At 64.4% G+C, this 44,360-nt stretch carries 42 protein-coding genes, 1 tRNA gene and 1 riboswitch; of the genes, 29 read left to right on the top strand and 14 right to left on the bottom strand.

Annotated features, from left to right (window positions below):
• The first annotated feature begins 237 nt into the window (after positions 1–237).
• From ACK4HJ_RS21180 to ACK4HJ_RS21260, 17 genes are all read left to right on the top strand, one after another.
• On the top strand, positions 238–705 hold the full coding sequence (locus ACK4HJ_RS21180; RefSeq protein WP_409835239.1) for a Spy/CpxP family protein refolding chaperone: 468 nt from the start codon (positions 238–240) through the stop codon (positions 703–705).
• 17 nt (positions 706–722) lie between these two features.
• Positions 723–1,061 (top strand): hypothetical protein, encoded by a 339-nt coding sequence (locus ACK4HJ_RS21185; protein ID WP_409835241.1) that lies wholly within the window; start codon positions 723–725, stop codon positions 1,059–1,061.
• 17 nt (positions 1,062–1,078) lie between these two features.
• Positions 1,079–1,789: a response regulator transcription factor gene (locus ACK4HJ_RS21190; protein ID WP_409835243.1), complete on the top strand. Its 711-nt coding sequence runs from the start codon at positions 1,079–1,081 to the stop codon at positions 1,787–1,789.
• On the top strand, positions 1,786–3,168 hold the full coding sequence (locus ACK4HJ_RS21195; RefSeq protein ID WP_409835244.1) for an ATP-binding protein: 1,383 nt from the start codon (positions 1,786–1,788) through the stop codon (positions 3,166–3,168). The genes ACK4HJ_RS21190 and ACK4HJ_RS21195 overlap by 4 nt, the downstream gene beginning before the upstream one ends.
• A 402-nt stretch (positions 3,169–3,570) precedes the next feature.
• Entirely contained in the window at positions 3,571–4,539 is a 969-nt protein-coding gene (locus ACK4HJ_RS21200; RefSeq protein WP_409835246.1) for an ABC transporter substrate-binding protein, read from the top strand.
• Positions 4,540–4,595: 56 nt separating this feature from the next.
• Positions 4,596–5,435: an ABC transporter permease gene (locus ACK4HJ_RS21205; RefSeq protein WP_409835248.1), complete on the top strand. Its 840-nt coding sequence runs from the start codon at positions 4,596–4,598 to the stop codon at positions 5,433–5,435.
• The gene (locus ACK4HJ_RS21210; RefSeq protein ID WP_252661542.1) at positions 5,432–6,211 is read left to right on the top strand and encodes an ABC transporter ATP-binding protein; all 780 of its coding nucleotides are present in this window, start codon (positions 5,432–5,434) and stop codon (positions 6,209–6,211) included. The genes ACK4HJ_RS21205 and ACK4HJ_RS21210 overlap by 4 nt, the downstream gene beginning before the upstream one ends.
• A 30-nt stretch (positions 6,212–6,241) precedes the next feature.
• On the top strand, positions 6,242–7,048 hold the full coding sequence (gene hutC, locus ACK4HJ_RS21215; RefSeq protein ID WP_409835250.1) for a histidine utilization repressor: 807 nt from the start codon (positions 6,242–6,244) through the stop codon (positions 7,046–7,048).
• A 64-nt stretch (positions 7,049–7,112) separates the two neighbouring features.
• Positions 7,113–8,651 (top strand): histidine ammonia-lyase, encoded by a 1,539-nt coding sequence (hutH, locus tag ACK4HJ_RS21220; protein WP_409835251.1) that lies wholly within the window; start codon positions 7,113–7,115, stop codon positions 8,649–8,651.
• Between the two features lie 38 nt (positions 8,652–8,689).
• Positions 8,690–10,420: a urocanate hydratase gene (hutU, locus tag ACK4HJ_RS21225; RefSeq protein ID WP_409835253.1), complete on the top strand. Its 1,731-nt coding sequence runs from the start codon at positions 8,690–8,692 to the stop codon at positions 10,418–10,420.
• Between the two features lie 66 nt (positions 10,421–10,486).
• Positions 10,487–11,356 carry a phytanoyl-CoA dioxygenase family protein gene (locus tag ACK4HJ_RS21230; RefSeq protein WP_409835255.1) on the top strand — a complete coding sequence of 290 codons (870 nt, stop codon included), beginning with the start codon at positions 10,487–10,489 and terminating at the stop codon, positions 11,354–11,356.
• Positions 11,346–12,029, top strand: a complete 684-nt coding sequence (locus tag ACK4HJ_RS21235) for a HutD family protein (RefSeq protein ID WP_409835256.1) — start codon at positions 11,346–11,348, stop codon at positions 12,027–12,029. Before ACK4HJ_RS21230 ends, ACK4HJ_RS21235 begins: the two co-directional genes overlap by 11 nt.
• An 87-nt stretch (positions 12,030–12,116) precedes the next feature.
• Entirely contained in the window at positions 12,117–13,403 is a 1,287-nt protein-coding gene (gene hutI / locus ACK4HJ_RS21240; protein WP_409835258.1) for an imidazolonepropionase, read from the top strand.
• Entirely contained in the window at positions 13,400–14,239 is an 840-nt protein-coding gene (locus ACK4HJ_RS21245; RefSeq protein ID WP_409835260.1) for an alpha/beta fold hydrolase, read from the top strand. Before hutI ends, ACK4HJ_RS21245 begins: the two co-directional genes overlap by 4 nt.
• A gap of 4 nt (positions 14,240–14,243) precedes the next feature.
• Positions 14,244–15,626: a formimidoylglutamate deiminase gene (locus ACK4HJ_RS21250; RefSeq protein ID WP_409835262.1), complete on the top strand. Its 1,383-nt coding sequence runs from the start codon at positions 14,244–14,246 to the stop codon at positions 15,624–15,626.
• Positions 15,627–15,660: 34 nt separating this feature from the next.
• Complete coding sequence (hutG, locus tag ACK4HJ_RS21255) at positions 15,661–16,482, top strand: N-formylglutamate deformylase (protein ID WP_409835264.1); 822 nt, start codon at positions 15,661–15,663, stop codon at positions 16,480–16,482.
• Between the two features lie 141 nt (positions 16,483–16,623).
• Positions 16,624–16,833, top strand: coding sequence for a hypothetical protein (locus ACK4HJ_RS21260; RefSeq protein ID WP_409835266.1), 210 nt, complete (start codon positions 16,624–16,626; stop codon positions 16,831–16,833).
• Between the two features lie 53 nt (positions 16,834–16,886).
• On the opposite strand, the gene asd is transcribed toward ACK4HJ_RS21260, so the two are convergent.
• Positions 16,887–17,738, bottom strand: a complete 852-nt coding sequence (gene asd, locus ACK4HJ_RS21265) for an archaetidylserine decarboxylase (protein WP_409835268.1) — start codon at positions 17,736–17,738, stop codon at positions 16,887–16,889.
• Between the two features lie 194 nt (positions 17,739–17,932).
• Positions 17,933–18,026: riboswitch (cyclic di-GMP riboswitch) on the top strand.
• A gap of 116 nt (positions 18,027–18,142) precedes the next feature.
• Between asd and ACK4HJ_RS21270 the strand changes: the two genes are divergently transcribed.
• A complete protein-coding gene (locus ACK4HJ_RS21270; protein WP_409835270.1) occupies positions 18,143–20,521 on the top strand; it encodes a putative Ig domain-containing protein in 2,379 nt (792 codons plus the stop codon).
• Between the two features lie 275 nt (positions 20,522–20,796).
• On the opposite strand, the gene ACK4HJ_RS21275 is transcribed toward ACK4HJ_RS21270, so the two are convergent.
• The 6 genes from ACK4HJ_RS21275 to ACK4HJ_RS21300 all read right to left on the bottom strand — a co-directional run bounded on the left by ACK4HJ_RS21275 (position 20,797) and on the right by ACK4HJ_RS21300 (position 26,273).
• Positions 20,797–21,513 (bottom strand): ABC transporter ATP-binding protein, encoded by a 717-nt coding sequence (locus ACK4HJ_RS21275; RefSeq protein ID WP_409835272.1) that lies wholly within the window; start codon positions 21,511–21,513, stop codon positions 20,797–20,799.
• Positions 21,513–22,286: an ABC transporter ATP-binding protein gene (locus ACK4HJ_RS21280; RefSeq protein ID WP_409835274.1), complete on the bottom strand. Its 774-nt coding sequence runs from the start codon at positions 22,284–22,286 to the stop codon at positions 21,513–21,515. The genes ACK4HJ_RS21275 and ACK4HJ_RS21280 overlap by 1 nt, the downstream gene beginning before the upstream one ends.
• Entirely contained in the window at positions 22,279–23,283 is a 1,005-nt protein-coding gene (locus ACK4HJ_RS21285; RefSeq protein ID WP_409835276.1) for a branched-chain amino acid ABC transporter permease, read from the bottom strand. Before ACK4HJ_RS21285 ends, ACK4HJ_RS21280 begins: the two co-directional genes overlap by 8 nt.
• 82 nt (positions 23,284–23,365) lie before the next feature.
• Positions 23,366–24,229: a branched-chain amino acid ABC transporter permease gene (locus ACK4HJ_RS21290; RefSeq protein WP_409835278.1), complete on the bottom strand. Its 864-nt coding sequence runs from the start codon at positions 24,227–24,229 to the stop codon at positions 23,366–23,368.
• Positions 24,230–24,252: 23 nt separating this feature from the next.
• Complete coding sequence (locus tag ACK4HJ_RS21295) at positions 24,253–24,894, bottom strand: LysE family translocator (protein WP_409835280.1); 642 nt, start codon at positions 24,892–24,894, stop codon at positions 24,253–24,255.
• A gap of 191 nt (positions 24,895–25,085) precedes the next feature.
• Positions 25,086–26,273: an ABC transporter substrate-binding protein gene (locus tag ACK4HJ_RS21300; RefSeq protein WP_409835282.1), complete on the bottom strand. Its 1,188-nt coding sequence runs from the start codon at positions 26,271–26,273 to the stop codon at positions 25,086–25,088.
• A 636-nt stretch (positions 26,274–26,909) separates the two neighbouring features.
• On the opposite strand from ACK4HJ_RS21300, the gene ACK4HJ_RS21305 reads away from it, so the two are divergent.
• The 4 genes from ACK4HJ_RS21305 (at position 26,910) to ACK4HJ_RS21320 (ending at position 29,544) form a co-directional block, all read left to right on the top strand.
• Positions 26,910–27,932, top strand: a complete 1,023-nt coding sequence (locus ACK4HJ_RS21305) for an HPP family protein (protein WP_409835284.1) — start codon at positions 26,910–26,912, stop codon at positions 27,930–27,932.
• A gap of 239 nt (positions 27,933–28,171) precedes the next feature.
• Positions 28,172–28,420 carry a translation initiation factor IF-1 gene (infA, locus tag ACK4HJ_RS21310; RefSeq protein WP_409835285.1) on the top strand — a complete coding sequence of 83 codons (249 nt, stop codon included), beginning with the start codon at positions 28,172–28,174 and terminating at the stop codon, positions 28,418–28,420.
• Positions 28,421–28,535: 115 nt separating this feature from the next.
• A tRNA-Pro gene (locus tag ACK4HJ_RS21315) sits at positions 28,536–28,612 on the top strand.
• 131 nt (positions 28,613–28,743) lie between these two features.
• Positions 28,744–29,544, top strand: coding sequence for a heparan-alpha-glucosaminide N-acetyltransferase (locus ACK4HJ_RS21320; RefSeq protein WP_409835287.1), 801 nt, complete (start codon positions 28,744–28,746; stop codon positions 29,542–29,544).
• A gap of 116 nt (positions 29,545–29,660) precedes the next feature.
• Here ACK4HJ_RS21320 and ACK4HJ_RS21325 read toward each other — a convergent pair whose 3' ends face one another.
• From ACK4HJ_RS21325 to ACK4HJ_RS21350, 6 genes are all read right to left on the bottom strand, one after another.
• Positions 29,661–30,446, bottom strand: coding sequence for a peptidylprolyl isomerase (locus ACK4HJ_RS21325; protein ID WP_409835288.1), 786 nt, complete (start codon positions 30,444–30,446; stop codon positions 29,661–29,663).
• An 84-nt stretch (positions 30,447–30,530) separates the two neighbouring features.
• On the bottom strand, positions 30,531–30,794 hold the full coding sequence (locus tag ACK4HJ_RS21330) for a BolA family protein (protein ID WP_409835290.1): 264 nt from the start codon (positions 30,792–30,794) through the stop codon (positions 30,531–30,533).
• A gap of 36 nt (positions 30,795–30,830) precedes the next feature.
• Positions 30,831–31,376 (bottom strand): septation protein A, encoded by a 546-nt coding sequence (locus ACK4HJ_RS21335; RefSeq protein ID WP_409835292.1) that lies wholly within the window; start codon positions 31,374–31,376, stop codon positions 30,831–30,833.
• 46 nt (positions 31,377–31,422) lie between these two features.
• Positions 31,423–31,836, bottom strand: a complete 414-nt coding sequence (gene msrB / locus ACK4HJ_RS21340) for a peptide-methionine (R)-S-oxide reductase MsrB (RefSeq protein WP_409835294.1) — start codon at positions 31,834–31,836, stop codon at positions 31,423–31,425.
• Complete coding sequence (locus ACK4HJ_RS21345) at positions 31,833–33,317, bottom strand: protein adenylyltransferase SelO (RefSeq protein WP_409835296.1); 1,485 nt, start codon at positions 33,315–33,317, stop codon at positions 31,833–31,835. The genes msrB and ACK4HJ_RS21345 overlap by 4 nt, the downstream gene beginning before the upstream one ends.
• 66 nt (positions 33,318–33,383) lie before the next feature.
• A complete protein-coding gene (locus ACK4HJ_RS21350; protein WP_409835298.1) occupies positions 33,384–34,421 on the bottom strand; it encodes an AraC family transcriptional regulator in 1,038 nt (345 codons plus the stop codon).
• Positions 34,422–34,634: 213 nt separating this feature from the next.
• On the opposite strand from ACK4HJ_RS21350, the gene ACK4HJ_RS21355 reads away from it, so the two are divergent.
• Positions 34,635–36,341 (top strand): carboxylesterase/lipase family protein, encoded by a 1,707-nt coding sequence (locus tag ACK4HJ_RS21355; protein WP_409835300.1) that lies wholly within the window; start codon positions 34,635–34,637, stop codon positions 36,339–36,341.
• Between the two features lie 148 nt (positions 36,342–36,489).
• On the opposite strand, the gene ACK4HJ_RS21360 is transcribed toward ACK4HJ_RS21355, so the two are convergent.
• Complete coding sequence (locus tag ACK4HJ_RS21360) at positions 36,490–37,176, bottom strand: Crp/Fnr family transcriptional regulator (protein WP_409835302.1); 687 nt, start codon at positions 37,174–37,176, stop codon at positions 36,490–36,492.
• A gap of 149 nt (positions 37,177–37,325) precedes the next feature.
• Here ACK4HJ_RS21360 and ACK4HJ_RS21365 point away from each other — a divergent pair, with 149 nt between their 5' ends.
• From ACK4HJ_RS21365 to ACK4HJ_RS21390, 6 genes are all read left to right on the top strand, one after another.
• Complete coding sequence (locus ACK4HJ_RS21365) at positions 37,326–38,969, top strand: 3-(methylthio)propionyl-CoA ligase (protein ID WP_409835304.1); 1,644 nt, start codon at positions 37,326–37,328, stop codon at positions 38,967–38,969.
• A gap of 187 nt (positions 38,970–39,156) precedes the next feature.
• Positions 39,157–40,389 carry a branched-chain amino acid ABC transporter substrate-binding protein gene (locus tag ACK4HJ_RS21370; protein ID WP_409835306.1) on the top strand — a complete coding sequence of 411 codons (1,233 nt, stop codon included), beginning with the start codon at positions 39,157–39,159 and terminating at the stop codon, positions 40,387–40,389.
• Between the two features lie 71 nt (positions 40,390–40,460).
• Positions 40,461–41,414 (top strand): branched-chain amino acid ABC transporter permease, encoded by a 954-nt coding sequence (locus ACK4HJ_RS21375; protein ID WP_409835307.1) that lies wholly within the window; start codon positions 40,461–40,463, stop codon positions 41,412–41,414.
• Positions 41,415–41,418: 4 nt separating this feature from the next.
• The gene (locus ACK4HJ_RS21380) at positions 41,419–42,747 is read left to right on the top strand and encodes a branched-chain amino acid ABC transporter permease (RefSeq protein ID WP_409835309.1); all 1,329 of its coding nucleotides are present in this window, start codon (positions 41,419–41,421) and stop codon (positions 42,745–42,747) included.
• A 2-nt stretch (positions 42,748–42,749) separates the two neighbouring features.
• A complete protein-coding gene (locus ACK4HJ_RS21385) occupies positions 42,750–43,535 on the top strand; it encodes an ABC transporter ATP-binding protein (protein WP_409835311.1) in 786 nt (261 codons plus the stop codon).
• A 1-nt stretch (position 43,536) separates the two neighbouring features.
• A complete protein-coding gene (locus ACK4HJ_RS21390) occupies positions 43,537–44,232 on the top strand; it encodes an ABC transporter ATP-binding protein (RefSeq protein ID WP_409835313.1) in 696 nt (231 codons plus the stop codon).
• Positions 44,233–44,360 lie beyond the last annotated feature (128 nt).

A 44,360-nucleotide genomic window follows, 5' to 3' on the forward strand; every position in this document is an offset into this window, starting at 1 on the left:
TTGCGCGTGCGCTTGGTGGTGTTGCTCAGGCCCAGGCTGCTTTGCTTCATGTGCCTATTGTCTCGGCTTCAAGCATTCGTCGGCACATGACGCAGGGGATTCGTGAAGAGGGTCCCTAAGGGTTGGCTGTTTAATGGAAACAAAATGAAATAAACCGAAACTGGGTCGAGACGACGCGGCCCAGCAGGGTGGGCACCATCAGGGTCATGTTCAATACGTCCACGAAAGGACTGCATCATGAAACCCTGGATCAAGAAAACTCTGATGGCATTTTTTGGCGCCACCATTGCGCTGGGTGGCTTGACGGCATGCTCCAGCGGCTACCACCACCGTGGCCCTATGTCGGCCGACAAGATGGCCGAGGTGCGTGGCAAGGTGGTGCAGCGGGTCAGCAGCAAGCTGGACCTCAATGACGCGCAAAAGCAAAAACTCAACGTGCTGGCGGATGCCATCCAGGCGCAGCGCGCAGCCTGGGTGGGTTCTGCCAAGGACCCACGTGCCGAGATGCAGACAATTGTTTCCGGCGGCAAGTTTGACCGGGCGCGTGCGCAAGCCCTGGTGGAAGAAAAGACCCGCGCCGTCCAGGCCGGAAGCCCCGAGGTGATCAATGCGCTGGCGGACTTCTACGACAGTCTCAACGCCGAGCAGCAGCAAAAAGTTCGCGACATGATGCAGCAGCGCCGCGGCTGGATGCCGCGGGCCTGAAGCGGGGGCACAGCACGATGTCACCCGCACTCGAACCCATCCACCGGTTGGCGCAGGGGGTGCGCGCCCACGGCCCCGCCCTCCTGGCGGGCATGCCCGACCCCCATGACGAACTGATGTCCCTGGTGTGGGGGCCGCGGTTTGACCGCGAACACGCCATGGGGCTGCTTGCCCGCCGGCCTGATGTGGCGGCGCGTGCGTTGCCGGCGTTGCTGGCCGCCGCAGATCACTTTGATGCACTGCACGCACCGGCGCAGAGCCGCTTGCGCAGGCTGATCGTGCGGCACCGCGCATTGGGCGGGGTGTCGGCGCCGACGGCAGGAGCCACCGCCCGCGCTGCAAGGGGCAGCGCCTGACGGTGTAAGAATTGCTCATGCACCGCATTTTGTTGATTGACGATGACGAGCAGCTCGGCCCGCCGCTCACCGTGTACTTCCAGCGTTTTGAACTGGAACTGGTCCACGCGCTCCGGCCGAGCGATGGGCTGGCGCGCCTGGAGGCCGGCGGCTTTGATGCCGCCATTCTGGATGTGATGTTGCCGGAGATGGATGGGTTTGAGCTATGCCGCACCATCCGCAGGCAGGGCGACCTGCCCATCGTGATGCTCACTGCGCGGGGCGATGTGATGGACCGCGTGGTGGGGCTGGAACTGGGGGCCGACGACTATCTGCCCAAGCCCTTTGAACCGCGCGAACTGGTGGCCCGGCTGCAGACGGTGCTGCGCAGGCGCCGCGCGCCAGCGGCGGCGGAGGCAGCCACGTTACTGGAGTTCGAAGGCTTGTTCATCGATGCTGCGCGCCGCAGCGTTCTGCGCCAGGGCGCGGCAGTGGAGCTGACCGGCACCGAGTTCGACCTGCTGCACTTGCTGGCCCGCGAGCCCGGCAAGGTTTTCAGCCGCGACGACATACTGAACCAGCTGCGCGGCCACGAAGCCGAGCTGTACACGCGCGCGGTCGACATCGTGGTGAGCCGCCTGCGCAAGAAGCTGGAGCCGCTCGACTGCATCAAGACGCTGCGCAACGCGGGATATTCGCTCGCCCTGCGCAGGGCCTCTGCGCCCGCCAGCACCTCCGCACAGCCATGAAAAAACAGATCGATGGCGAACCGGGGCATGACCGGGATTGCCCTTGGCACCGCCGTGCGCGCGACGCGGTGGGCTATTCGCTGCGCATCCGTTTGGTACTGGTGTTCATGGCCCTGGCCGTGACGGTGGCCGTGGTCTTCATGGGCGGCATGCAAAAGGTGGTGGCCTTGGGCTGGAAGGAGGCTGCGCGCCCCCTGCTGATGGACTACGTGGACCGCCTGACGGCCGAGATTGGCAGTCCGCCCAGCGTTGAACGCGCACAGGCCATTGCCGACCGCCTGCCGGTCACGCTGCGCATTGACGGGCCGCAGGTGCAGTGGGATTCGCACCCTGAGCGGCCGCGCCCGGATTGGATGAGCGACAAGGTCCAGCGCCAGGACCACTGGGCCCGCGACGACACGGGCTACCGCTTGCTGCAGCGCACCACTGCAGACGGGCACCACATCGAGTTCGGCCTCAACGCGCTGTCGTGGGACAAGCGCCCGCGCATTGCCTGGGGCACGCTCACGGTCCTGTTGCTGCTCACGGCGTTGACCTTTGTCTACGTGCGGCATTTGCTGCGCCCGCTGGACGACATCCGCCGAGGCGCGCGCCGGTTCGGTCAAGGGGAGTTTGGCGAAGCCATTCCGGTGCGGCACGCGCACCGGCCCGATGAGTTGGGCCAATTGGCCGCCACCATCAACACGATGGGGGAAGACATCCATCAAATGCTGGAAGCGAAGCGCGCCCTGCTGCTGGCCATGAGCCATGAACTGCGCAGCCCGCTGACCCGCGCGCGGCTCAATACCGAGCTGCTACCTGAGAGCGCTGACGTGCAGGCCCAGCGCGCAGCACTGATGCGCGACCTGGGCGAAATGGCGCGGCTGATCACCGACCTGCTGGAAAGTGAACGCCTGGCCGGCCGCCACGCCGCACTGCACCGCGAGCCCACCGACCTGGGCACTCTGGCGCGCGAGGTGGTAACCGAGCTGGAGGCTCGCCACACAGGCGCGCACGCCATTGCGCTGCATGTGCAGCAAGGGCTTCCCTCCTGCACACTGGATCGCTCGCGCGTGCGTCTGCTGATGCGCAACCTGCTGGACAACAGCCTGCGCCACAACGACCCTGCCGCCGCGCCCCCGCAAATGCATCTGCGACTGACCGATGGTGTGGTGGAGATTGAAGTGCGCGACCACGGCCCTGGCGTGCCGCCCGAGCACCTGCCGCATCTGGCCCAGGCTTTCTACCGCCCCGACACTGCCCGCCAGCGCGCGACCGGCGGGGTAGGGCTGGGCCTATACCTGTGTCGGCTGGTCACCCAGGCCCATGGCGGAAGCCTGCAGGTGCGCAATGCCCAGCCCGGCCTGGCGGTAACGGCGCGGCTGCCCTGCGCCAGCTGATCCGTATCGCGCCGTCCCGACTCTGGCACGGCGTGGCCGGTAGCGCGGCACCACGTCGGTGCGGACCGCCTGCGCGGCGATGAGCTAACCGCAGTGGCGCACAGTGGTTTCCATCAAGTTGAATATGAATAAAATTGGCATCTAGCGCTTGTCTGTAAAGCGCTGGCAGCTATCAATTTCATACCATTTGGTATTTCTGAACTGCGTGGTCGAGTCTCCTGCTTGTCCAGTCAGGCCCCTGGCCTTGTTCTTGCTGTGCTGAGGAACCTCACCCACAACGGGGAGACATCTAGCGTTTACCCTGTATAGACAGGTATGCTCTGGCTGTCATCATCCAGGGCCGGGCGGTGGGTGCCGTCTGGCGGGTAGGCCACAGTATTGACTTTGAAATAGGAGCAGATGATGACTCGATCGGTTGTGAAGTGGACGTCGCTGGCAGCGGCTGCAGCATGTGTCGCGATGGGCTTGGCCGCGCCAGTCCAGGCACAGGAAACCAAGATTGTGCTGGGCATGTCCGGCTGGACGGGCTTTGCGCCGCTCACGCTGGCCGACAAGGCCGGCATCTTCAAGAAGAACGGCCTGGACGTGGAGATCAAGATGATCCCGCAAAAGGACCGCCACCTGGCCCTGGCCTCCAAGTCCATCCAGTGCGCCGCGACCACGGTCGAGACGCATGTGGCATGGAACACCAACGGTGTCCCCATCGTGCAGATCTTCCAGCTCGACAAGTCCTACGGCGCCGACGGTATTGCCGTGCGCAACGACATCAAGACATTTGCCGACCTCAAGGGCAAGACGGTGGCGGTGGATGCCCCCGGCACGGCTTCGTATTTCACGCTGGCGTGGCTGTTGTCCAAAAACGGCATGAGCGTGAAGGATGTGAAGACGCTGACGCTGGCACCACAGCCAGCCGCCCAATCTTTCGTGGCCGGGCAGAACGATGCTGCCGTCACCTACGAGCCCTATCTCTCCACCGTGCGTGCCAACCCCAGCGCCGGCAAGATCCTGGCAACCACGCTGGAATTTCCACACATTATGGACACGGTGGGTTGCGCGCCCGATTGGCTCAAAGCCAACCCCAAGGCGGCGAAGGCCCTGGCGGATTCGTACTTTCAGGCGCTGGAAATGATCAGCGCCGACACCGCCAAATCCAACGAGATCATGGGCGCTGCGGTCAAGCAGACGGGTGAGGCATTTGTCAAGTCATCGAGCTTCCTGCGCTGGCAGGACAAGGCCGCCAATCAGAAGTTCTTTGCGGGAGAACTGCAGCAGTTCATGAAAGACGCCGCGGCGATCCTGCTTGAAGCTGGCGTGATCCGCAAGCTGCCTGACAACTACACCGCCATGTACGACGACAGCTTCATCAAGTGAAGGTCTGACCGCCTGAACCCGACTCTCACCAACCCGCCACTTCGAGGATCCTTCGTATGAACCGCACCCTGGGGGCTCAGTCCCCGTTGGTCGAGTCGGTGCCGCTACCGCGGCGCCGGCTGCGACCGCTGGAGCCTGTGAGCACGCGCACAAGATGGGTGCTCGGAGTGGCGTTCTTTGTGCTATTCGTGGCCGCGTGGGCTGTGTTCACGCTGGGCGGGTTTGTGTCGCCCACCTTCCTGGCCAGCCCGGTCACCATGGTCCAGGAAGGCTGGCTTCTCTTCACCGAGTTTGGCTTTCTGCACGACATCGGCATGACGGTGTGGCGCGTTGTGGGCGGGTTCACCATGGCCGCCATCATGGCGGTCCCGCTGGGCATTGCCATGGGGGCGCACAAGGGCGTCGAGGCTTTTCTGGAGCCCTTTGTCTCGTTTTGCCGCTACCTGCCGGCGTCGGCCTTCATTCCGCTGCTGATCCTGTGGGCGGGGCTGGGCGAACTGCAGAAGCTGCTGGTCATCTTCATTGGGTCGGTGTTCCAGATCATCCTGATGGTGGCCGTCACGGTGGGCAACGCCCGCCGCGACCTCGTGGAGGCCGCCTACACGCTGGGCGCGACACCCACCGGCATCGTGCGCCGCGTGCTCATACCGGGTGCCGCGCCCGACATTGCGGAAACCCTGCGCCTGGTGCTGGGCTGGGCATGGACGTACATCATCGTGGCCGAGTTGATCGGCGCGTCATCCGGCATTGGTCACATGATCACCGACAGCCAGGCGCTGCTCAACACAGGCCAGATCATCTTCGGCATCATCATCATCGGCCTCATCGGGCTGGTGTCCGACTTCGCCTTCAAGGCGCTCAACCACCGTTTGTTTGCCTGGAGTTTTGTGCGATGAGCAGCGTATCCATCCAAGCCGTCTCGCGCACCTTTGAAGGGCGCAAGGGCCAGCGCACCCAGGCGCTGCTGCCGGTGGACTTTGAAGTGCGGGACAACGACTTCGTGACCATCCTGGGCCCCTCGGGCTGCGGCAAGTCCACGCTGCTGCGCATCGTCGCCGGGCTGGACCACGCCACCAGCGGCCGCGTGCTGCTGGATGGCGTGCCCGTGGAAGGCCCCGGTGCCGATCGCGGCATGGTGTTCCAAAGCTACACGCTGTTCCCCTGGCTCACCATCGAGCAGAACATCCGCTTCGGCCTGCGCGAGCGGGGTATGCCCGAAGCGCAGCAAAAGGAACGCGCCGCGTACTTCATCGCCAAGGTGGGCCTGCGCGGCTTTGAGCAGCACTTTCCCAAGCAGCTGTCGGGCGGCATGCAGCAGCGCACCGCGATTGCCCGCGCTCTGGCCAACGACCCCAAGATTTTGCTGATGGACGAGCCCTTTGGCGCGCTCGACAACCAGACCCGCGTGCTCATGCAGGAACTGCTGCTGGGCATCTGGGAGGCCGAACGCAAGACGGTGCTCTTCGTCACCCACGACATCGACGAAGCCATCTTCATGGCCAACCGTGTGGCGGTGTTCAGCGCCCGGCCCGGCCGCATCAAGACCGAGCTGGCGGTGGACTTGCCCCACCCACGCCATTACACGATCAAGACCAGCCCCGAGTTCATGGACCTCAAGGCGCGCCTCACCGAAGAGATCCGTGCCGAATCCATGGCGGCGGACCTGCACTGATCTGAACCTGCACCAGCCCCGCATCCACCCATGAGCGCCCGTCCATCCCGCCGTACCGCCGCACCGCGCAGCGCCACGCCCGCCAAGGCCGTGGCCGCTGCGGCGGCGCCCGCGCAGGCCATGGCGCTGTACGAGCAGGTCAAGGACCATATCTCGCGCAAGATCCAGGAAGGCCTCTGGCGCGCGGGCGACCGCCTGCCGTCCGAGAACGAGCTGGTCACCCAGTTCGGCATCTCGCGCATGACGGTGAACCGCGCGCTGCGCGAGCTGGTGGAGCAGGGCCGCATCGTGCGCGTGGCGGGGGTGGGCAGCTTCGTGGCCGAAGACAAGCCCCAATCCACGCTGCTGCAGATAGCCAACCTGGCGAGCGAAATCCGCCAGCGCGGGCATGACTACCGCTGCGACGTGCTGACGGTAGAGCGCACCTCTGCCACGCTGGAAGTGGCGGCCGCGCTGGACCTGCGCACGGGCGAGTCGGTGTTCCACTCGCTGTGCATCCACCGCGAAGACGGCCTGCCCGTGCAATTGGAAGACCGCCACGTGAACCCGCGCCAGGTGCCCCAGTTCGCCGCGCAGGACTTCACGCAGTTGCAGCCCTCCGAATACCTGGTGCGCAACGTGCCCTTCGACCAGATCGAGCACGTGGTCGATGCCGTCATGCCCACCGCCGAGCAGGCCGCGCTGCTGGAAATGTCTCCGCAGGAGCCTTGCCTGCTGCTCACCCGCCGCACCTGGTCGCGCGGCGTGCCCATTACCGTGGTGCGCTGCCTGCACCCTGCCACCCGTTACCGCCTGGGCAGCCGCTTCCGAGCAGACGGCAACCCCGTCGCCGGTTGAAAGTTTTCGCCAAAAGCACAGAGTTTTTTCGCTTGCACCTACTTGTATATACAGGATCAACGCCATGACAAAGAACGCATCCCCCATCACCCTGCACCCCGGCCGCGTCACGCTGGCTGAGCTGCGCCGCATTCATGCTGGCCCCGTGGAGCTGGTGCTGGATGCCTCGGCCCGCGCGGGTCTGCAGAAATCCCTGGCCACGGTGCAGCGCATCGTCGATGAAGACCAGGTGGTCTATGGCATCAACACTGGCTTTGGCAAGCTGGCCAGCACCAAGATCGCGCACGACCGGCTGGCCGAGTTGCAACGCAACCTGGTGCTGTCGCACAGCGTGGGCACGGGCGACCCGCTGCCTGATGACGTGGTGCGCCTCATCCTCGCGACCAAGGCCGTGAGCCTGGCGCGCGGGCACTCGGGCGTGCGGCCTGAGCTGGTGGATGCCTTGCTGGCGCTGGCCAATGCCAATGTGCTGCCGGTGATCCCGGCCAAGGGCTCGGTGGGGGCATCCGGCGACCTGGCGCCGCTGGCGCACCTTGCCTGCGTGCTGATCGGCGAGGGCCAGGCCAAGGTGGACGGAAAGGTGGTGCCGGGCGCGGAGGCCATGCGCTCCATCGGTCTGCAACCGTTTGTGCTGGGCCCCAAGGAAGGGCTGGCGCTGCTCAACGGCACGCAGGTGTCCACCGCGCTGGCGCTGGCCGGGTTGTTCGGCGCCGAGAGCGTGTTTGCTGCCGCGCTGGTCGCGGGCTGCCTGTCGCTCGAAGCCATCAAGGGCTCGATCAAGCCGTTTGACGCACGCATCCACGAAGCACGCGGCCAGGCCGGGCAGATCGCCGTGGCCGCCGCTGTGCGTGCGCTGCTGGATGGCAGCGCCATCGACCCCTCGCACCCGAACTGCGGCCGCGTGCAAGACCCTTATTCGATCCGCTGCGTGCCGCAGGTGATGGGCGCGTGCCTGGACAACCTGCACCACGCTGCGCGTGTGTTGACCATCGAGGCGAACGCTGCGTCGGACAACCCGCTCGTTTTCGACAACGGCGATGTAATTTCGGGCGGCAACTTCCACGCCGAGCCCGTGGCCTTTGTGGCCGACATCATCGCGCTGGCGGTGGCCGAGATTGGTGCCATTTCCGAGCGCCGTCTGTCGCTGCTGCTGGACCCGAGCCTGTCGGGCCTGCCCGCGTTCCTGATCCGCGACAGCGGCGTGAACTCGGGTTTCATGATCGCGCAGGTCACCGCCGCCGCGCTGGCCGCCGAGAACCAATGCCTGGCCAACCCCAGCAGCGTGACCAGCCTGCCCACATCGGCCAACCAGGAGGACCACGTTTCCATGGCCACCTACGGCGCGCGCCGCCTGGGCGACATGGTGCGCAATGCGGCGGTGATGGTCGGCATCGAGGCCATGGCCGCCGCGCAAGGCATGGAATTCGACCGCAGCCTCAAGTCCTCCCCCCTCATCGAAGCGCAATTCGCCGCCATCCGAGAGCGCGTCGCCTACCTGGAACAGGACCGCTACCTCGCACCCGACATCGAAGCCATGCGCGCCTGGGCCCAGCAGTCCACATGGCCTGCAGCCCTCACGCAATGCCTGCCCAGCTTCGCCTGATTTTTCCACGCACACCCACTGATTCACAGGAGCCCACCATGAACGCCAACGACGCCATCATCGCTGCCGCAGCTTCCTCCGACACCGACCCCCGCCACGATGCCAGTCGCGTGATCCGCGCGCCGCGCGGCAGCCAGCTTACCTGCAAGAGCTGGCTCACCGAAGCGGCCTACCGCATGATCCAGAACAACCTGGACCCCGAGGTGGCCGAGCGACCGCAGGACCTGGTGGTGTACGGCGGCATTGGCCGCGCTGCGCGCAACTGGGAATGCTTTGACCAGATCGTCGCCTCGCTCAAGGACCTGAATGACGACGAGTCGCTGCTCATCCAGTCCGGCAAGCCCGTGGGCGTGTTCAAGACGCACGCCAACGCACCGCGCGTGCTGCTGGCCAACTCCAACCTGGTGCCCAAGTGGGCCAACTGGGAACACTTCAGCGAGCTGGACCAGAAGGGCCTGTTCATGTACGGCCAGATGACCGCTGGCAGCTGGATCTACATCGGTACCCAGGGCATCGTGCAGGGCACCTACGAGACCTTTGCCGAGGCAGGTCGCCAGCACTACGGTGGCTCGCTGGCGGGCAAGTGGATCCTCACGGCCGGGCTGGGTGGCATGGGTGGCGCACAGCCGCTGGCCGCCACGTTTGCGGGTGCGGTGTCGCTCAACATCGAGTGCCAGCAAAGCAGCATCGACTTCCGCCTGCGCACGCGCTACGTGGACAAGCAGGCGCGTGACATCGACCACGCCATCGAACTTATCCAGCAGCACACGGCCGCCAAGGAGGCCATCTCCATCGCGCTGCTGGGCAATGCCGCCGAAATCCTGCCCGAGCTGGTCAAACGCGCCAAGGCGGGCGGCCTGAAGCCCGACCTGGTCACCGACCAGACCTCCGCCCACGACCTCGTCAACGGCTACCTGCCCGCAGGCTGGACGGTGGCGCAGTGGCGTGCCGCGCAGCAGGACGTGACCCAGCGTGAAGTGCTGAAGAAGGCCGCCGCCAAGTCGTGCGCCGTGCACGTGCAGGCCATGCTCGACTTCCAGCACATGGGCATCCCGGTGGTGGACTACGGCAACAACATCCGCCAGGTGGCTTTCGACGAAGGCGTGAAGAACGCCTTCGACTTCCCCGGCTTTGTGCCCGCCTACATCCGCCCGCTGTTCTGCGAAGGCAAGGGCCCCTTCCGCTGGGTGGCGCTCTCGGGCGACCCGGAAGACATCCGCACGACCGACGCCAAGATCAAGGAGCTGTTCCCCGAGAACAAGCATGTGCACCGCTGGCTCGACATGGCGGGCGAGCGCATTGCCTTCCAGGGCCTGCCCGCGCGCATCTGCTGGCTGGGCCTGGGCGAGCGCCACATCGCGGGCCTGGCCTTCAACGAGATGGTGAAAAACGGCGAGCTGAAGGCCCCCATCGTCATCGGCCGCGACCACCTGGACACCGGCAGCGTGGCCAGCCCCAACCGCGAGACCGAAGCCATGAAGGACGGCACCGATGCCGTGAGCGACTGGCCGCTGCTCAACGCGCTGCTCAACACCGCAGGCGGCGCCACCTGGGTCAGCCTGCACCACGGCGGCGGCGTGGGCATGGGCTACTCGCAGCACTCGGGCATGGTGATCGTGGCCGATGGCACCGATGCAGCGGCCGAGCGCCTGGCGCGCGTGCTGGTGAATGATTGCGGCAGCGGCGTGATGCGCCATGCCGACGCGGGCTACGAACTGGCCGTGGAGACGGCGAAGAAGCAGGGCCTGAAGCTGCCAATGATCAAGTAAGCCCGCCGATACTTGCGGGATCTATCGAGCTATCTGTCTGTGCGTTTGATCTGGAGGTAAGGCGCCATGTCCGATGTTTCGTCCGGGGATTTGCAGCAGCCATGGCAGGCGCGCCTGCGCGAGCGATTGAGCGACCAGCAGGTGGCAGACTTCGCCCGCGATGGCGCCGTCTGCATTAAGCAGTTGCTCACGCCCGATGAAGTGGGGCTGCTGCGCGATGGCATTGACGCCAACCTGGCCGCGCCCAGCCCGCGCGCCAAGGTGGCCAGCAGGCCGGATGACCCGGGCCGCTTTTTCGAGGACTTCTGCAACTGGCAGGACATCCCGCAGTTCGGCCGATTCGTGCGCGAGACGCCGTTGGCGCTGGCCGCGCAGCGCCTGATGCAGTCGCGCACCGTGCGGCTGTACCACGACCATGTGCTGGTGAAGGAGCCGGGCACGCGCCAAAAGACACCCTGGCACCAGGACCAGCCGTACTACAACATCGACGGCATGCAGAACATCAGCATGTGGATACCCGTGGACCCGGTGTCCCGCGCTGCGACGTTGGAGTTTGTGGCCGGCTCGCACAAGGGGCCGTGGCTCATGCCGCGCACCTTCATGGACAACCAGGCCAAGTGGTTCCCCGAAGGGAGTCTGCAGGACCTGCCCAACGTGGAGGCCGACCGCGATGCCTTCCCCATCGTGGGCTGGGAGATCGAGCCCGGCGACGTGGTGTGCTTTCACATGCTCACGCTGCATGCAGCCGGTGGCGTGGAAGGGCCAAATCGCCGCCGCGTGTTCTCGGTGCGCTTTCTGGGTGACGACATTCGCCACGCGCCCCGGCCGTGGAAAACCTCGCCCGAATTCCCTGGCCTGGCCGATGCGCTGCCCGCCGGGGCTGAGATGGACCACCCGCTGTTTCCCGTGTTGTGGCCTGCGCACCATGCTGGATGAGTGCCTGAACGTGGTGGAGTTTTTCGACCGCGCGCAGGTCGCCAGCGTGCCGTGGAAGAACGGCGGCGGCAGCACGCGCGAACTGGCCTGCTGGCCGCTGGGTGCAGGCATGGATGGCTTCGAGTGGCGCGTGAGTGTGGCCACCATCGCCACGCCGGGCCCGTTCTCAGCCTTCGCTGGCGTGGACAGGCAGATCATGCTGCTGGAGGGCGATGGTGTGCATTTGCAGAGCGCGCCGGGGCTGCACGGCGGATGGGCGCACACGTTGGACCAGCGCTGGCGGCCGTTTGCCTTTGCGGGTGAAGCACCTGTGGACTGCAGCATGCTGGGCGGCACTTCCACCGATTTCAATCTGATGCTGCGCCGTGGCGTGTGGGCGGGAGCGCTGCAAGTGGTGCAGTCGGCGCAGTCTGTTGCCGCGCCGCACAGCGCGGGCCTGTGCCTGGTGCTGGCGGGCATATGGCGTTGGGGATTGGGTGAAGCTGCGCGCACGCTGGCTCCAGGGCAGGGCGCATGGTGGGTGCGGGAAAGCGATGTTGCTTGCGGCGCCGAAATGCGCCATCCGAATCCCGACCGTGACGCACACTCGCTCACGCCTGTCGCGCCCTTGCTGCAAGCCGAAGGGGAGTGCCCTCCGACATTGGCCTGGATTGCACTCCACCGGGCAAGTTAGTTTGATTTTTGAATGAAAATGGCCTCTAGCGCTTATCTATAAAGCGCTAGCAGCTATTTTTTATATAGCAAAAGGTTTCAACACGACATGTCGCTTCAACCCCCTTCGCAACACCTTGCGTCGTCCGCGCCGTCCGCCGATGGCGTGTGGTGCCACCTGCGCCCCGTGCCGGATTTGTGGAAATACGACGTGTCCGTGGCCGAAGACGCTGAGGCCTGCATTGCGGTGCAGGATGGCGTGATCCGCTGGGTAGGCCCTCAAGGCCAGTTGCCTGAGGCCTTTGCACACTTACCGCAACGAGACGGGCAGGGCGCTATCACCACTCCCGGCCTGGTCGATTGCCACACCCACCTGGTGTATGGCGGGCAGCGCGCCAACGAGTTTGCGATGCGGCTCGCAGGCGCCACGTATGAAGAGGTGGCCAAGGCGGGCGGGGGCATCGTGTCGTCGGTGCGCGCCACGCGCGAGGCCAGCGAAGACGAGCTCTTTGCCCTGGCCGCGCCGCGCCTGCAGGCGCTGCTGGACGAAGGCGTGTGCGCCATTGAGATCAAATCCGGCTACGGCCTGGCGCTGGAGCACGAACGTAAGCAACTGCGCGTGGCCCGTCGTCTGGGCGAGGCCTTTGGCGTCACGGTGCGCACCACCTTCCTCGGCGCACATGCGCTGCCACCCGAATACGCTGGAAAACCTGGAGGTAGCCAGGATTACACCGACCTTGTTTGCAACGAGATGCTGCCTGCGCTGGCGGCCGAAGGGTTGGTCGATGCCGTGGATGTGTTCTGCGAACGCATTGCCTTCACGCTGGCGGAGACCGAGCAGGTGTTCCAGGCCGCGCGCAAGCTCGGCATTCCCGTCAAGCTGCATGCGGAGCAACTGTCCGACATGGGGGGCTCGGCGCTGGCCGCGCGCTACGGTGCGCTGTCATGCGACCACATCGAGCACCTGTCGGCCGACGGCATCGCTGCGATGAAGGCCGCAGGCACCGTGGCCGTCCTGCTGCCCGGCGCCTACTACACGCTGCGTGACACGCACCTGCCCCCCATCGCGGCACTGCGCGCGGCCGGTGTGCCCATGGCTGTCTCCACCGATCACAACCCTGGCACCTCGCCCGCGCTCAGCCTGCTGCTCATGGCCAACATGGCCTGCACGCTGTTCCGCCTGACGGTGCCCGAGGCGCTGGCCGGCATCACCACCCACGCCGCGCGCGCGCTGGGCCTGCAAGACACCCACGGCCTCATCGCATCCGGCAGACCGGCCAACTTGGTGCTGTGGCCGGTGGGCGAGGCGGCCGAACTGGCCTACTGGCTGGGCCAAAAGCCCGCCTGCACCATCGTGCGGCAGGGCCGTATCGCCAGTACAGAGGGTGGCGCATGACCATGGTGGCGCAAGACTTGCAGGTTGGCGCCATGCCCGCGCGCCAGCAAGGGCAGGGGGCACCAGTGCTGCTGGTGCATGGTGCCCTGGCCGATGCACGCATGTGGACGCGCCACCAGAGCCAACTGGCTGCGCGCTGGAACACGCTGGCCGTCACGCTGCGGTACTTTGGCCCGCATACCTGGCCGGAGGACGGCCCGCCGTTCGGACTCGCTGCCCATCTGGATGACCTTGTCCATGCCATCCGGGCGTGGGGCCAGGGGCCGGTGCATCTGGTGGCGTGGTCGTATTCGGCGCATGCCGCGCTCTACATGGCACGGCATCACGCCACGTTGCTACGCAGTGTGTTTGTGTACGAGCCGGGCTTTCCGACCTTTGTGGAAGAGCCTGGGGCCTTGCAACGCTTTCAGGCCGATGCGCAGCAGATGTACAGCCCGCTGGCCGAAGCCTTGTCACACGGCGACCTGGTCGCAGCTACCCGCAGCCTGATGGACGCCTCGGGCCAGGCTGCGGGGTACTTTGACCGCCAGCCCGCCCAGCGCCGCGCGCTGCAAATCGACAACGCGCACACGTTGCCCCGTCTCATGTCGCAGACGCCGCCTTTGCCGCTTTCAGCGACCGACCTGGCAACCATTGCGGTGCCCGTGTGCATTGCGCAAGGTGGGCAGACGCGACCTGTGTTTGCCGAGGTGGCCAGCGCAGCGGCGCGTGCCATGCCGCAGGCGCAGCATCTGGTGGTTCCCCAGGCTACACACATGTGGCCGGATGAGGCGCCGGAGGCGTTTTGCGCGGCGCTAGAAGCCTTTTGGTGCAGTGCCACCCCCTTTGGAGACTGATGGAATGGATGCGCTGTTTGCACCCCATGCCTTGCTGCCCAACGGCTGGGCGCGCAATGTGCTGTTGCAGTGGGACGCGTCGGGCCGCCTGCAGGGCGTGACCCCTGACGCGACCGCACCGCATGGCGCCCCTGTGGCCCCGGGCCCCGTACTGCCCGGCATGCCCAACCTGCACTCACACGCCTTCCAGCGCGCGTTTGCGGGCCTGACCGAGTACCGGGGTGAAAGCCAGGACAGCTTTTGGAGCTGGCGCAACCTGATGTACCGCTTTGCAGCGCGCATCACGCCCGAGTCGCTGGAGGCCATTGCGACCTGGCTGTATGTGGAGATGCTGGAGGCCGGCTACACCAGCGTGTGCGAGTTCCACTACGTGCACCACGACCATGACGGCACGCCCTATGCCGATGACGCCACGCTGTCGCTGGCACTGCTGCGCGCGGCGCAGCATGCGGGCATCGGCATCACGCTGCTGCCGGTGCTGTACCAGACGAGCGGCTTTGGCGCCAAGCCACCGCGTGCGGACCAGGCGCGTTTTATTCGCAGCACGGACAACATGCTCTCATTATTGGAGCGTCTAGCGCCCGCTACAAAAGCGCAAGGGGGCGTTTTGGGCCTGGCACCGCATTCATTGCGTGCAGTGCCGCCAGACAGTCTGGCGGCTGCCGTGCAGGGCCTCACGGCACTCAATGCGCAGGCGCCCATCCACATCCACATCGCCGAGCAGACGCAGGAGGTGGATGACTGCATGGCCTGGAGCGGCCAGCGCCCGGTGCAGTGGCTGCTGGAGCACGCACCCGTGGACGAGCGCTGGTGCCTCGTGCATGCCACGCACATGACCCCGCAGGAGTACCAGGACGCAGCGCGCACCGGCGCCGTGGCGGGCATCTGCCCCACCACGGAAGCGAACCTGGGCGACGGCATTTTCGACATGCCGCTGTGGCTGCAGCACGGTGGCCGCTGGGGCGTGGGCTCTGACAGCCATGCCTGCGTGAACGCAGCCGAGGAGTTGTTGATGCTCGAATACGGCCAGCGCCTGTCGCTGCGGCAGCGCAATGTGCTGGCCACCGCTGCGCAACCCGAGGTGGCCACGGCCATGACCTTGCAGGCCGTGCAGGGCGGGGCGCAGGCCGCAGGCCGCGCCGTTGGTGGTCTGGCCGTGGGTGAGCAAGCGGATCTGGTGGCGCTGAATGCGCAGCATGTGGCGCTGCGCGATTTGCCCGCAGCCAGCATGTTGTCGGCCCATGTATTCGGCAGCCACCGCACCTCGGCCATTGACAGCGTGTGGGTGGCGGGCCAGCAGCGCATCACGGGCGGCCGACACGCGCTGCACGATGCGGCGGTCCATGCGTTTGTGGCTGCGCGCTCGGCCACCATTGCACCCGATTGAAGCGTCCGATTGAATTCATACCTGTGAGCTTGTGATGAGCGATACCTCTCCACCTCCTTTTGTCTTTTACCCCGGCACAGCGCCGCTCCTGGTGTCGATGCCCCATGCCGGCACCTATGTGCCGCCCGCGCTGGCCGCGCGCTTCACCGATGAGGCCCGCCAGGTGCCCGACACCGACTGGTACATGGAGCGCCTCTATGCGTTTGCCAAAGACCTGGGGGCCTCCATCCTCGTGGCCACGCACTCGCGCTATGTGGTCGACCTGAACCGCCCGCCCGATGGCGCCAGCCTGTACCCGGGGCAGAGCGTCACCGGCCTGTGCCCGGTCGATACGTTCGACGACACGCCCATCTACGCAGCAGGCGATGTGCCCGATGACGCAGAGATAGCCGCGCGCCGTGAGGCCATCTGGGCGCCATACCACGCGCAATTGCGTGCCGAGCTGGATCGCATCCGCGCGCTGCATGGTGTGGCGGTGCTGTGGGATGCCCACTCCATCCGCTCGGTTCTGCCGCGCTTTTTTGAAGGCAAGCTGCCTGACCTGAACCTGGGCACAGCCAACGGTGAGAGCTGCGACCCGGCGCTGGCGCAGGAACTGCTGGCCATCGCCAAAGAGGCCCAGGGCTATACCGCCGTGCTCAATGGCCGCTTCAAGGGTGGGCACATCACGCGCCACTACGGGCAGCCCGCGCAGAACATTCACGCGGTGCAGCTGGAGATGACGCAGTGCAGCTACATGCAGGAGGCCCTGCCGTTTGATTACCTGCCCGAGGTGGCTGCGGGCGTGCAACCCACCCTGCGCCGCATGCTGGAAGCTGCATTGGCGTTTGCAGACGGCCACCGCAGCGCTGCGTAAAAGGCGTTGTCTGATACGGCGCAAGCTGAGGGTATTGCGCGGTCCGCTGACAAGGGTTCGGTGCTAGGATGGCCCGCGGCCCTTGCTGGGCCGCGGGACCGGCCCCTGTGCCAGTCCTCTCGCGGAAGGAGCCGCGCCGCCATGGACCCGACCGCTTACTACTACATGCCCCTTTTCAAGCCGGGCACCAGCGTGCACTGGAATCAGCAGCCAGAGACGGTGAGCCACGTGGTCGTGCGGCGCAATGCGCTGATGGTTCATCTGGTGGGCCACGAAGCTCCCGTGCACCCCGAGGCACTGCAACTGGAGCCCACCGCGTTTCACCTCACCCGGGTGCCGGACCGGTTCTGACAGCTGCGTTGGCGGCACATTGCGCCAGGCCATTGCCGCCAGACGCAGCGGCGTCAATCCCCTGAACGCTCCCCCATGGCTTCGCCCAAGCGGATCGCTCGCGCGGGCGCCCAGGCCGGGTTGAACTGCAAGGGGCCCTTGGGGAACAGCATCACCACGGTAGACCCCAGCAAAAAACGGCCCATTTCTTCACCCTGCTGCAGCGTCACCTGACCGGGTGCGTAGTCCCACTGGCGCAGCGTCCCCGTGCGGGGCGGGTTCACCTGCCCGTGCCACACCGTGGCCATGCTGCCCACGATGGTGGCCCCCACCAGCACCAGCACGAACGGGCCGCGGGCCGATTCGAAAAAGCACACCACGCGCTCGTTGCGCGCAAACAGCCCCGGCACACCGCGTGCCGTGGTGGGGTTCACCGAAAACAGATCGCCCGGCACGTGCACCATGCGCGTCAGTTCACCGGCGCAGGGCATGTGGATGCGGTGGTAGTCGCGTGGGCTCAGGTAGAGCGTGGCGAAATGGCCATGTTCAAACCGCGCTGCCGCTGCTGCGTCCCCCCCTATCAGGGCGGTGGTGGAATAGCTGTGGCCCTTGGCCTGAAACACTTGGTCTTTGTCGATGGTGCCGAACTGACTGATGGCGCCGTCTACCGGGCAGATCAGGTCGGCAGTTGCCAGAGGGCGTGCACCCGCCTTCAGCGCCCGGGTGAAGAAATCGTTGAAAGAAGCGTAGCTGGCGATGTCGGGGTTGGCCGCCTCCGCCATATCGACTTGGTAGCGCGTAACAAACCGGCGGATGGCCGAGGTGGTCAGGCCTCCCATCTGCGCCGCCGCGAACCTGCCTGCCAGTGAAGTCAGAGCGCGTTTGGGAAGAACGTATTGAGGCAGTACGGCAAAGCGGTCGGACAAAACGGTCTTCCTGTTCAGGTAAAGCGAACGATTCTAGCGAGGGGTGAGCGCCAGGCTTAGCGGGTTTGCAGGGGGAGCGCCAGCCTTCAGCATCGGTTGGACGGCCCGATGGGCCGGGTTTGGTCTTTACAAAATTAGCATTTAAAAAGTTTTTATCAAATTTCATTTGATTTAAATGTTGCAAAGAATTGCATTTATCACTTAGGCACACCCGCGCGAAAGCCGGGGTCGCAAAGCCACCGGCCTGTAGCCCTGCGATTGCAGGGCCACGGCAGCGGGGTTGCCACGGACCTGCGGGTGTTTCGCAGGCGCACAGCATGTGCGGCGGCAGCCAAGGCGCGTTCAGCGGCCCGGGTTCTTCGGATGGGGTGTTCCTGCCCGAACACTTTCTTTGGAGAGACCTGATGAACACCCACATGCCCCGCCGCCGCAACGCAGTCAGCGCGCCGCACCGCCGGTGGGCTGCGCTGGCGGCCCTTCCGTTTGTGCTGGCGGCCTGCGGCGGCGGTGGCGCCGACCCCCAGGCGCCTGGCGAAGTTGCCTCCACCACCGCCACACTGCAGTTGGAGCCCGACGCCCTGCCAGCAGGTGCTGAGGCCCTGGCAGCGCAACCCACCTTTCACATTGCACCAGTGGTGCTGGAGGCGCCAGACGACCTCGATGCGCAGGACGCAAACCGATCAGCCTCCCTGGCGCCGAAGTTCCAGCAGGTGCCGCAAGAGTTCAAGGCACTGTCGACCCAGCGGCTCACGCCGTCGGTGCTGGACGAAACACTGGCCAAGGCCGTCCGCCTGGGTCCGGCGCCTCAGGCGAAAGCGCTCCAGGATCCGGTGGCCGCGCCCCTGGCTGGCACCGGGGTGGTGACCACCTATTCGGTCGCACAGGTCCGCGCTGCCTACGGGTTTGGCGCGCTGCCCGCCGTGGGCACCTTGCCAGCGGGTGCCCAGGCCGCGCAGTTGGGTGCCGGGCAGACGGTGTATGTGGTGGCAGCGCGGCACAACCCCAACGTGGCTGCCGAGCTGGCGGCCTTCAACCAGAAATTTGGCTTGCCCCCTTGCACACCGCGCGTTCTGCCTGCCGCAACGGCATTGCCACTGGGTGCAGCACCCGTCGGTGGCTGTGAACTGTTGGTGGCGTATGCCACCGCCGCAGGCGGGCTGGCCCCGGCGGCCCCGGCTTACGACGAGGGTTGGGCCACAGAAATCGCGCTGGACGTGCAGTGGGTGCATGCCATAGCGCCGCTGGCCCGCATTGTTTTGCTGGAGGCACCCGACCCGTCGCTCAACAGCCTGCTGGGGGCCATCCGGCTTGCCAATGCGATGGGCCCGGGCGTGGTGTCCATGAGCTTCGGCGCACAGGAGGGCGCCTGGACGGCTTCGGTGGATTCCGTGTTCACTGCGTCAGGCATGACCTATCTGGCGGCCACGGGAGATTCGGGCGCAGGCGTTAGCTGGCCGTCGGTTTCGCCCAACGTGATCGCCGTTGGGGGTACGACGCTGACCTACTCGGGCACCGGTGCGCGCAGCGAGGTGAGCTGGTCGGGCACGGGTGGAGGCACCAGCACTTTCGTCGCCACCCCAACCTACCAGCAGGCATTGCTGCCCGGCGTGGGCTCTGTTGCTCGCCGCACGGTGGCCGATGTGGCGATGAATGCCGACCCTTCCACCGGCCAGTATGTGGCGGTGATCAAGCCCGGCAGCACGGCCGTGCAGTGGCTCAGCGCAGGCGGTACCAGCCTTGCAGCACCCATGTGGGCAGGCCTGAGCGTGCTGGCCAATGCCAGCCGGGAGCAGGCCAGCCTTCAGAAACTGGGCAGCGGCCATGCGCTGCTGTACGGCCAAGTGGGCGCAGTGCCGGGCAACTACGCCAGTGCGTTTGCCGACATCCGGCTGGGCAGCCATGGCACGTGCAGCACGTGTTCGGCCCGCGCGGGCTATGACCAGCTCACCGGCCTGGGCACGCCCAATGCGGGCGCGTTGCTGCCGCTGCTGGCAGGCGCCGCAGCACCCGCGCCAGCGCCGGTCGTCACCCCGGCCAACATCACCGGCCTGGTGGGCACACCGCTCACGTTCACGGCCTCCGTCACAGCGTCCAATCCCGTGACGTTCAGCCTGTCGGGCGCGCCTGCGGGCATGTCCATCAATTCCGCTGGCGTGGTGTCGTGGCCAGCGCCGGTGGCGGGCGCCTACGCGGTCACCGTGGCGGCCAAGGACAACAAGACCGGGCTGAGCGGGCAGGGCGCCTACAGCATCAGCGTGGCTGCGCCGGTGGCGCCTTCCGTCACGGGTGCGAGCATCGCGGGCCGCCCCGGCGTGGCGCTGTCGTTCAAACCGGTGGTGGTAGCAGCCAACCCGTTGAACTACACGCTGGCCGGCGCGCCCTCGGGCATGGTGGTGGCGGCCGATGGCACCGTGAGCTGGCCCAAGCCAGTGGCCGGCAGCTACAGCGTCACGCTCACGGCCAAGGACACCAAGACAGGGCTCACGGGCCAGGGCGTGTTCAAGGTGCAGATCGCTGCAGCCGGGCCCGTCATTACCGCCGCAGCCATGGTGGGGACGGCCGGGCAGCCGCTGACGGGCACGATCACCATCAGCGCGCCGGGGGCTACATCGCTGTCGGTGTCCATCTCGGGGGTGCCGCTGGGCATGGGTTTCTCGGCGGCTGGAAGCACCATCACCGCCATCTGGCCCAAGCCGGTGGCTGGCAACTACCAGTTGGTCGTTACCGCGAAGGACTCGGCCGGGCTGTCTGCCCAGGTCACGGTGCCGGTGACGATCAAGTAGCCGCCGGGAAATGGGGGCCGTGCGGGAAGAGGGTGGGGCTGGTAGTTGGGAGCGTAAACTACCAGTCAAATTGGCCTCTAGCGCTTGATGGTACAGCGCTGAAAGCTATTAATAGAGGAGTGGTTGGGGCGCGCTTAGAGTGGATGGATCGCTGAGGGGTTTACCCCACGCGCCGCGACATCACTGATCCCGCAAATGGTCACCCATGCCCCTGCACCTCGCACAGAGTTGACTGGTTTGGGCCACAGCTGTCTTCCTCTTCGCGTGCGTGTCCGTCACACGCCCAGATACTGTTCCAGGAGTTGGGGCTGCGCATGCAGCGCGTCCGACGTGCCTTCGAACACGACCTGTCCTTTCACCAGAATCACGTTTCGGTCGGTGATCTGCGTGACGTGTTTCCAGTTCTTGTCCACGATCACGCTGCTGATGCCGCTGTCCTTGATCAGGCTGCAGATGCGCCAGATCTCGCGCGCGATCAGCGGCGCCAGGCCTTCGGTGGCTTCGTCGAGGATGAGTACATCGGGGTTGGTCATCAGCGCGCGGCCGATGGTCAGCATCTGCTGCTCGCCACCGCTGAGTTGCTGGCCGCCATGAGAGAGGCGCTCTTTCAGGCGCGGAAAAGTCTCCAGAACGCGCTCATAGGTCCAGTCGCGCTGGCCGCGTGTGCCCGCGCGGGCGGCCATCTGCAGGTTCTCCACCACGCTGAGGTTGCCGAAGATGCCCCGGCCTTCGGGCACATAGGCGATGCCCAGGCGTGAGACTTCGTAGGGTGGCTTTCCGGTCATGTCCTGGCCTGCCACCGAGACGGTGCCGGAGCGCGGCTTGACCAGGCCCATCAGCGACTTGAGCAAGGTGCTTTTGCCCATGCCGTTGCGTCCCATGAGGCCGATGGTTTCGCCCTGGCCCACGGTGAAATCGATGCCGTGCAGGATGTGGCTGCTGCCATAGAACGTGTGAATGCCTCGGGCGTCGATCCAGGGTGCGCTGCTCATCAGTGGTCTTCTCCCAGGTAGGCGGCTTGCACGCCCTCATCGGCGCGCACCTCAGCAGGGGTGCCGTGGGCGATGACTTCGCCGTTGACCATTACCGTAAGCCGGTCGGCCAGCGCGAAAACCGCGTCCATGTCGTGTTCCACCAGCATGATGGCGTGTTCCGGCTTGATGCGCAGCAGCAACTCGACCATGCGTTCCGCTTCGGCCACCCCCATGCCCGCCAGGGGTTCGTCGAGCAGCAACACGCGGGGCTCGGTGGCCAGTGTCATGGCAATTTCAAGCTGGCGCTGCTCGCCGTGGCTCATGGCGCCCGCAATCGCCATGCGCCGGTCTTTCAAGCCAGAAAGCTCGATGGCGCTTTCCAGGCGTGCGCTGGTAGCTCTGTTTTTGATAGTGGATGCGCGCGTGTCCGGCCACCAGCGCAACGGGTTCCAGGGCTGCTGCGGGTCGCGCGACTGCGCGGCCAGGCGCACGTTTTCGTGCACCGTCAGCGGCAGGAAGATGTTGGTCTTCTGGTAGCTGCGCCCCAGGCCCTGGCGCGAGATGCGTTCAGGCGCCCAGCCGCTCACATCGGTGCCATGCAGCAGCACCTGGCCAGAGCTGGGTGGAAGGTCGCCCGAGAGCAGGTTGGTCAGCGTGGACTTGCCGGCGCCATTGGGGCCGATCACCGCGTGGATTCGGCCCTTCCACAGATCCACCGATACGCCGTTCACGGCGGCCAGGCCGCCAAAGCGTTTGGTGACCTGCTTTGCAGACAGCAGGACTTCAGCCATGGTGCGAGCCCTCCGACGCAGCTGTTGCCGTGCCCTTGCGACGTGCCAGCATTCCAAGCAGGCCACGCGGTGCGGCCACAACCACCAGCACGATGAAGCCGCCCATGAGCAGTTGCCAGTGTTTGGTGATGTCCTTGAAAACGTGCAGCAGGTACTCAAACGCGAAGGCCCCCACGATGGCGCCCGCAAAGTTGCCCATGCCTCCCAGAATCACCATCATGATGGCGTGCGCGCTCATGTGAAAACCCATCAGCTCGGGGTTGACGTAACCCGTCTGCGCCCCCCACAGGTAGCCCGCCAGACCGGCCAGTGCGCCTGCCACCGTGAAGGCGGTGAGCTTGTAGCCCTGTGTGCCGAAACCCATGGCACGCATGCGGTGCTCGTTGATGCGGATGCCCGCCAGCGCCCGGCCGAGCGGGCTCCAGAGCAGGCGGCGCAACAGCGCATAGACGATCACTACCAGTGCGAGCGTGAAGTAGTAGAAGGTTTTGCGGCTCTCCAGATCAAACGGCAGCCAGCCCAGAATGGAAGCATCGGGCCGGAAGTTGATGTACAGCCCGTCGGAGCCACCCAGCACCTTGTTGTCGAAGAACAGATAGAACACCATCTGCGCAAACGCCATGGTGACCATGATGAAGTAGATGCCGTGGGTGCGAACCACGAAGAAGCCGATGACCAGCGCCGCCAGTGCCGAGCCCGCGACTGCGGCGGGCAGCGTCCACCACAGGCTCACAGGCGCATCGGCAGGCGTGAGAAAAGCGAGCGCGTAGCCTGCCACGCCAAAGTATGCGGCGTGGCCCAGGGACACCAGGCCCGTCACGCCCTGCAGCAAATCCAGGCTCATCGCGAAGATGGCCATGATCATCATGCGCGTGACCATCTGCACGTAGAAATCGCTGCCCACAAAAGGGAAGGCGAGCAGGGCCACCAGGCCGAGCACAAGCGTGAACTGCGCGCTGCGGGGCAGCACTTCGATGTTGGCGCGGGGCGAGCTCATGAGCTGCCGCCGGGCCGCCCAAAGGCAGCGAAGGCCCCCTTGGGGCGAAGCGAAATACACGAAGCGATGAGCGTGGGGGTAATCATTGCTTGAAAAGACCTTCGGGTTTCCACAGCAGCACCGCTGCCATCAACATATAGACCAGCATGCCCGCCACCGACGGCAACAGCACCTTGCCAAAGGTGTCCACCAGCCCCACGAGCAGCGCCGCGATGAGGGCGCCGCGCACCGAGCCAATGCCGCCGATCACCACCACCACAAAACACATGATCAGCACCGACGAACCCATGTTGGGGTACACGCTGGACACCGGCGCGGCCACCATGCCCGCCACGGCTGCCAAGCCCACGCCCAGCGCAAAAACGATGGCGTGGATGAGCTTGATGTTCACGCCCAGCGACTCCGCCATGTCGCGGTTGAATGCACCTGCCCGTATCTTCATGCCCAACCGGGTTTTGGAGATCAGCAGGTACAGCGCGGCCGCCAGTGCCAGGCAGATGCCCGAAATGAACAGCCGGTAGACGGGGTAGGACAACGTGTCGGTCAGGGGAATGGACCAGTTGAGCATCTGCGGAATGGCTACGCCGTGCACATCGTCACCCCACAGCAGCGAGCGCAGTTCTTCAAAGATATAGATCAGGCCGAAGGTCAGCAGCACCTGGTCCAGGTGGTCACGGTGGTAGAAGTGGCGAAACAGCAGCCATTCCAACGCCAGCCCGAACACCACGGCCAGCACCGCACCGCCCAGGATGGCCAGCGTGAGACTGCCGAATTGCCCCGATAACGAGTAAGCAAGATAGGCGCCCAGCATGTAGAAGCTGCCGTGCGCCAGGTTCACCACGCCCATGATCCCGAAGATCAGCGTGAGGCCGGCTGCCAGCATGAACAGCAGCAGCCCGTATTGAACACTGTTGAGCAGCTGGATCAGGAAGGTGGCGAAGTCCATGGTATGTGGCGGGCCCCGCAGGTTTACGAAGCGCGGCGCGACGCCAGCAGCAAGGTGCCCATCAGCGCAAAGAGCCCCCCGCAGACACGGTTGAACCAGCGCATGCGGCTGCCCTGTCGCAGCACCGGCGCAAGGCCCGCCACGCCCACCGCACACAGCGTGAGCACGGTGAATTCAATTGCCACAAACGTGGCGGCGAGCACGGCAAACTGGGGCGCCCAGGCCGCAGCCGGGTTCAGAAATTGCGGAAAAAAGGCGGTGAAGAACAGCAGGGCCTTGGGGTTGCTGCCGCCCACGATGAGGCCTTGCACATACAGCTTGTGGGCTGGCACGGCGGCACGTACGGGCGCGTCGGTGGCAGGCAACTGGTCGAACACCGTGGCCCGGCTGCGAAAGGTCTTGAACCCTAGCCAGATCAAGTAGGCGGCGCCAGCGGCCTTGAGCACCCAGAACGCGGTTTCAGACGCCGCCAGCAAGGCGCCAAGACCCAAGGCCGACAGCAGCATGGTGCCCAGAACGGCCGTGACGCTGCCCGCAACTGCAGCCATGGCTTTGCGCGGCCCGTACTGCAGGGCGTGGGTCATGCACATGAGCATCGTTGGGCCGGGCGAAAGGACCAGCAGCGCGACGGCAGCCAGGTAGAGCAGGTAGGTACTGAGTGACATGGGGCACAGGAAGATGGAAGGGGGCTACCGCTGCGAGAACTGCGGCAGGACGCACCCGCCCCGCGGGGCCGGCGGTGCATTGTGTCAAAGCCGCAGAGCGGGCACGCTGCCCGCCCCTGCGCCCCGTTGAGCGTATGGTCACCGGACCGGATCAGCGCGGAGGAGTAAGCGTTCGTGCCGGCCCGCGGTCGTCAACCCATGCGGCACCCGGCGCCGCTGTCGGCCAGCGCCTTGGCAGCCACGCCGATCACTTTGTTTTCCTTGTTTTCCACCTGGCGCAGGTAGATGTCCTGCACGGGGTTGTGCGACTTGCTCATGGTCCACTTGCCACGCGGGCTGTCGATGGTGGCGCTTTCCATGGCCTTGATGACCGCAGGCTTGGCAGAAAGGTCGCCCTTGACGGCGTTCGCGCCCTGCACCAGCAGCAGGCCGGTGTCGTAGCCCTGCACGGCATACACGTCGGGCTGGGTACGGAAGGTCTTGGCGTATTCCAGGCGGAACTGCTTGTTGCGCGGTGTGTCCAGCGAGTCGCTGTAGTGCATGGTGGTGATGATGCCGTCGGCCGCCGGGCCAGCTGCGTCGAGCACGCCTTCAGTGAGGAAGCCGGAGCCGTAGAGCGGAATCTTGTCCTTGAGGCCTGCAGCGGCGTAGTCGCGGATGAATTTGGCAGCGCCGCCGCCGGCAAAGAAGCAAGCCACGGCGTCGGGTTTTAGCGCGGCGATTTCGGTGAGCAGCGCTTGAAACTCTACGTTCGGAAAGGGCAGGCCCAGCTCCTTGATGATGGTGCCGCCAGCCTTGGTGTAACTTTCCTTGAAGCCCTCAAAGGCTTCGTCCCCGGCCGCGTATTTCCAGGTGATCCACACGGCTTTCTTGTGGCCCCTTTCGACCATCGCTTTGCCCAAGGCCAAGGTGGGCTGCGAGTTGCTGAAAGAGGTGCGGAACACATTAGGCGCGCAAAGAGCACGCGTCGCGGCATGGACGCCCGCATTGGGGATGAGGTTGAGCACTCCCGTATCGCGCGCTACTTTTTGAATGCCCATCTGCACGCCGGAGTGCACGGTGCCGATCAGCACATCAACCTTGTCGCGCTGCACCAGCTTGCTAGCGTTTTCGACGCCTTTGCTGGGCTCGGATTCGTCGTCCACCTTGAACCATTCGATGTCACGCCCACCCAGCTTGCCGCCTTGCTGATCAATGGCCAAGCGCACGCCGTTTTCGATGGCGACCCCCAATTGGGCGAAGGTGCCGGTGTAGGGCAGCATGAATCCCACGCGCACCTTGCCGCTTTGTGCACGCACGATGGAGGGCAGCAGCAAGCCCGAGGAGGCCGCGCCCACAAGGGCGGCACTGCGGGTGAGAACGAGGCGGCGAGTCGTCATGGAAGAGGCTCCTTTGTTTAGGCTTAAAGTAATTTACTCCATGCGTCCGGCAGTGCACACCTATGGCTTACCCGTACCGTTCCGAAGGGAGCGTCACGGACACCGAGTGCGGCAATCTGCCCCGGCACAAAAGCACGAAGCGTGAGAATATGAATTAAAGTGCATGTCATTAATTTGATCAGTATATGTTGTGCATTTAAATTCGTGTCTCAGGTTTCGGGTTTTGGCGTAGGTAGTTTCCAGAGGGGGCGGTGCACGTGATGGCGGATTTCGAAATTCCCGATCAGTCACCTTTGTCGCTACGGTCGGTTGCAAAATGGGAGCACCGGCGCGCCTGCGCCGTTGCCGCGCATTGATTCCGTCCCTCCCGAGGCCGGATGGTTTTCCATCAGGGTATCTCAGCCTGCTCGCCCTTCCTTCGTCCGCATGCCTACATCCTCATCCCAGTCCACGCCTTTATTGCTTTCTACGGATCTGCGCGCCCGGGTGGTTCGGTGGCTTCGCGCGTTCTGGCCCGCGCCCCTCGAGATCGACGGGCGCGAGCGGGTGCGGTTCATCGCAGGGGCGGTCGTTGGGGTGCTTCTTACGGCGGTGCTAAGTCGGTGGTGGGGCGAGGGAGGTACCAGTGGCCCCTGGATGATGGCCTCGCTGGGAGCCAGTGCCGTGCTGGTGTTCGGCATGCCCTCCAGTCCGTTTGCGCAACCCTGGCCTGTGTTGGGCGGCAGCACCTTATCGGCCCTGGTAGGAGCAGGGTGTGCCGCGGTCATCCCTGACGTGGCCCTGGCCGGTGCGCTTGCGGTGGGGTTGGCCATTGCACTGATGGTGCCCTTGCGGTGCCTGCATCCACCCGGAGGGGCGATGGCGCTGTACATGGTGCTCAACGCAGGCGGCGGCTGGCGTCTTGCCGCTTTTCCCATCCTTTTCAATGTGTTGGTGTTGCTGGTGGCTGCGGTGGCCTACAACACGCTCACGGGCCGCAGATATCCGCATCCGCAGCGCACGCGGCCCAGTGGGGAGATCGCTGGCGGGGCTTTTACCTCCGCGGACGTGGATGCGGCTCTGGCGCACTACAACCAGGTGCTGGATGTGAGCCGCGCCGACCTAGAGGGCTTGCTGCACCTGGCGGGGCGGGCCGCATTCCAGCGGACGCTGGGCGACTTGCGCTGCTCGGACATCATGTCGAAGCCGCCGTTTGCCGTGGAGGCTGGGGTGTCGCTCAAGGAAGCCTGGGCCCTCATGCGTGCGGAGGGGATCAAGGCCCTGCCGGTGGTGAATGCTGAGCGTTGGGTTGTCGGCATCATTACGGTGGCTGACTTCATGCGGCTGGCGAACCTGGATGTGCACGAAGGGCTGGGCCAGCGCCTGCGGACGTTGGTCAAGGGCCGCAGCGGCCAGCCCGGCACGGTTGGCGAAATCATGGCGTCCCCAGTGCAGGTAGCGCGCGTAGGCCAGCACGCCATGGACTTGGTGCCGCTGTTTTCACAAGGCGGCCATCACCACATTCCCATTGTCGATGTGGAGGCGCGTTTGGTGGGCATGATCACCCAGACCGACCTGGTGCGTACGCTGGCCGCCACAGTGCAGGGGCATGACGAAGAGCGTGTGGCTCAGGGCCGTAACGCACCACAGTTCGCACCTGCCGAGCCCCCGCTGCCCTGACCATAGGCACGACAGGGTACATCGCGGTACAATTGACAGGCTTTGCACAGCGCTCACGCTGTCCATTGAAGCCGTCTCCCCGGCCCTCTGCCTGATCTGCGCCCCGGGTGCAGCGACTCCCACCGCCTGCCATGCACCGTGTGCCTCTCCCAGGCCACGCTGCCTCTGCCGTGGTGGAGGTGCACCAGCAGCGCTCGGGCGCCGATCACAGAATATTTGTTTGAAGAGATAGATAGAACATGGCCAAAGAAGAACTGATTGAAATGCAAGGCTCCGTCACGGAAGTCTTGCCTGACTCGCGTTTTCGCGTCACGCTGGACAATGGCCATCAATTGATCGCCTATACCGGTGGCAAGATGCGCAAGCACCACATTCGCATCCTGGCGGGCGACAAGGTGTCGCTGGAAATGTCGCCGTACGATCTGACCAAGGGCCGCATCACCTTCCGTCACCTGGCCGGCCGCGGCCCGGGTCCTGCTTCGCGATAGCCGTCGTTAGCCGATCGGCAATCTCGCAGTGTTCGGCGACGTCGCTCCAAAAATATTTCAAAAAGTGGTCGTTCAAACCAAAATGAGAAATTTGCCGGGTTAGAATACGAGCTGTCGGAGCGTAGCGCAGCCTGGTAGCGCATCTGCTTTGGGAGCAGAGGGTCGCGAGTTCGAATCCCGCCGCTCCGACCAATGTTTGAAGGCCTTGCAGCAGTGCTGCAAGGCCTTTTTTCATGCCGTGTGGTATCCAAGCCGCCCAGTATTGCGACACACACCCGTAGCGCAAAATGCGGTGCTTCACCTGTGTCGCGCCCACCGCCTGCATGAAGACCTCCGCGCTTTCCTCCTTCGCCTCTCCTCTTCCATCCGCACCCCATCGCGCAGTTCATCGCTACGACGCGGTGGATGCCTTGCGCGGGTTGGCCATGGTCTGGATGACGGTTTTCCATTTCTGTTTTGATCTGAGCCACTTTGGCTACTGGCCGCAGAACTTTCGCGCCGATCCGTTCTGGACGACGCAACGCACGGTCATCGTCAGCCTCTTTCTCTTCTGTGCCGGGCTGGGACAGGCTATCGCATGCCAACAGGGCCAGGGATGGTCGCGTTTTGGCCGCCGTTGGGCACAGATTGTGGGTTGCGCGTTGTTGGTCACCGCGGGGTCGGTCGTGATGTTCCCGCAGAGCTATATCTATTTCGGGGTGCTGCACGGCATGGCGGTGATGCTCATCGTGGCAAGACTCACGGCGGGATGGGGACGCTGGCTCTGGCTGGCCGGGCTGATTGCGGTGGCGCTGCCAACGGTCGCGCACGCGCTGCTGTCCGGGCCTTGGGCGGAGGCGTCTGCTGCGTTCAACAGCAAGCCACTCAATTGGCTTGGCCTCGTCTCCCGCAAGCCGTATACCGAAGACTACGTGCCGGTTTTGCCCTGGCTGGGGGTGATGTGGTGGGGGCTTGCGGCAGGGCAGTGGGCGCTGCGCCACCAGAGCGCCTGGTTGCGCATGCCGGTGCCTGCGCTCTTGGCGCCCCTTGCAGTGCTGGGACGCTGGAGCCTGAGCTATTACATGGTGCACCAGCCGGTCATGATCGGCGGGCTCATGGCAGCGGGGTGGATGCTGGGGCGGTGAGCGCGTGGCCCCGCGCTGCGGTACGTTGGGGCATAAAAAAACGCGGCCTGGGCCGCGTTTTAGTTGGGTAGAGCGCATCGCAGCCCGGGACGGGCGTCGCGCGCGCTCGTGAGTTCTTACTGGATCTTGGCCTTGGCGCGCAAGTCTTCCTGGAACTTCACCAGCTTTTGCTGCTGCAGCTGTTCAGCCACTTGGGGCTTCACTTCTTCCAGCTTTGGCAGCTGGGCTTCGCGCACGTCGTCCAGGCGGATGATGTGGTAGCCGAACTGGCTTTTTACCGGCACTTCAGTCATCTTGCCCTTTTCCAGCTTGACCATGGCGTCGCTGAACTCGCCCACGTAGTTGGCGGGAGCCGCCCAGTCCAGGTCGCCGCCCTTAGCGCCGGAACCTGGGTCCTTGGATTGCTTCTTGGCGATGTCTTCGAACTTGGCGCCCTTGTTGATGGCGGCAATGATCGCCTTGGCGTCGTCTTCCTTCTCCACCAGGATGTGGCTCGCCTTGTATTCCTTGCCGCTGTTGGCGGCCACGAACTTGTCGTACTCGGCCTTGATGTCCGCGTCGGTGACGGGGTTCTTCTTCTGGTAGTCGGCGAACAGCTCGCGGATCAGGATGGTCTGGCGGGCCAGTTCCATCTGGGCCTTGTAGTCGGCCGAGGCTTCCAGGCCGCGCTTCTGGGCTTCCTGCATGAAGATTTCGCGGGCGATCACTTCTTCCTTGATCTGGCCTTCGATTTCCGGCGTCACGGGGCGGCCCGAGCGTTCCACTTGCTTCTTGAGCACTTCGGCGCGCTCTTTGGGCACGGCCTTGCCATTGACGATGGCGATGTTCTGGGCGGAAGCGGGCAGGGCCACGGTGCCCAGCACGGCAGCGGCCACAAGGCCGGACAGGAGCTGTTTCTTCATGCGAAATCCAAAAAGATAAGGGGGTAGTTTTAGGCTGATTTGTGCCGAATGAGTTCCGGCAACATGAAGCAGAGATGTGCCGGCTCAGAGAACTTCAATGGCGAGGGCGTGGACGCCTTGGTCAATAAATTCTTGCAGCGCATCATACACAAGGCGGTGCTGGGCGACTCGGGGACGGCCGGTAAACAAAGGTGACGAAATGCGCACCCGGAAATGGGTGCCAAAACCGGTGCCGTTGGCGCCTGCGTGGCCCGCATGGGCGGCGCTTTCGTCAATGACTTCGAGCTGGGTGGGGGCCAAGCGGTCGTGCAGCGCCTGCTGCATCTGGGCGGCGGTAGTGGAGATCATGAAGAGGAGCTTGTCGTGCGCGCTGTTGCCGGTCCGTCATGCAGCGGGCTCATCGCTGTCGCTCTTGAGGTGCGGTGCGATGTAGAAGCCCTGGGCCACCAGAAACACCAAGGGGAAAACATAGCCCCACAGCTTGAAATCCACCCAGGCTTCGGTGCTGAAGTTCATGACCACATAGGCATTGATGGCAGACATGAAAGCGCAATAGGCAATCCATGCCACGTTCAGGCGGTTCCAGACGGTGTCCGGCAGCTCCAATTGGCTGCCGAGCAGCATCTTGAGGAAGTTTTTGCGAAGGCCCCACAGCGCCACGGCCAGCGCCAGCGACATGGCCCCGTACAGCACCGTCGGTTTCCATTTGATGAAGCGGTCGTCCTGCAGCACGAGCGTGAGGGTGCCGAACAGCAGGATGAGCACCAGCGTGGCCTTGTGCATGGTTTGCAGGCGGCGGTCGATGGCGTAGATCAGGCCCATCTGCACCACGGTGGCGGCCATCAGCACGGCCGTGCCGACGTAGATGCCGTAGAACTTGTAGGCCCCAAAAAACAGCAGGATGGGGAAGAAGTCGATCAGAATTTTCATGGGTCAGGAGAGAGTCTCGGCCGGCAATACGCCAAACATCAGTCAGCTAGTCCTTGCCGGACTCGAAGTCGAGCGATGCCGAGTTCATGCAGTAACGCAAGCCGGTCGGGGCAGGCCCATCTTCAAAGACATGGCCCAGGTGGGCCCCGCATTGTGCACACACCGTTTCGGTACGGACCATGCCATGGCTGCGGTCCACGATTTCGGTGATGGCGCCGGGGACGGCTTCCGAGAAGCTGGGCCAGCCGCAGCCCGCATCAAACTTGGTGACCGAGTCGAACAACTTGGCGCCGCAGCAGATGCAGTGGTAGCTGCCGTCAGCCCAGTGGGCTTCGTACTTGCCGGTGAAGGGTCGCTCGGTGGCGGCATGGCGCGTGACCTGGAAGGCCACTGGTTCTGCGCCTTTTTCGCGCAGCACGGCTTGCCATTCAGCGTCGGACTTCTGGATGGGGTGGGTCATGATGAACAGCTGATCTCGATGGAAGATGCCCAGTCGGGCGGGAAGGCAGCATAGGCGTCGTGCCCGGGGTGCTCTTCAAACGGGCGCTCCAGCAGTCGCTGCAGGGTTTGGAGTTCGCTGAAGTCGCCGAGTTTCGCGGCGCGGATGGCTTGCTCGCCCAGGTGGTTGCGCAGCACGAACTTGGGATTTGTTTTTAGCATCAAATCGGCGTCTAGCGCTTTACCATCATGCGCTGGAAGCTCTGAATATGATAGCAGCCAGACATCGAAAGCCGCGCGGTCGGCAAACAGGTCGCGCACGGGTTCAAAGTCGTTGCTGCGCACCGCATCAGAGAGGCGGCGCCAAAAAATGGTGTAGTCCACCCCGTTCCTGGCTAGCAACAGAAGAATGCCGTCAATCAGGGAGGCGTCCTGCTCCCGCTGCACCGTCAGGCCCAGCTTGGCGCGCATGCGGGCCATGAATTCCTGCGGGAACACGCTCTTGTACGACTCCAGGGCTGCCTTGGCCTGCTCCTCGTCTCCAATCAGAGGCAACAGAGCCTGAGCGAGGCAGAACAGGTTCCAGTACGCCACATTGGGCTGGCGGTTGTAGGCATACCGCCCTTGCGTATCGCTGTGGTTGCACACATGGCCGGGCACGAAGGCGTCCAGAAACTGGAAGGGCCCGTAGTCGATGGTCAGGCCCAGGATGCTCATGTTGTCGGTGTTCATCACGCCGTGGCAAAAGCCAACGGCCTGCCACTGCGCCATGAGGCGCGCGGTGCGCTCGCTCACCGCCTGCAGCAAGGCCGAATTCGCATTGCCTGCCGACGCACCACTGTCCCGGCATTCCGGGTAGTAGCGGTCGATGACATAGTCGGCCAGGGCCTGCAGCTGCGCCTCCTGCCCGTTGGCTGCGAAGTGCTCGAAATGCCCAAAGCGCACAAAGCTGCGCGCCACCCGCGTCACCACGGCCGCCGTCTCGATCTCTTCGCGCCGCACCGGCGCGGGTGAGCCGGTGATGCACAGTGCGCGCGATGTAGGGATGCCCAGGCCATGCATGGCCTCGCTGCACAGGAACTCACGGATGCTGGAGCGCAGCACTGCGCGGCCGTCGCCCATGCGGGAATAGGGCGTGCGGCCCGCGCCCTTGAGTTGGACCTCGTGGCCGTTGGCCGTTTCGCCCAGCAGAATGGCGCGGCCATCGCCCAGCTGCCCGGCCCACACGCCGAATTGATGGCCGCTGTACACACTGGCCAGGGGCGTTGACCCGGCCAGCAGCGTATTGCCGGAAAAAGCCTGCAGCGCTTCGTCTCGGCCCAGCCAGGCCGGATCGAGCCCGATCTGGCGCGCCACGTCGGCGCTGGTGCCCACCCAATGGGGCGCGGGCAGCGGGGTGGGGCGCAGTTCGGTATAGAAAGCGGGGCCCAAGGCGGCGAAACCGTGGTTCCAGCGCAGGTCCAGGTTGGCGGCGGTCTCGCTGTGGTCGGCACTCGGATGCATGGCCGCCATTGTCTCGCACCGTGGATGGCACAAAGCCGGCAAGGCCTTGCGGTCCGGGTGGCAGGCTCAGGAGGGCGCTTCAGATGCGGCTTCCAATAGCTGCAAGCGGTACTGCCCCGGCGGCATGCCAAACCAGCGCTTGCAGGAACGGAACAGGTTGCTCTGGTCGGCAAAACCCAGCAGGTCGGCAATCTCCGCCAAGCTATGGCGCTCGTCGCCCAGGTGTTGGCGGGCCAGTTCGCGGCGGGTGTCGTCCAGCAGCTGCTGATAGCACACCGACTCGGCCTGCAGGCGACGCTGCAGCGTGCGGTCGGTCAGGTGCAGGCGCGCGGCGATGTCATCGCGGCGGGGTTCTCCGCGGTGAAGCACGCGGGCAATTTCGGTGCGCACGCGGGTGCTGGTCAGCGTCTGGCCGAGCTGGTTCAGTTCGGTCTCGACGAGCCGCTCGTGCAAGGCCCACAGCACGGGGTTGTGGGTGGGAATGGGCGAGCGCAGGGCCGCTTCGGACAGCAGGAAGCGGCTGGTGGGTTGGCCAAACCGGGGCAACACGCCAAAGGCCTCGCGGTAAGGTCTGTCGTCCTGCGGTGGCTGCGTCGTCAGGTCCATGGCCAAAGGCTGCAGTTCGCGGCGTGTCAGCCAGCAGCACAAGGTGAACAGCGTCAGCACCGCGAACTCGATGCGCTCACGCGGCACGGGCCGCGTGGCGCCAATATGGCTGATCGTGAGCCAGTAGCCCTGGCCGCGCGGGTCGCGCGCCATCTCGAAGCAGGTGGCGTCCGAGATCAAGGCCATTTGCCGCTGCAGGTGTTCAAACCCTACGAGCAGGTTGGGGCCTGAAGCCAGCGCATAGCCCACGAGATCCACATTGCCGTAGCGCGCCGCCAGGTCACGCGACAGGCCCAAACCAGGCTGCCCGTGACGCAGTGCTGCAGCCTCCCACAGGCGGCTTACGCGGTCCACGTCCACGCGTGTCTGCGGCTCTTTGACCAGCATGGGCAGATCGATGCCGGCTTCTGCGCACAGCGCGGCCGCTGGCAGGCCTTGCGCTGCGAACATGTCCGCAATGCCGCGCACCCACGCGGCGGAGCTGGTGCGTTGGGTCATGGTTGGTTCATGGGGTGTTGAGGGGGCACAAGGCGTTGTATGCGCTCAGGGTTAACGCGGGGGTGGTGGTCTGAAGTCACTGTGTTGGCGCGGTTGCGATAGTGGGCCAGAGGCAATGCCTTCACACAATCGTCGCCGAGGTCGGGCCCTGCCGCAAGTGTGACGCTTCGCAAAAAAGGGCTGACCCTAACCAAAAAACACAGGAGACAAGACATGGCTGATTTTCACAAGCGTTGGCGGTGGTGCGCCGCCTTGGCGGCGGTGCTGGCGGGCGCGGCTGCGTGTGGTGGCGCTGGCTCGGCACCCGAGGTGCGCCAGACCGCGTATGGCACGGTGCGCGGCGTGGATGACAGCGGCGCAAGCGGCACTTACGCCTGGAAGGGACTGCCCTTTGCCAAGCCGCCAGTGGGCGATCTGCGCTGGCAGCCCCCAGTGGATCCTGCTGCCTGGACGGGCGAGCGCGACGCCACCCGCTTTGGCAATGCTTGCCTGCAGATGGGCCGGCTGTATGGACCGGGTGCCAACAACAGGTTTGACGACACCATCGGCCAGACCTTGGGCAAGCCTGTCGGCAATGAAGACTGCCTGACCCTGAACATCTGGCGCCCGGCCAACGCGCAGGACAACCTGCCCGTGCTGCTGTTCCTGCATGGCGGCAGCGGTATCTCGGGCTATACGGCCGACCCCGTGTATGACGGCGCCGCGCTGGCCCGCAAAGCCAACGCGGTGGTGGTCACGGCCAACTACCGGCTGGATGTCATGGGCTTTTTTCAGCTGCCCGCATTGCACACGGGCAGCCAGGCCTACAGCGGCAACTATGCGCTGCTGGACAACATCCAGGCCCTGCGCTTTATCCAGGGCAACATCGCGCGGTTCGGCGGCAACCCCGCCAACGTCACGTTGATGGGGCAATCCGCCGGGGCTACCAATGTGCTGGCCTTGCTGACGGCGCCGGCAGCGACGGGCCTGTTTCACAAGGTGCTGCCCATCAGTGCGGGGATTTCGCTGCCCGGCAATCTGCCGCCGGGCGCCATTCCAACGCTCAACCCGGAATCCCGCTACGCAGCGCAGGCGGGGGCGTTGCTGGCGGCGCTGGCCGTGGCCGATGGACTGGCACCCGACGCTGCCTCGGCTGCCACGCTGGTCGCGGGCTGGACGCCCGCACAGACTGCGAGCTACCTGCGCGGCAAAGATGGCCGTGTGCTGCTGCAGACCGTGCTTGCGAGCGGGCTCACCGGCTCGGGGCCCATCCCCGATGGCGTGGTGATTCCGGTGGACCCGATGGCCGAGATCGGAGCCGGCCGCTACCACAAGGTGCCTGTCCTGTCGGGCTACACGCTGGACGAGGCCAAGCTCTTTGCGCCTTTTCTGGCCCTGCTGGGGGGCAAGCCGGGCATGAAGATCAGCGATGCCGAGCGCTTTGCGATGACGCAAGCATTTAACCCCGATGCGCCCACGTCGCTCACGGTGGCGGACATCCTCGACCCCTCGTACCTGCCCGTGACGACGCCCGCTACCGGTTACAACGCCCGCATGCGCATGCTGGGCGCGGCTTTCATCGACCCGAGCCGGGACAACTTGCTGGGCAGCTTGCGTGCGCAGCAGTCTACGGTGTGGAGCTACCAGTTCAACTGGGCCCAGCAGCCCGCACCCTGGAACGATGTGTACGGTGCGGCCCACGGCTTTGACCTGCCGTTTGTGTTCGGCAACTTCGGCCCGTCGCTGCTGGCCAAGGCGGCCAACAGCACCGCGAACCAGCCGGGTCGTCTGGCGCTTTCCGCTGTGATGATGGACAGCGTGCGTGCCTTTGTGCACACCGGCAATCCCAACCACGCGGGGCTGGGGCAGGAATGGCAGCCCTGGCCGCGCAAGTTCATCTTCGACGCGGACCAAAAGGCCACGCGCCTGAGCGTTCAGTGAGGATCCGGAGCCTGATGCCTTTTCCCATGTCACGCCAGTGTTCCTTTGCGCGTCTATCGCCAGTCAGCCACGATCCTGGCGCTGCCGGGGCCAGCGCCCCCGTGCAAGGACCGCCAAGCCGTGCGGGCGACTCCGGGGGAGCTCTATCTCATGTTGCAGCAGTAGCGGCGAGATATGCACCCAGCGCGTCGTCATCCACGATGGCCACCTTGCCAAAATCCAGCGACACGATGCCGAGCTCTTCCAGCGAGCGCAGCACGCGGTTCACTGTCTGGCGCGACAGGCCCACCAGCTGGCCCAGCTCGTCCTGCGTGAGGTTGAGCCGGCGCGTGCTGCGCCAGAACAAGCGACTCAGGTACAACGCCACCCGGTGCTCGGTGGACTGTGTGCGCCCGGCCTCTATGATGGTCATGGCCTGCCCGAGCCGCATGTTGAGATGCAGCACCAGAAACTGGTTGAACGCCAGGTGGGTATCGCGCAACGCATTGAACAGCGGCAGCGGCAGGCAGAGCAGGGTGGTGGGCCGCAGGGCCACCACGTGGTACCGGCGGGGCTCGGGCTTCATGGCCGAGCCCTCGCCAAACCACTCGCCATCCGGCACGCCGATGAAGGCGGACGACCGGCCCTTGCTGGCCGGGCTTTGCAGCATCACCAGCCCCGACAACACCGCGTGCCAGCCCAGCACGGGGCTGCCGGCGGGCATCACCACTTCGCCCTTGTCGGCCTGGGTGGAAAACACCTCCGCGCGCAGCCGCGCCTGCAGCGCGCTCGGCACGCTGGCAAACCAGGGTTGGGATTCGATAAATCGCTGGGCGGTGGGCGCAAAGCAGAGCATGTGCCGCATTGTCCCCGTTTGGCTGTGCGGGGAGGGTATTCCCTGTGCGTTTGTCAACGGGGCGACAGGTGTTGGCAACCCAGCACACGCAGCGCACACTGCCGCGCTACGATGATCTTTCCATTCACTACAACATCCAAGGAGCATTCATGCTGGGCCTGATGCAGAGCCAACCGCTTTTGATCTCGTCGCTGATCGAGTTCGCTGAACGCCACCACGGCGATTCCGAGATCGTCTCGCGCCGCGTAGAGGGCGACATCCACCGCTACACGTATCGTGACCTCGCTGCACGAGCGCGCCGGCTGGCCAATGCGCTGGATGCCCTGAAGCTGCAGTTCAGTGACCGCGTGGCGACCCTGGCCTGGAATGGTTACCGGCACATGGAGATGTACTTCGGCGTTTCCGGTTCCGGCCGCGTGCTGCACACGGTGAATCCGCGCCTGCACCCCGACCAGATCGCCTGGATCGTCAACCACGCGGAAGACCAGGTGCTGTGTTTCGACCTTACATTCCTGCCTCTGGTGCAGGCCGTGCATGCCAAGTGCCCCAGCGTGAAGAAATGGGTGGCGCTGTGCGATGCCGACAAGCTGCCCGCCGACTCCGGCGTGCCAGGCCTCGCGAGCTATGAAGAATGGATTGGCGCGCATTCGTCTGACTACGCGTGGCCGGAGTTCGACGAGAACTCCGCATCCAGCATGTGCTACACCAGCGGCACCACGGGCAACCCCAAGGCCGCGCTGTACAGCCACCGATCGACCACGTTGCACGCCTATGCCGCCGCGCTGCCCGACGTGATGTGCCTGTCTGCGCGCGACTCCGTGCTGCCCGTGGTGCCCATGTTCCACGTCAACGCCTGGGGCATTCCGTACTCGGCCGCGCTCACCGGCTGCAAGCTGGTGTTCCCGGGTCCGGCCATGGACGGTAAGTCGATCTATGAACTCATCGAGGCCGAGAAGGTGAGCTACGCCGCGGGTGTGCCTACCGTGTGGCAGATGATGCTGGGTCACATGAAGCCCGCGGGCCTCAAGTTCTCCACCTTGCGCCGCACAGTGATCGGCGGATCGGCCTGCCCACCGGCCATGATCCACGCGTTCAAGGAAGATTACGGCGTGGAAGTGCTCCACGCCTGGGGCATGACGGAAATGAGTCCGTTGGGTACGCTGTGCACGCTCAAAAACAAGCACCTAGCGCTGCCCAAGGACGAGCAGATGAAGATCCTGCAAAAGCAGGGCCGCGCGATCTACGGTGTGGACATGAAGATTGTCGGCGGCGACGGCAATGAGCTGCCCTGGAACGGCAAAACCTATGGCGACCTGCTGGTCAAGGGGCCCTGGATTGTTGACAGCTACTTCAAAGGCGAAGGCGGCAATCCGCTGATCAAGGACGCCCAGGGCCGCGGCTGGTTTCCCACGGGCGACGTGGCCACCATCGACGCCGACGGTTTCATGCAGATCACCGACCGCAGCAAGGACGTGATCAAGTCTGGCGGCGAATGGATCAGCTCCATTGACATCGAGAACATCGCCATGGCGCACCCCGCCATTGCCATGGCGGCCTGTGTGGGTATGCCGCACCCCAAGTGGGACGAACGCCCCATCGTGGCCGTGGTCAAGCGCCCCGGTGCAGAGGTGACGCGCGAAGAGCTGCTGGCCTTCTATGAAGGCAAGACGGCCAAGTGGCAGATCCCCGATGACGTGGTGTTTGTCGATGCCATTCCGCTGGGTGCCACGGGCAAGATGCTCAAGACCAAACTGCGTGAACAGCTCAAGGATTACAAGCTTCCCGGCCTGTGATCAGGGTGGGGCAATGCATGTGTGCGCATCGTTTGCGATCGCCATTTCTTGCACTGCCCCAGGCTGGTGCGCGCTCGGGGGAGCGCTGCGCCAGTCACGTGTGCGACGCTGGTAGGGGCAATCCCTGAGCATCGCTTTGTTGCAACGCGGTACGCTGCGTTGTGTCGATTTACAAGGAGACAAAAGCATGAAGTTCGCTATTAAGGCTGTAGCAGCCTCGGTAATCTTGGCAAGCGCTGGCGGGGCCTTCGCCCAAAAGGGCGAGACGGTCAAAATCGCCTGGCTCGACCCTCTGTCTGGCCTGATGGCAGCCGTGGGAACGAACCAGCTCAAGAGCTTCCAATTCATCGCTGAAGAGTTCAACAAGAAGAACCCTGCCGGCGTCAAATTCGAGATCATCGGCATCGACAACAAACTGAGTCCGCAGGAAACCACCAGCGCCCTGCGCTCTGCCATGGACCAGGGTGCGCGCTATGTGGTGCAGGGCAATGGCTCGGGGCCCGCACTGGCCATCATGGACGCGCTGGAGAAGCACAACGCGCGCAATCCCGGTAAGGAAGTCCTGTTCCTGAACTACGCTGCCGTGGACCCAGACCTCACCAACAGCAAGTGCAGCTACTGGCACTTCCGCCTGGACGCAGACACATCCATGAAGATGGAAGCGCTGACGACCTACATGAAGGACCTGCCGGATGTGAAGAAGGTCTACCTGATCAACCAGAACTACTCACACGGCCACCAAGTATCCAAGTACGCCAAGGAGATGATGCAGCGCAAGCGCCCCGACGTGCAGTTCGTGGGTGACGACCTGCACCCCCTGGCCCAGGTGCGTGATTTCTCGCCCTACATCGCCAAGATCAAGCAGTCGGGTGCTGACAGCGTGATTACCGGCAACTGGGGTTCTGACCTGGCGCTGCTTATCAAGGCGGCCAACGATGCGGGCCTGAACAACGTCAAGTTCTACACGTACTACGGCTCCGTGACCGGTAGCCCCACCGCCATGGGCGCCGCAGCCGCCGGCCGCGTGTACATGGTGGCGTATGCCCACATGAACCTGCCCGGCCCGCTGAACCAGATCGTGGTGGACTACAAGAAGAAGTTCAACGACGACATGTACACCGGCGCCGTGTACCACGCCTTCACGATGCTGTCTGAAGGCTTCGTCAAGGCCAAGTCCACCGACCCTGTGAAAGTGGCTGCTGCTTTTGAAGGCATGAAGTTCAAGAGCTTCAACGGCGAAGTGGAGATGCGCAAGAGCGACCATCAGTTGCAGCAAGGCCTGTTCATCTCCAAGTGGGAGAAGACCGATGCCAAGCACCCTATCGACTCTGAAGGCACGGGCCACACCTTTGTGCCTGTGAAGTACTACGAGCCCTACGTGGCCAGCACGCCCACCTCGTGCCAGATGAAGCGTCCGTAACCTCCTCGGTCACTGACCTTCCAGGCCCGACCTCATCGGGCCTTTTTTTTACCTTGCAATGAAAAATTCCAATGAATCCTGAGTTTTTCGTGATCTCTTTGCTGAACGGCGTGAGCTACGGGCTCCTGCTGTTCATGCTGAGCTCCGGCCTCACGTTGATCTTCAGCATGATGGGCGTGCTCAACTTTGCACACACCAGCTTCTACATGCTGGGGGCCTATTTCGCGTTCACCATCTCCGGGGTGGTGGGTTTCTGGCCGGCGCTTGTGCTGGCCCCTCTGGCGGTGTTTGCGCTGGGGGCCGCGTTCGAGCGCTACTGCCTGCGTCGTGTGCACAAGTTCGGCCACGTGCCTGAACTGCTGGTTACTTTCGGTCTGTCATACCTCATTCTGGAAATTGTGCAGCTGGTGTGGGGCCGCTCGACAGTGCCCTACGGTCTGCCTGAGCAGTTGCAGGGGCCGTTGTTCTCACTCTACGGCACGCAGTTCCCCAAATCGCGCTCCTTCGTGATGCTGGTGGCGCTGGTCATGCTGGTGTCGGTGTGGCTGTTGCTCACGCGCACCCGCATTGGCCTGGTGATCCAGGCCGCACTCAAGTACCCCGAGATGGTGGAAGCGCTGGGACACAACGTGCCGCGCGTCTTCATGCTGGTGTTTGGCGGTGGCGCCGCGCTGGCGGGCCTCGCCGGCGTCATCGGCGGCAACACCTATGTGACCGAACCCGCCATGGCGGCGTCGGTGGGCTCCATCATTTTCGTGGTGGTGGTGGTGGGTGGCATGGGGTCGCTGGCAGGCGCCTTCCTGGCATCGCTGCTCATCGGGCTGGTACAGACCTTTGCCGTGGCGCTGGACTACTCGCTCATCCATGCTTTCCGTGCCGTAGGTGTGGCCGTCACCGAGCAAACCTTCGGCTACCCGTTGCTCAAGCTCACGATTTCGCAGGTGGCGCCCATCCTTCCCTACCTGTTCCTCGTGCTGATCCTGATCTTCCGCCCCAAGGGCCTGTTGGGCAAGCGGGAGGACTGACACCATGAATTCCACAACCACCCATCCTGCTGTCCATACGGCCACGTCGCACTACCGGTTCAAGCCATTCAACGTGGGCCGGTTCGTCATCTGGACGCTGTTTGCAGTCATGCTCATCGTGGCGCCCATGCTGTTTCGCAGCAGCCTGGCGCTCACCATGTTGTCGCAAATTGGCTATCTCATCATCATCTGCCTTTCATACAACATCCTGCTGGGGCAGGGCGGCATGCTGAGCTTCGGTCATGCGGTGTACACAGGCTTGGGCTCGTTCATTGCCATCCATGCGATGAACATGGCGACCAAGGGCACGGTCAATATTCCGCTGGTTCTGATTCCGCTCGTGGGAGGTCTGGCCGGTGCGTTCTTTGCCATCATCCTGGGCTTCGTTACCACCAAGAAATCGGGCACGACGTTTGCCATGATCACGCTGGGCATCGGTGAACTCGTGGCCTCCATGGCGTTGATGTTCCCCGAGTTCTTTGGAGGCGAGGGCGGCATCACCACCGATCGCGTTTACGGCAAGCCGTTCTTCGGTATCAGCTTCGGCCCCGCCATCCAGGTTTATTACCTGATTGCGGCGTACTGCTTCGTGTGCACGGCCGCCATGTTCGCGTTCACGGGTACACCGCTGGGCCGCATCTTGAATGCGGTGCGCGACAACCCCGAGCGTGTGGAGTTCATTGGCTACAACACGCAGCGCGTCCGCTATTTCGCCTTCATCATCGCGGGCTTCTTTGCCGGCATCGGCGGCGGGCTGGCCACGATCAACTTCGAGATCATCACCGGGGCAGACAGCCTGAGCGTCATCCGCTCCGGTGGCTACCTGCTGTTCACCTTCCTGGGCGGGGCCACGTTCTTCTTCGGCCCGATCATTGGCGCGGTGCTGCTGGTGCTGGCGTCGGTGCTGCTGTCCGAGCTGTCGATGGCTTGGTTGCTGTACCTGGGCCTGGTCTTCTTGTTCATGGTGATGTACGCCCCGGGCGGCATCGCCAGCCTGATCATGATGAACCTGCGACTGGCCAAGTATGGAAAGCTGGGGCAGCTGTGGACGTCGTACCTCGCGCTCGCGGGCACCGGCCTGGTGGGCGCCATGGGCGCGGCCTGCATGATCGAGATGACCTATCACCTGCAGCTCAACGCCGCGCTGGGTTCGCAGCTCAGCTTCATGGGCGCAACGATTGACGCGAAAAGCTTCACCAGCTGGTTCGGTGCCGTGTTCGTAATGATTACGGGCTTTGGCCTGTTTGAGTTGTGCCGGCGCCAGTTCGCCAAGCAGTGGAGCCGCATCCAGGAGGAAATAGAACATGAAATCAAGCGCGGGGAGGCTGCGTGACCATGGCCGCTGAAAACGCTACCTATGCGCTCGAACTGCGTGACTTGCGCAAGAGCTTCGGCAAGACGGAGATCATCCGCGGTGCCAATCTGGCCGTGGCGCCCGGAGAACGGGTGGCCATCATCGGCCCCAACGGCGCGGGCAAGTCCACCTTGTTCAACCTGATCAGCGGGCGCTTCGCCCCCACCAGCGGCGACGTGATCCTCAACGGCCAGCGCATCAACGGGCTGCCACCTTATGAGATCAACCGCATGGGCTTGTCGCGCAGTTTCCAGATCACCAACATCTTCCCCAAGCTGTCGGTGTTTGAAAACCTGCGCTGCGGCGTGCTGTGGAGCATGGGCTACAAGTACACCTTCCTCCGGTTCCTGTCGAACCTGCGCGACGCCAACGAGCGCGCCACAGAGCTCATGGAGATGATCAAGCTCGACAAGAAGCGCGACACGCTGGCCATGAACCTCACCTACGCCGAGCAGCGCGCGCTGGAGATCGGCATCACCATCGCAGGCGGCGCCAACGTGATCCTGCTGGACGAGCCCACGGCCGGCATGAGCAAGAGCGAGACCACACGCTTCATCCACCTCATCAAGGAGGTGACCGAGGGCCGCACGCTGCTCACAGTGGAGCACGACATGGGCGTGGTGTTTGGCCTGGCCGACAAGATCGCCGTGGTGGTGTATGGCGAGGTGATCGCCTTCGACACCCCCGAGAAGGTGCGCGCCAACCAGCGCGTGCAAGAGGCCTATCTGGGCTCGGCGGTGGCCGACGAGCAGGGGGCGGGACACTGATATGCTGAAAATCGAAAATCTTCACGCCTACTACGGCAAGAGCCATGTGCTGCATGGCGTCACGTTCGACATCCAGCCCGGCGAGATCGTGGCCCTGCTCGGGCGCAATGGATCGGGCCGCTCCACCACTGCCAAGGCGATCATGGGCCTGGTGGACTGGGAAGGCCGGCTCGAATGGAAGGGGCAGCCTCTGAACGGCAAGAAGGCGTATGAAATCGCCCACCTGGGATTGGGCTACGTACCCGAAAGCCGGGATGTGTTTCCCAACCTCACCGTGCACCAGAACCTGCTGCTGGGGCAGAAGGGCAGCGGCAAAGGTAGCCGCTGGTCGTTTGACGACATGTACGAGCTGTTTCCGCGCCTCAAGGAGCGCCAGCACACCGAGGCAGGTGTGATGTCGGGCGGCGAGCAGCAGATGCTCACGCTGTGCCGCACGCTCATGGGCGACCCGGACCTGATCATCATTGACGAGCCCACCGAAGGTCTGGCGCCCAAGATCGTGGAGCTGGTGGGGCAGTACCTGCAGACCATCAAGACCCGGGGCATCTCGGTGCTGCTCATCGAGCAGAAGCTCACCATTGCCATGAAGATCTCCGACCGCGCACTGGTGATGGGCCACGGCGCCATCGTGTTCCAGGGAACGCCGGACAGCCTTCGGGCGGATAACTACATCCGCAAGGAATGGCTGGAGGTGTAGCAGAGCGATCCCCCTGAGCAACCGTCTTGGAAGTCAAGCGCAATGGTGATTTGGATTCCATGCGGAGCCTTGCTTAGCGATGGCGTTAAGCATCGTCAGCAGCTTGCGCATGCAAGCCACCAAGGCGA

This window comes from Acidovorax sp., from assembly GCF_046294525.1.
Classification (GTDB): domain Bacteria; phylum Pseudomonadota; class Gammaproteobacteria; order Burkholderiales; family Burkholderiaceae_C; genus Acidovorax.

What these genes read in the sequence shown, in the direction of transcription:
- ACK4HJ_RS21295 (WP_409835280.1), bottom strand. Translation starts at nt 24,894, where the DNA reads ATGTCACTCAGTACCTACCTGCTCTACCTGGCTGCCGTCGCGCTGCTG.
- ACK4HJ_RS21180 (WP_409835239.1), top strand. Translation starts at nt 238, where the DNA reads ATGAAACCCTGGATCAAGAAAACTCTGATGGCATTTTTTGGCGCCACC.
- ACK4HJ_RS21380 (WP_409835309.1), top strand. Translation starts at nt 41,419, where the DNA reads ATGAATTCCACAACCACCCATCCTGCTGTCCATACGGCCACGTCGCAC.
- hutG (WP_409835264.1), top strand. Translation starts at nt 15,661, where the DNA reads ATGAGCGATACCTCTCCACCTCCTTTTGTCTTTTACCCCGGCACAGCG.
- ACK4HJ_RS21355 (WP_409835300.1), top strand. Translation starts at nt 34,635, where the DNA reads ATGGCTGATTTTCACAAGCGTTGGCGGTGGTGCGCCGCCTTGGCGGCG.
- infA (WP_409835285.1), top strand. Translation starts at nt 28,172, where the DNA reads ATGGCCAAAGAAGAACTGATTGAAATGCAAGGCTCCGTCACGGAAGTC.
- hutH (WP_409835251.1), top strand. Translation starts at nt 7,113, where the DNA reads ATGACAAAGAACGCATCCCCCATCACCCTGCACCCCGGCCGCGTCACG.
- hutU (WP_409835253.1), top strand. Translation starts at nt 8,690, where the DNA reads ATGAACGCCAACGACGCCATCATCGCTGCCGCAGCTTCCTCCGACACC.
- hutI (WP_409835258.1), top strand. Translation starts at nt 12,117, where the DNA reads ATGTCGCTTCAACCCCCTTCGCAACACCTTGCGTCGTCCGCGCCGTCC.
- ACK4HJ_RS21365 (WP_409835304.1), top strand. Translation starts at nt 37,326, where the DNA reads ATGCTGGGCCTGATGCAGAGCCAACCGCTTTTGATCTCGTCGCTGATC.
- ACK4HJ_RS21350 (WP_409835298.1), bottom strand. Translation starts at nt 34,421, where the DNA reads ATGACCCAACGCACCAGCTCCGCCGCGTGGGTGCGCGGCATTGCGGAC.
- ACK4HJ_RS21375 (WP_409835307.1), top strand. Translation starts at nt 40,461, where the DNA reads ATGAATCCTGAGTTTTTCGTGATCTCTTTGCTGAACGGCGTGAGCTAC.
- ACK4HJ_RS21320 (WP_409835287.1), top strand. Translation starts at nt 28,744, where the DNA reads ATGAAGACCTCCGCGCTTTCCTCCTTCGCCTCTCCTCTTCCATCCGCA.
- msrB (WP_409835294.1), bottom strand. Translation starts at nt 31,836, where the DNA reads ATGACCCACCCCATCCAGAAGTCCGACGCTGAATGGCAAGCCGTGCTG.
- ACK4HJ_RS21245 (WP_409835260.1), top strand. Translation starts at nt 13,400, where the DNA reads ATGACCATGGTGGCGCAAGACTTGCAGGTTGGCGCCATGCCCGCGCGC.
- ACK4HJ_RS21270 (WP_409835270.1), top strand. Translation starts at nt 18,143, where the DNA reads ATGAACACCCACATGCCCCGCCGCCGCAACGCAGTCAGCGCGCCGCAC.
- ACK4HJ_RS21370 (WP_409835306.1), top strand. Translation starts at nt 39,157, where the DNA reads ATGAAGTTCGCTATTAAGGCTGTAGCAGCCTCGGTAATCTTGGCAAGC.
- ACK4HJ_RS21190 (WP_409835243.1), top strand. Translation starts at nt 1,079, where the DNA reads ATGCACCGCATTTTGTTGATTGACGATGACGAGCAGCTCGGCCCGCCG.
- ACK4HJ_RS21335 (WP_409835292.1), bottom strand. Translation starts at nt 31,376, where the DNA reads ATGAAAATTCTGATCGACTTCTTCCCCATCCTGCTGTTTTTTGGGGCC.
- ACK4HJ_RS21210 (WP_252661542.1), top strand. Translation starts at nt 5,432, where the DNA reads ATGAGCAGCGTATCCATCCAAGCCGTCTCGCGCACCTTTGAAGGGCGC.
- ACK4HJ_RS21260 (WP_409835266.1), top strand. Translation starts at nt 16,624, where the DNA reads ATGGACCCGACCGCTTACTACTACATGCCCCTTTTCAAGCCGGGCACC.
- hutC (WP_409835250.1), top strand. Translation starts at nt 6,242, where the DNA reads ATGAGCGCCCGTCCATCCCGCCGTACCGCCGCACCGCGCAGCGCCACG.
- ACK4HJ_RS21200 (WP_409835246.1), top strand. Translation starts at nt 3,571, where the DNA reads ATGACTCGATCGGTTGTGAAGTGGACGTCGCTGGCAGCGGCTGCAGCA.
- ACK4HJ_RS21205 (WP_409835248.1), top strand. Translation starts at nt 4,596, where the DNA reads ATGAACCGCACCCTGGGGGCTCAGTCCCCGTTGGTCGAGTCGGTGCCG.
- ACK4HJ_RS21330 (WP_409835290.1), bottom strand. Translation starts at nt 30,794, where the DNA reads ATGATCTCCACTACCGCCGCCCAGATGCAGCAGGCGCTGCACGACCGC.
- ACK4HJ_RS21230 (WP_409835255.1), top strand. Translation starts at nt 10,487, where the DNA reads ATGTCCGATGTTTCGTCCGGGGATTTGCAGCAGCCATGGCAGGCGCGC.
- ACK4HJ_RS21235 (WP_409835256.1), top strand. Translation starts at nt 11,346, where the DNA reads ATGCTGGATGAGTGCCTGAACGTGGTGGAGTTTTTCGACCGCGCGCAG.
- ACK4HJ_RS21185 (WP_409835241.1), top strand. Translation starts at nt 723, where the DNA reads ATGTCACCCGCACTCGAACCCATCCACCGGTTGGCGCAGGGGGTGCGC.
- ACK4HJ_RS21275 (WP_409835272.1), bottom strand. Translation starts at nt 21,513, where the DNA reads ATGAGCAGCGCACCCTGGATCGACGCCCGAGGCATTCACACGTTCTAT.
- ACK4HJ_RS21305 (WP_409835284.1), top strand. Translation starts at nt 26,910, where the DNA reads ATGATGGCCTCGCTGGGAGCCAGTGCCGTGCTGGTGTTCGGCATGCCC.
- ACK4HJ_RS21250 (WP_409835262.1), top strand. Translation starts at nt 14,244, where the DNA reads ATGGATGCGCTGTTTGCACCCCATGCCTTGCTGCCCAACGGCTGGGCG.
- ACK4HJ_RS21345 (WP_409835296.1), bottom strand. Translation starts at nt 33,317, where the DNA reads ATGCATCCGAGTGCCGACCACAGCGAGACCGCCGCCAACCTGGACCTG.
- ACK4HJ_RS21285 (WP_409835276.1), bottom strand. Translation starts at nt 23,283, where the DNA reads ATGAGCTCGCCCCGCGCCAACATCGAAGTGCTGCCCCGCAGCGCGCAG.
- ACK4HJ_RS21325 (WP_409835288.1), bottom strand. Translation starts at nt 30,446, where the DNA reads ATGAAGAAACAGCTCCTGTCCGGCCTTGTGGCCGCTGCCGTGCTGGGC.
- ACK4HJ_RS21385 (WP_409835311.1), top strand. Translation starts at nt 42,750, where the DNA reads ATGGCCGCTGAAAACGCTACCTATGCGCTCGAACTGCGTGACTTGCGC.
- ACK4HJ_RS21360 (WP_409835302.1), bottom strand. Translation starts at nt 37,176, where the DNA reads ATGCTCTGCTTTGCGCCCACCGCCCAGCGATTTATCGAATCCCAACCC.
- ACK4HJ_RS21390 (WP_409835313.1), top strand. Translation starts at nt 43,537, where the DNA reads ATGCTGAAAATCGAAAATCTTCACGCCTACTACGGCAAGAGCCATGTG.
- ACK4HJ_RS21300 (WP_409835282.1), bottom strand. Translation starts at nt 26,273, where the DNA reads ATGACGACTCGCCGCCTCGTTCTCACCCGCAGTGCCGCCCTTGTGGGC.
- ACK4HJ_RS21290 (WP_409835278.1), bottom strand. Translation starts at nt 24,229, where the DNA reads ATGGACTTCGCCACCTTCCTGATCCAGCTGCTCAACAGTGTTCAATAC.
- ACK4HJ_RS21280 (WP_409835274.1), bottom strand. Translation starts at nt 22,286, where the DNA reads ATGGCTGAAGTCCTGCTGTCTGCAAAGCAGGTCACCAAACGCTTTGGC.
- ACK4HJ_RS21195 (WP_409835244.1), top strand. Translation starts at nt 1,786, where the DNA reads ATGAAAAAACAGATCGATGGCGAACCGGGGCATGACCGGGATTGCCCT.